The sequence below is a fragment of the Streptomyces sp. NPDC020681 genome (assembly GCF_044334895.1).
Classification (GTDB): domain Bacteria; phylum Actinomycetota; class Actinomycetes; order Streptomycetales; family Streptomycetaceae; genus Streptomyces.
This window is the reverse complement of the sequence record NZ_JBIRTX010000026.1, coordinates 1-57145: the sequence shown is the minus strand read 5'-3', so window position 1 is coordinate 57145 and position 57145 is coordinate 1. Positions and strand designations below refer to the sequence as shown.

The following is a 57145-nucleotide window of genomic DNA, read 5'->3' as shown; positions in this document are numbered from 1 at the left end:
GGCGGGCAGAAGTCGGCCAGTCTGCGCAGCTCGGGCTCGTACCGCGGATACAGCAGGGCGACGCCCGCGGTGATGAGTGCGGGCGGCAGGTGTGGGGCGAGCCGGGCGGCGAGTGTCATGGACCGATCCGCTTGAGGATCCGCTCGTGTTCCTCGTCCGGCACGCGGGCACCGGAGGAGGGAAGTAGTTGAGGGATCCCGTCGATGATCGGGTAGCGGTGGCGCAGCCGTGGGTTGTAGAGGATCTCTTCGGGCAGGAGCAGCGTCAGCTCTCCCTTGTCGATCGGGCAGGCGATGATCCGGAGCAGGGGATCGTCAGGCTTCATGAGCCAACTCCTTTGACGGGGTGGGTGGTTCGTCGTGACGCGGAAGCAGCAGCAGGACCGATACGGCGAGTGCGGTGCCGCCGAGCCGCAGTGCGAGCCGCAGCGGGTCGTCGGGCAGGGACTCGCCGAAGACGAACGTGCCGAGCGCGGCCGTGAACAGGCAGGTGACGGTGGTGCACACGGGCACGATCAGAGAGGCCCGGCAGCGCTGCAGCGCGGCCTGGGACAGGATCAGGCCGGTGACCGAGGTGACCATCAGGATGTACGGATACGGGGACTTGAGCAGAGCGAAGACCTCGCCGCCGATGCCTCGGGTCGTCAGATGACCGGAGACTCCCTTGATGGCGAGCGAGCTGACGCCGTACAACAGGCCGACGGCGACGCCGTATTCGACGCCGGCGGTCGGCAGCCGGTGACGGCGGCGGGCCCGGCGTTCCACGGAGCGGTAGAGCCACAGTCCTGCCGCGAGCGCGGGCACACAGATCAGCAGGACACGGGCGGACGAGGCGTGTCCGCCGACGGCGTCGGTGTCCTGGAGTGACGCCACGATCATCAGAAGCGCCAGGGTGATCATGACCACCCCGCTTCGCTCGCGGCCGCTGGGATGCTCACCCAGTACGACCGAGGAGAGCAGCAGGAGCAGTACGAGACCGGAGACGAAGATGCCCTGAGCGGCCGCGATGGGAAGAGTGCGGTAGACGGCGAGCTGTGCCGCGAAGCCTGCGGCGAGTGCGAGGGAGCCGACGAGCCACAGCGGGCTGCCGATGAGCACCCGTACGACTCGGGCCGGTTGTGCCGTGCTCAGTCGTGGCAGGCCGGACAGGGCCCGCTTCTCGAGCACGAAGCCGGTGCTGTAGAAGACGTTGGCCAGCAGGGCCGATGCCACTCCCCACCACATGGCGCTACACCCGCCTGGCGTGCACCAGAAGGATGGAGGCCTGGGACGGCACGGCACAGGCGGCCCGGTCCACCAGGCGCAGGGACCGGGGGACGCCGTGGAAGGGCGCGCCGGCCAGGGTCACCACCTCGAAGCCCGCCGCGGTGAGGAAGCTCCGCAGTGCCCGGCTGGTGAACAGGCGAAGATGGCCCACGACTTGGGATCCCGGGCGGCCGTGAATGCCGCGCAGGCTGACCTCCGAGAACACGGGCTGCACTCCGGCGGCCAGGAGCACCCGGTTGTACCAGGCGGCCAGGTTCGGGGTGGAGAGCATCAGATGGCCGCCCGGTTTGAGGATGCGGCGCAGCTCGTCCATGGCGCTGTCGGGATCCACCAGATGCTCGATCACCTCGCTGAAGAGCACGGCGTCCGCGGTCGCGTCGGCCAACGGCAGGCCGCCCGACGTCAGTTCACCCCGTACGACATGGTTCATCCGGGTCGCGGCACGGCGCAGCGCGTCCTGGGACCAGTCGATGCCTACGATCCGGTGATCGCCGAGAAGGGGACCGGCGGTGGCCGCGGCGGAGCCGTCACCGCAGCCGACGTCGACGACGAGGCAGGGCTCGGAGGGCAGCACCCGGGCCAGCATCACTGCCTGGCGGCGGCTGCGCTCGTCTCCGGAGGCGACGGGGACGGCCGGGTTCTCGTAGAACTCGCGCAGTCCCGCGGGGATTGTTCCTGTCATGGCCCGTCACCTCCTGAAACGGTCGGCAGGGCCGTCATGGCCTCCAGATACTCCGTGAAGAAGTCGCACAGCCGCTGGCCCGCCGCGTCGTCGAGGAGAGCGCGCGACCAGCGAAGCGCCAGATGCAGCCGTCCCTGTGTGCTGGCGGTGGTCACGGTCAGTCCGCGCGGCATCGAGGCGGGCGCCGAGAACCAGACGGCCTCCGCCCGGCCCGCCTCCGCGAAGTCCAGCGGGTAGGGAAGGCGCCCGATGTTGCTCAGCAGCGTCGTCGAGGTCCAGGGAGCGGCGGCGCGCCGAAGTCCTCGGGTCAGGGCGGCCCGCATCCCGACGGGCAGGGCGGGTGCGGTGAGGAGGGCGGCGGCGTGGCCGAGTTGAGGGCGGGGTGCCGACTTGAGGGCGCGGGTGCGCTCGGCGGTGCGGTGCAGCAGGGCGGCGAGAGCTTCGGCGTCGGGTTCTCGCGCGTACTCTCGTGGCCCGAATCCGACCTCCACGAGGCGGGTGCCGTTTCCGATGGGCATCTCGGCGCCGCGGGGGCGGTCGTCGATGGGCATGGTGATGCGCATCGGACGGGACGGGGCGTCGTGCAGGCGGTTCCAGCGGGCGATCATCAGGCAGGTGGCGACGAGGAGTTGATCGTTGACGGTGTAGCCCACCCCGGCCGGTCGGCGCGGCACGGGAAGATCGGCCAGCAGCAGCCCGTTTCCGCCTGTTGTCCCGGCGACGGTCGCGGGTGCCACCCGGGCGGGCCGCCCCGGCCCGCCGTGCTGGGCGCGAGGCGGTGGCACCGGCCGTACCGACGCGCCGACGGGATCACGTACCGGTGAGGTGGGCGAGTGCGCGGCGCCGCTGTACAACTCGGCGGCCGTGGCCAGTACGCGCAGGCAGGCGGGCCCGTCCAGGGCGGTGTGGTTGAGCGTCAGCACCAGCACACACGAGCTGCCCGTCGACGACGGCCTCACCACCTCCAGCCGGACGGGCGGGGAAAGGGACAGCGGCGGAGCCTCGGCCAGCGCTCTGGCCCTGGCCCGCTCCAGCGCACCGGGCGCCGGCTCCGGGAAGGAGACCGGATCCACATCCGGGCTGCCGGTCAACTCCCATTCGTAGCGCCGCCGGTACCAGCGACCGGGTGCTTGGCGCACCAGAATCCGCGGGTGGCGGAGCAGCGCCTCGCCGAAAGCCGCCCGAAGCCGCTCCGGTTCCGGCCGGCGCGGCAGATGCACCTCTATGTGTACGGTCTCGGGTTCCTCCTCACGGAGACAGTGCCGGGAGATCTCGTCGACGACCGGAAACGGAATCCGGCCCGGCTCGGGCCCGGTCGGCCCGGGCCGGGCGGGTTGCAGGGCGGTCATCTCGGCGGGGCCTCCGGTGTGGTGGGCGGTGCGAAGCCCGGCGGATCAGGGCGGTACGCAGCGGGGCCCGGAACGGGGCCTCCGGCAGGGCCGTTTGTCGCCCGCACCTGCTGGGTCGTGGTGTGCGGGTCCGGTGCCGCGGAGGTCGTGGTCTGCGGGTCCGGTGCCGCAGAGGCCGGTGTGCCGCCCCGTGCCCGTGGGCCCACGGTGACCAGAGCCGCGCACAGTGCGATGAGCGCCAGGAGTTGGGCGGCCGGGCCGAACGCGCCCCGTCCGACGGAGGCCGGATCGCCCGCACCCGTCGCGGCCACGATCCCGGCGCAGGCCATCGCCGCCAGTGCGATCGGCACCAGCAGCGAATGCCGCAGATGGGCAACCACCGCCAGCGCGGGGACGATCAGCGCGAACGGACCCGCCACGACCGCGACCACAAGAGTCAGCGCGACGCAGCCCAGAACCCATCCGGGCGGCGGCGGGGTCATGGCCGCCGAGGCCGGTGCGCCGCCCCGGCGGCGTACGAGTGCCAGACCCGCCAGCAGTGCCAGCGCCACCGCGCCGCCGATCATCCCGATGCCGTAGAGGACCAGGGGCTCGTACTCGAGCTTGACCGTGCCGCCCTCGCCCGCGGGGATCAGCCAGGCCTGCTGCCAGCCGTCGATCCGCAACGGGATCAGCTTCTTGCCGTTGAGGGTGGCTTTCCAGCCGTCGTTGGCGTTCTCGTACATCTGGAGATAGGAGGCCTCGCCCGTGCCGACGGTCACGGACCGCCGGTCGCCGAGCCAGTCGGCTGCGGTCGCCTCCCGCTGCTGGTTCACGGCAGGTGGCTGGATCTCGCCTCGGGTCAGTGTGATGTCGGTGAGTGCGAGGGGACCTTCGTCGCCCGCCTCCACCTGGTGCAGCCCGGTGCCCAGCGGAAGAGCGCCGCCCGCCACGCGGCAGAGCGTGACGTCGACGGGCCGGCGCTCGGTCAGATCACGCACCGTTCCCGACGCGCTCGTCGCGTGCAGCGTGCCGTCGACGGCGACGGGCGGACCCTCGCCGCACGGCACGGAGAACCTCAACTGCGGGTCCGGCGGCGGTGTGCGCAGGTCGGCGAGTGCCGGAACGTAGACCTCGCTGAGGCCGACCGGCAACTGCATCCGGTCGTCGGCAACGGGATTGTGGACTGTCAGAGGCGCGGCCCTGCTGATGATGATGTCGAGCCGGTCCGTGGTGATCGGCTCGAAACGGGCCAGGCCGTTCTCGTCGACGGCGGCCGTCGCGGCGCCGTTCGGGGTGCTGATCAGCACCTGCTCGGGCCGGGTGGAGAGGCCGCCCGCGGCCGCGAGGACGATCTCGTCGACGGTCCTGCGGCCGGTCCAGCGCAGATGGATGACCGGCCGGTCGCCGGCGATCCATGCGGTGGTCAGATCCTCGTCGACGAGATTGCGCGGGCTGAGGCCGTTCCCGAGGCGGCTGGTCGAGTCGGCGGTCGCCGTGATCCGCCGCCCCTGCCGCGGATCGGCGCTGGTGATGAGCCGGTCCAGTGCCTCGCCCGGCACCGGCAGAGCCTTCGCCGTGACCGTGAAGTCTCCGCCCTGGCCGGCGCTGAACCGGCGGTGCAGGCCCTCCTCGGCCGAGATCGGCGAGAGTCCGCCCGGGTCGCTCCCGCGATGCAGCGAGAAGACCTCGGCGCGGGCCTCGTTGCCGTGCGCGTCGGTGGGAAGCCGTAGCAGGCGGGTCACCTGGACACCGGGGACAGCGACCTCGCTGAAGCCCGCGCCGCCCAGTCCGGCCTTGGGGGACTGGGCCGCCAGGACGGTGATCTTCAGCCATTTCGCCCCACCCGTGGGTGCCTTGACCGGCTGCGGGTTTCCGTTCGGTGCCAGCGGGCTGTCCTCGAAGCCCTGATCGGTCTCGACCCGTACGAGCGTGGGAGCGGCCCGCATTCCGTCACCGGGCAGCGGAGTGAGCTGCAGCGAGGCCGGTATGTCGGTGGGCGAGGAGAAGCCGATACGCAGCCACTGGCCTGCGGCGTTCCCGGCACTGCCCTCGGCCCAGGCGGTCTGAGGGTTGCCGTCGAAGGCGTTGACCGGGTCGTACTGCGGCAGGTGGAACAGCCAGTTGCCGCTGCTGGACGTGGTCACCGAAGCGGCGCCGCGCAGGACGGCCGTCGTCTGGTGCCCGGTGCCCTTCGTCGGCAGGATCTGCCGCGGTTGCTCGCCCGGGTCCTGCACGTTCCCGGAAGGGTTCCGTTCGTCCTCGGTGTACGTGTACGACGTGTTGCTGTTGACCAGTCCGAAGCGGGTGTCGGCGCGGCGCAGCCCGTCCGCGACGTACTGGGCCGCCGGCGTGCCGAGCCCCGGGTGGTTGTCCCCGGTGAGCACGGTGGGCCGCTCGCGCAGGCGCGGATCGGCGGACAGTTGCAGCAGGGCTTCGGGGCCGCCGCTGACCACGGCGGTGTCGGCGACCGGCTGCAGGCCGACCTCGCCCGGTCGCCGGGTGTTGCCGGTCGGCTCGTAGATCTCGACGGCCTGCATGCGCGGGAAGATGCCCTGGACCTGCAGCGGTGTGCCGCTGGGGATCCGGCCGCCGGTGAGCACCGGGTCGAAGCCGGTGACTCGCTTGTACCCCGAAGCCTCCAGGGTGCGCTTCACGGTGATCGGCGGGACGTAGCCGATCTGGTCCGGGTCGAGGTCGTTGCGTACGACGACGAAGTAGAGGCCGGCGCGTGACAAGTAGTCGCGCAGGCCCGGCACTTCGCTGCCGCTCATGAGCGCCTGTTCCACCGCGTCCATCGCACGCCGCGAGCCCGGCGTCCCGAAGGGCACGAAGTCGCGTTGCGCCCACCGGGAGTCGGCGAGCACGTCGAGAGGCTCGTCGATCGGGGAGCCCCAGGTGTAGAGGCCGTGGGAGGTGGCGGGGACGACGAGGGCACGGCTGTCGGGCGAGTTCTTCTCCAGCCAGTCGGCGGCCTGCGTCCACTGACTGGGCAGCTTCTTGAAGGCGCCGGGCTGCAAAATCGACCCGTTCACATACGGCCAGGCCAGACCGGGCAGTACCAGCAGCGCGGCGACGAGGGGCGCGTAACGCCGGGCGGGGAACGGCCGTGCCCCGCGGATCTCGCTCGCCTGCGCCACCAGATGCATCAGGCCGAAGGCGAGCGCGAGAGCGAGCCCGGGCTGGAACTTGTAGATGCTCCTGAAGGGCCGCAGCGGCCCGTTCAGCCAGTCCCGGACTGGCTCGTGGAAGGGCGCGCCGAAGGAACCGGCGTATCCGGCCAGGGCGATCAGGACGACGGCCAGCACGGTGAGCAGCAGCCAGCGGCGCTCGGGCAGATCGCGGCGCGCCAGGCCCGCCAGCCCCAGCGCGGCGGCGAACGCCGAGCCGAGGATGGTGACCGTCGCGGTCGCCACGGTCCAGCCGGCGGGCAGCCAGGCTTCGCCGAAGTGGAGGTAGGCGACCCAGTTGCCGGCGCCGCGCAGCAGTTCGGTCGCCGACATCGTGCCGGTGGTGGTGTCGGCCTGTTCGACGTACGGCATGAAGTCCTCGCCGTACGCGCCGAGCAGCAGCAGGGGAACCACCCACCAGGCGGTGGCGAGTACGACACCGGGCACCCACCAGGCGATCAGGGCGCGTTTGCGCGGACCGGCCGGGCGGCTGAGCAGATACAGCCCCACAGGCATCAGCGAGGCCAGCGTCGATGCCGCGTTGACTCCGCCCATGAAGGGGATGAGCAGGGCGGACGTGGCCGCGGCCACCCGCGGGGTGCTGGTGCCGGTGAGCGGCAGCAGCACCCACGGCAGCAGCGCGCCGGGGAGCGCGGCCGCCGATGTGGAGCCGACGACGATGGTGAAGGTGGGCCACAGCGCGTAGCAGGCAGCGCCGAGCAGCCGGGTCCGTGCGCTGCCGACGTCGAAGCGCTCGGCCAGCCGCAGCGCTCCCCAGAACGCAGTGGCCACGATCAGCGAGAGCCACAGCCGCTCGGCCAGCCACACCGGGATGTGCGCGAGGTCGGTGAGTGCGTAGTACGGGAGGGTCGGGAAGGCGTATCCGGCGTACTGGTTGGAGAGCCCGCCGAATCCGGCGCGGCTCTGCCACAGCCCCCCGAGGTCGCCGATGAACTTCCACGGGTCGGCGACCACTCCGAGCTTGGTCTCAAACGTCATCCTGCCCGGTGACACGGAGAGGAAGGCGACGAAGACCGCTGCCCAGAAGGCCAGCAGCCACGACTTGCGGCGCGGCCCGGCGGTCGGCGGCGGTGGCGGCGGTGCGGTGGGTCGGGGACGGTCGGGCCTGCCCGGGGGGAGGTGCAACGTCGTCTCAGCCACGGGTGGCTCGCAGTGGGCCGGTCATCGCTGCTGCCGTTTCTGTTCGGCGACGGAGGATGAGGAGGAGGTTCCAGGTGGCGATCTCGCGCAGGCCCGGGACGCGGGTGACGGCCTGCGCGAGGAACGGCCAGTAGCGCGAGCGGGCCGTCACGAGGGACACGTCGTCGCGAGCGCGTACGTGTCGCAGGGTCGGACCGATGTGGATGGTGAACAGGTTCTCGCCGAGGGCGTGCTTGGCCGGGCGTCCGGTCCGCCGCAGATAGCGGGCGCGGGCACGCTCCGCGCCCAGGTAGTGCCAGGGCGCCCATTCGTGGCCGCCCCAGGGGGAGAGCCAGTTGGTGAACGAGACGTAGATCAGCCCGCCTGGCCGGGTGACGCGGATCAGTTCGCTGAGGAAGGTCTGCGGGTCGGCGACGTGTTCCAGCACGTTGGAGGAGAAGCAGATGTCGGCGACGCCGTCGGCCAGGGGCAGTAGATAGCCGTCGGCGAGCACTGAGCCGGCGGGGATGGTGCCCCGCGCGCCCAGTTCCCGCAGATCGGGCTCGAAGAGATGGCTCTGCGCACCGCGCCGCCGGAACTCCTCGGTGAAGTGGCCGCGTCCGCCGCCCACATCCACCACCAGTCGGCCGTGCAGGGGCATCTGCCGCTCCAGCTGGTCGGCTGCGTCCTGGGCGAGCAGGGTGTAACACCGGTCCGGGTCGGTCTGCTCGGCCATGAACGCCCGGAAGAGCGTGAGGGACCTGCGTATGGAGGGATCCTTCACAGCCGCATCACTTCCGCTGCATGGCGGCCTCCGCGGCCGCCGCCCGGAACTGCCGGACCGTGGCGCCCCAGCGGAAGTCCGCGGCCCGCTGCCCGGCCGCCCGGCCGAGCGCCTCTCGCCGCTCGGGGCTGAGCGCCAGCGTGCACCAGGCCGCGGCGAACGAGCTCTCGCCGCGGGCGAGCAAGCCGGTGACGCCGTCGTCGATGGAGTCCCTGAGGCCGGGGATGTCGAAGCCGATGGCGGGCGTGGACCGGGCGGCCGCCTCGGTCACCACAAGCCCCCAGCCCTCGACGAGCGAGGGGTGCAGCAACACCCAGGCGGCACAGAGCAGTCGGTGCTTCTCGGCCTCCGAGACCCGGCCGGTGAAGGTCACACCGGGTCCGGCGAGAGCCTCCAGCCGGGAACGTTCCGGCCCGTCACCGACGATGACGAGCCGGCCTCCGGTGACTGGTCTGACTCTCTCCCACAGACGCAGCAGCAGCTCGATGCGTTTGTACTCGACGAGGCGTCCCACGGCGAGGAACAGCGGGTCCGGCGATGTGGGCGCGAGCGGGCCGGGCTCCTCGACACCGTTGTGGACGAGGCGGATCCGCTCGCGCGGGATGCCGAGGTCCTGGAGTGCGTCGACCGTCGACGGGGAGACGGCGACCAGCAGGCTGCCGCTGTGGGCGCGGGTCAGTGCCCAGTGCTCGAGCTTTCTGCCCAGGCGTGCGGCGGGGCCCGGGAAACGCTCGCGCCAGATGTCGGTGTGGACGTGGTTGACCAGGCAGAGAGTCGGTCCGCGGTGCCAGAGCGGTGCGAGGTACGGCATGCCGTTGCACACCTCGACGAGCAGGTCGCAGTCACCGGCATGCCGATCGAAGGCGCGGCGGGCCCGCAGGAAGTGCCCGGCGTCGCCGCCGGCGGAGACCACGCGGTAGTCGCGCAGGGCAGCGGGACCGCCGCACAGGAGCGTGACCTGGTGGCCGTGAGTGGTGAGGCCGTCGGCGATCCGGTCGACGAGCAGTTCGGAGCCGCCTGCGGCCGGGTTGCCGAGGTCGCGGCGGGCGAGGAAGACGATCCGGCGGGGATGTGGGGGGTCGGCGGGCGGGTCGCTCTGCGGGTACTGCGGAGGGTTGTGGGGGAGTGGCGCGCGCAAGGTGGGGGGTACGTGCTGGGGCATGTGAGCTCCAACTCGCCTCGGGATGCGGGACGGTGGGGGGGTCGTTGGTGGCGCGAGCGGTCTGTGGGGGGTTGTTGGTGGGGGGAGCGGTCTGTGGCGGGGTGGGTTGGTAGTGTCCGCCCGGCTGTTCGATGCCGCTACTCACGCTGGTGACAAATTTGGCTCGCTCTGGAGCTGACGCACCATCAAATTGTGCGCATTATTGGGGATTCGGGTGTTCCCTGCCGCGTAAGACGAGTACGCAACCCACGGCCGCCAGCACCAGCCCGGCCGCCCCCGCCCCGATCGGCACGGTACTTCCCAGCGCCCGGAGTTTGCCGCTGTCCGACTTCGCCAGCGCGACCTGAGCGCGCTGGGTCTGCGGGGTGAACTCCAGCCCCGCGCTGTCCAGCAGGACCACTTTCGCCTCGTCGGCACCGGGTGCGCGCAAGGTCTTGCGGGGCGCGATCTTCGCGTTCATGATGCGGCCGGTCCGCCGGTCGACGACGAGTTCGATGCCTTGGTTGGCGTACCACTCCTCGGCATGCACCTGGCTCTGCTTCGGCAGGCCGACCAGCCGCCCCGGCACCTGGCGGGTGCCGGTCCGGGTGTCCTTCACGGTTCCGGTGAACCGGTAACCCTCGTAGCCCGCAACCTTCTTGGTGCCGTTGAACTCGAGCCGGACGGTGGCTCCGAGCGTGTTGTCCCACCAGAGGTAGCCGCGTTTTTGTACGTCGAAGGGGAACTTGAGATAGGCCTCCCCCTGGTACTTCGGCGTCTCGCCGCAGCAGTGCACCGGAGCGTTGGTCCGGCGGTCGGTCACCCAGCGCTCCAGCGTCCACTGGTAGGACCTGCGCGGGTCGCGGAAGGCCAGCGTGTCGGGGGTGTCGATGGCGGTGGACACGTCCCACACCGCCCGGCCGCTGCGCTCGCTCGCGGCGACATCCCCCAGCACCCGCCGGGTGATGGTGATCGGTTTCGACTGGACGGCTCTGAGGTTCGTGGTGTCGAAATACTGGCCGGTGCCGGTGAACACCGTGGTGACATCGACATCGGTCGGGGTGCGTTCGGCACGCGGCTCCACGTACCAGGCAAGCATCGGAGCCAGCACGAGCAGAAACACGCCGACACCCAACAGGACCAGCGACAACGGCGAAGCGGTACGACGCATGGGGGGCACTCCCGGGCCGAGGGTGGATTCAGGACGGTGCGCGTCTGTACGGGCCGGGACCGTAGGCGCCCTCTTGACGGAGTGTCAATGCCCCTCACAGACTGGGCAGTCGCCGAGCCGGAGCCGTGGGGGCGGGGTGCCTTCCGACCGAAAGGCTCGCTGACCATGCACAAACTGACCGCTGCCGTGCTGACCACCACGGCCGCCGCCGTCCTCGCCGTGGGGACCGCTTTCGGCATTGTTGCCGCACTGGACGCCACACCTGAGCAGCCGAACGTGCCCCTCGTCTCCTTCGAGACGGGCCGGCCGACAGCGTCCCCGCAGCCATAGCCGACCAGCAGCGAGAGGGGAGGACACTCATGCCCGTGCGCACGGCCTGGCGGGACGTACCCCGCCTGCGGGCGAGAAGATTCGCATCCCTGGCCATGGCGGAGGTGCCCGCACTCGCGCAGAGCATTCTGGAGGAGATCCGCAAGGAGTTCCCCGGCCTGCCGCTCGTCGTCGACGATTCGGGCGAGCCCATGGCCCTGATCGGGATCCGCGGAGCGCTGGAGGACTTCGTCGGCCACCTCGTGGTGAAGGAGGACCGGCCGGACGGGCGTCAGCTGGAGGTCTTCCAGGAGTTCGGCCGCGGCGAAGTGCTGCAGGGCCGCAGCCTCGACTCGCTCCAGGCGATCTACCGGCTCGGCGTGCGGCTCGCATGGCGTCGCCTCGCCGAGATCGGTCAGCAGGTCGAGATCCCGCCACCGGCCATGTACGAGCTGGTGGAGTCCGGCTTCGAGTATCTCGACGGGCTCGTCGCCCAGTCCGTACGCGGCTATGTCGAAGCCGCGACCCGCCAGGCGGGCGAACGGCTACGACTGCAGCGGCAGTTGATCAGCCTGATGCTCAGCGAGCATCGTACGGATCCCACCGAAGCCCTCGCCGAGCATGCAGAGCGCATCGGCTGGCCGCTGCCCGAACAGGTCGCCGTCGCCGTGCTGATGCGACCGGCGCCGGAGTCGGTCGCCCCGGCCGTGGGCCGGGACGTACTGCTGGACATGGAGTACGAGCAGCCGCGCATGGTCGTCCCCGAGCCGGACGCGGCCGGCCGGCCGGAACTCCTGGAGCGCGCGATGACAGGCTGGTCCGGCGCGATGGGACCGCCGGTTCCGCTCGCCGAGGCCGCCAAGTCGCTGCACTGGGCCTTCGCCGCGGTGCGCCTGATGGAACGCGGGCTGCTCCCGGCCGGCCAGGTTCTGCAGTGCACCGAGCACACCGAGGAGCTGGTGCTGCTGCCGCCTGAGGAGCTGATCGAGGACCTTGCCCGTCGGTGCCTGGCGCCGCTGGACCGGTGTGCCCCCGCGCACAGCAGACGGCTCGTCGAAACGCTGCTGGCCTGGCTGGAGGCCCGTGGCGGCGCTCCCGAGGTCGCGGCGCGGCTCGGCGTCCATCCGCAGACCGTGCGCTACCGGTTACGGCAGATCCGCGAACTGCTGGGCGACGAGGTGGACGATCCGGACCGGCGCTTCAAGCTGGAGCTGGTGTTACGGGCCCGGCGCCTGCGGGATGCGGGGGCGGCCCGGGAGGCCGGTTGACGAACATCGATCAGCCGGCTGACCCAGGAGGGTTTCAGAGGCCGCGGTTTACTCGCCTGTATCGGGACCGTATCGGGTTGGGGCCTTTGTCGGTCGCAGTCAGACGGCGGGCCAACACGCGTGTGGTGCTGCCGTCTTCCTCTTTGATGTCCCGGACATGCTCGAAACCGATTCTGTCCAGCAGGGCCAGTGAGGCTTGGTTCGGTGCGGCTACGGTGGCGTGCACCGTGGTCAGTCCGAGGGCGTCGAAGCCGTGGGCGACGATCGCCTCCGCCAGCTCGGTCCCCAGACCGGATCCCCATGCCGCCGGCGCCAGAGCGTAGACGATCTCGTGGCCTCCGACGATGTCGTTCGGCTTGATCTCGGCATGCCCGACCAGGAGTCCGTCCCGACGAACGGCCCAGACATCGAACAGGCCCTGGGCATAGACCTTCGTGAAGATGCGCCCGAACAGGGCTCGGTCCGCTGCTTCGGAAGCAGGGCCGTCACCCATCCACTGCGACACCCTGGTGTCCTGGAACAGAGCGATGAAGCCCTCTTCGTCCTCGGGGATGTACGGCTCCAGGAGCAGCCGCTCGGTGCGCAGAGTCGGGGTCACGGACGGCGACGCTACCCACGCGACATCCACGTCGGCAAACCACTTTCACCTGCGCGGATATCGCCCTTCTCGGCACCATGCCGCCCATCGCCCGGAGCCGCAGGCCATCACCGTCGTGCCGAGCCATTTACACGGCCAGCGATCCGAGCGAACCACCGCGATCCCAGTACCGGGTTACTTTCACTCGCGCCTCGAACGGCACCGCCGCGTTACCCGTGCGCATGCGGATGAGCGCCCACCGCAGCGACACGGTGTCGCCCGATCCGCCGCCGACCACGTCGTCGACGGCGGATCGGGCGCTGCCGTGGAACTCAAGATCGGTCCGTATCAGCCGACCTTGGCCTCGTAGATGAGGATCTCGGTGCCGGACACCTCTTCGCCGTCGTCCGGAGCAGCCCACATCCGCAGCTTGCCGCCGTCGGCCTCCAGGTGGACAGGGTTGCGCGTGGCGACATGGCCGGCGGCCGACCACAGCTGAACCGGCACCTCGTGCTGGATGGTCTGCGACTGGAGATCGAGCAAGGTGATGCCCCCCAACTCGAAGTTGGTGCCGGTTGCGGTCTTGTAGTTGGTGATGCCGGTGCACAGCATCTGCTCGCGCTCGGCGTATGCGCAGTCCTGGTAGTCCACGAAGTGGCTGGAGTTGGACGTGTGGGTCAGTTGCCTGCCCTTGCCGTTCCAGGTGTAGAACTCCCGGGATCCCCAGGTCACTCCGTGCAGCTCGCCGGTCCTGGGATCGGGCACGATTCCGCCGACGTGGTCAGAGACCCGGAACTCTTCATGCACCTCGAGGGTGGCCAGGTCGATCCGGTAGACGATCGAGTGGCTGTACGGCCGGTACTCCGCGACCGGAACCCACAGCGACGTCCCATCGGCGTCGATGCCGCCGGGGTGGTAGTTGTCTCCTTCTCCGAGGACGATGTCCTTCAGCAAGTGGCCCTTCAGGTCGAGCACGAAGACATGCCCGCGGCCCTTGCCCGGCGTCCGGTCGTACCCGTCGACCGGCTGCGGGTATTTCACCGGCGCCTCGATGATCTCCACGCTGGACAGGAAGAGACGGTCCCCGACGCGGGCGAAGCCCTGCGGGTGATGGGTCGGGAAGTTCAGCTTGATCCGCTCGGCCAGGTTCCACTGCGTCGATCGGTTCAGCTGGGAGACCGCTTCGACCAGCGGTGCGTTCTGGGGGTGCTGGGCCGTACCTGCGGCTGGGGTGGTGGTCACTGCCACCGCTGTTGCTGCCAGTACGGCTCCGGCCAGGACTGCGCCGCGGACCTTGTTGGTGGATCTCATCGGAGGGCCTCCAGGTGGATCTGGGAACTTCGTCCTCCGTATGTCTACGGCCGGCCGGCAGACCAGCCGTGACGAAAACCCACCAGGTCGGTGGCCTGAGACCGAATATCCGGTCGAAGGCGCCGGGCGGGCGGCGAGATCCGGCATGCGGGTGCTGACTACTCGGGGCCTTCCGCGAACCCCGCCCTGACCGCGTTGGTTGGAAGCGGTGCTGGAGGAAGCCGTCGCGGGTCTCGACCGAGTCAGGACACCCGCCAGAGGGAGAGGTATCCGAGCAGGGTGGTTGCGAAGGCTGTGATCAAACCCAGCACGTTGGCACGGCCCGCGGAGGCGTCGTGGTCAGCGTCCAGATACCCGTCGTAGACGCCGAGGGCTACTCCCGCCAAGGGCGCGGAACCGCGGGCGGGGATCAGCGGTCTCCGGCCCGCGGACGAGGTGTGGGTGATCATGCCGCTCGCCTCCTGGTGCCCGACATGATCGTCGCGGGCCTGGTACCGGCTCGCACCCGGCCCGGCCCGGCAAGTTGATCACGCGCCACCGCTGGAGAACGGCGCCATTTGGTACGAGACTTGGATCAACGCCTCAGATGTGCGTTCCGCGCCACCTGTGCAGTGATCGGGGTCGGCATGTCGTCCAGCGGTGGGGGGTTGGGTGCGCACCACTTCGGTGCGACGAGTGCCGAAGTGGTGGCGGAGCGTGACGATGCTCTGGTGCATGCCGTCCTCAGGGCCGTCGAGGTGACCGGGGCGCATGCCGGGAGCGTGTTCCTGGCCTCGCGCAACCAGAGCACGCTGGTGCTCGCAGCAGCGGCGGGCATGCCGCCCTCGCTGCTGGGTGGCTGGCGGCGGATCCCGGTGAGCAGTGCGATTCCGGTCGCGGAGGCATACCGCCTGGGGCGGACGGTCCATCTGGCCGACGCCGAGGAGACCATGCGGCGCTTTCCCCAGCTTGCGGTGGCTCTGCCCTACCCCTTCGGCTCGGCCTCCGTACCGGTGATGGCGGGGCGGGAGCCTCTCGGAGCGATGGCCGTGGTGTGGGCGGCCCGGCCCGGCTGGCCGGGGCTGTCCAAGGCGCAGCGACGGCACCTGCGCACCACCGCCGGTCGCCTCGGCGCGTCGCTTGCGCAGCTGCAGCTGCAGCTGCAGACGCATGGCGCGGGCGCCGAGGCAGACGGCGGACCGCTGGAGGTGGCGATTCCGGCCGACTCGGCGGTGCAGGTGGGCCTGTTCGACTGGAACGTCCGCACCGGCGCGCTCGACGCCGATGCCGCGGTGTGCCAGATCTTCGGCCTGGCCCCGGAGGAGTACGACGGACGGGCGGACACGCTGGCGGCCCAGCTGCACCCCGCGGACCGGCCCGGGTTCCGGGCCGCGGCCAGGACGGCGGTCGCCGAGGGCCGGGTCCTGGGCCGCTGCCTGCGCATCCAAGAGCGGGACGGCGGGCACCGCACCGTCGAGCTGTGGGGCCGGGTGCCCGACACCGGCGCCGAGGCGGGCGTACGGTCGCATCTGGTGGGCGGGGTCTTCGACCTCGGAACCGGGATGGCCGCGGTCGCAGCGCTGGAACGGCTCTCGGACGGTTTCTTCGCGCTGGACCGGGACGGGCGCATCACCTACGCCAACCACCGTCTGGTGCGGCTGGCCCACCTGCGGCGGGGCGATCTGGTGGGCCGGCGCCCCTGGGAGGTGCTGCCGCACCTGGCCGATCCCGGCTACCAGGACCGGTTCAGGGCCGCCCAGGTCTCCCAGCAGCCGGTCTCCTTCCTCGCCCCGGGCGCTGATCCCGGCCAGTGGCTGGTGGTGCACCTGCGCCCGGACACGCAAGGCCTGACCGGATGGGTGACGCCCACCGACGACGCGATCCCGGCGACGGCCGAGCCCACAGCGGCGGTCCCGGTTGCGGACGCGCCCGTCCCGGCTGCTGTGCGGCCCGCGCCCACCAACCTGGGCGCGTTGTATCGGGTCCTGGAGATGAGCAGCGCGCTGACCGAGGCGGTCACGGCGCGTGAGGTGTGCAGCGTGGTCGCCGACCAACTGCTGCCCGCTTTCGGCGGCGACCGGGTGGCGATCTACATCGTGCGCGAGGGGCACATGCATCTGCTGGCCCAGCGCGGCTACCACGAGAGCTTCCTGGATCGATTCGAGGGCACGCCGCTACAGAACGCCTGGGGGCCCGTCACCGGGGCGCTGGCCTCCGGAGCCCCGCTGTTCATCGAGACACCAGAAGAGTTCGCGCGCGCCTACCCCGAGCTCCGCTCCGATTCCAGCGCGTTCGTGTTCCTGCCGCTGATCGCCTCCAGCCGCCCGGTGGGCGCCAGCGTGATCGGCTTCGACCAGCCTCACCCCTTCCCCAGCGAGGAACGCAGCCTGCTGACCGCGCTGAGCGGCCTGATCGCCCAGGCGCTGGAGCGGGCGCGGCTCTACGACGCCAAGTCCGCCCTCGCCCACGGCCTGCAGAACGCGCTGCTGCCCAACCGGCTGCCTACCCTGCCCGGCATCCAGGTCACCGGCCGCTATCTGCCTGCCACCAGCTGGATGGACATCGGTGGCGACTGGTACGACGCCATCCGAACCGACCACGGCATCGCCCTGGTCATCGGCGACGTCGAGGGCCACAACGTCGCCGCCGCAGCCACCATGGGCCAACTGCGCAGCGCGGTACGGGCCTTCGCCACCGCCGGACATCAGCCCAGCGAGGTGATCGCCGGCACCAACCGGCTGCTCATCGACCTCGGCCCCGGCCAGCTCGCCAGTTGCTGCTACGTCCTGCTCGACCCCGCGTCGGCCACCGCGAAGATGGTCAGCGCGGGCCACTGCCCGCCCCTTGTGCACTGGCCCGACGGCGACACCACGGTCCTGGACCTGCCGGGCGGCCCGCTCCTGGGCGTCGAGCGCACCGCCGACTACCCCCAAACCGAGCTGAGTTTGCCGCCCGGCACACTCCTCGCCCTCTACACCGACGGACTGATCGAGTCCCGCGACGCCGACATCAGCGTCGGCATCGACCGGCTGCGCACCCAACTGGCCCACGCCGCCGCCGACTCACTGGACGACCTCGCCGACATCCTGTTGCGCGACGCCCGCCGCTCCCAAAACCGCCGCGACGACATCGCGCTGCTCCTCACCCAGTACACACCGTGACCCGGCCCCCGGCGGTGCTGCGGGATCACCGCCCCGGTCACCTGGCCCGCATGTCCTGCTCGTCGAGCCGGGCACGGTCGGGTGCCGACACGGTCAGCCGATGCACAGCACGAGCAGGCAGATCTCCGTCGGCGACGTGGCTCCCGGTGCGGGGCCGGCCTGGGACGAGCCCGAGTCCGTGCCGCCGCCGGTTGCGGGCGCCGACGGCTGCTCCTTCTCCGTACCGGTGCGGTCGGGGGCCGTATCGCCGGCGGACGGGGCGGTGCTCTGCGGCTGCGGGGCCGACGTCGCAGCCGGACCGGGAGGCGCGGCGGCGTCCGGCCGGGCGGTCGGCGGCGCCGTGCGGGGCGGGGCCTCGAGGGACTGCCGCGGCGGGGTGCTGGTGGCCGGCGACTGCGCCTCGGGAGTGGTGTGTGACGGCCGGCGAGTGGTGGGCGGTGTCGACTCCGGACGGGTGAGCTCAGGCGCCTGCTTTTCCTCGGTGCTCATGCTCTTGTCGTCCGGAGCTGTGGCCGCCTGCGCCCGGTCGGTGGAGTGCCCGTCCATCGTGGCGATGGTCAGGCCGCCTCCGACGAGTGCGACGGCGGTCGCGATCACGGCCCGTCGCTGGTTCTTCTTCCAACGGGCCAACTGGCGACGGCGTGCCGCCCGCCCCTGCCGTGCGGACGTGCCGTACGGCGAGGCCGCGTTGGTGCCGGCCTCGAGCTCTGCCTCGTCATGGAGGGGGTCGTCGTGCCACCTGTCCGAGACCGCGGACTCTCCGCCATACGTTGTGCCAGGTGCGTCGCCGGCCATCGCCGAGGCGGTGCCCCGGGCCGCGCCGGTGTGGCCGTGGGCGGAGGACGGAGCGATGTCCGGGGCGTAGGCGCCGCACCCGGGACACACCAGGGCGCCGTTGAGGTGCCGACGACACGAGGAGCAGTAATCCATCTGCGGTCTTCCTGGGTTGACTGCGCCGTCGGCCCGCCTGGGCCACGGCCTGGTCACGTTCGCATGCGAGATCCAACGGCCAGCCACGCTAACCAGGCATTCGAAAGGCTGTGTGCAGCCGGTGTGACGCTCCTGCACAGATCCTCCGAGCCACGCATGTGCCGGGCGTAACTGCGCTCGCTTGAGATGCAGGGGAAATGTGGAAGGCGCGCGCCGTTCTTACCGGCTGGCCATCGACTTCGATCATCCGTTGTCCGACGAGATCTGGGCACAGCAGGCTGCGCTCAAGCTTGAGATCATGCTCGCTCAGCAGGGTGACATTGCGGGTGCGAGCATGTGTGCAACCAAGCCACTGACGGAGGCCAGTTCGATAAGCGGGTTCGCATTGCGTACAACCGCGCCCACGAGTTGCAAACGCGGGGGAACATTGAGGCAGCCGCGGCCTCCTATCGAGAGGTGATTGACTCGGCCACTGACCAGGCGCCGACCGCAGCCTTCACCCTTCCTTGGTCCGGCAGGACAGTGAACGCTGCGCTGCGTGCTGCCGCGCCCCTGCGGCAGAAGGATCCCGGTGCCGCCCCGTTGCGATCGCGTGAGCAGGACGGAGCAGCGAATGGCCGGCGGCGCTTACTCGCCGAGCGGCGGCAGGCGTCGGCCCTCCCGTGGGGAGGGTCGGGAGGGACGGCGTGGCTCCGGCCTGCCCCTTCGGGCGACCAACCGGCCGCCCCGAGCATGGCATCAGATTCAGCCACCTGGATAGAGAAGTGACCGGAAACCGTCAACCCGGAGCGGAGCGGGACCTGACTGCAGAAGCGTCGCTCCGGCCAACTGCACTGCCGGCGACAGGGTGCCGGACTATGTCGGGGTCGCGATCTAGCCCGTACTCACCCGCCCGTTGTCGGAGAAGGGGCGGTCGGCGATGTCGATGCCGGGCCAGCCACCGCCCAGGAGGCGTGTGCCCCGGGTGGTGGCCATCAGTCAATGTGGTGATCGCTGCGGTCGTGGCTTCACGATCACCGGATGGTCGGGCGGGCGGCGTGTTCGGGGCCGAGGTGGACCGGCAACGTGCCAAAGCCCTGGAGGGAGATGGATGTCAAACGTTCGGGGTCGCGAGCCAGCGTGAGGCCGGGGTAGCGGGTGAACAGGGTGCTCAGCGCGACCTCGGTTTCGAGCTTGGCCAGGCGTTGGCCGAGGCAGAAATGAGCGCCGTAGGCGAAAGCGAGGTGGTCGCGGCGCGTGGGGCGGTTGACGTCGAATTCCTCGGGGTTCTCGTGTCGGCTCTTGTCCAGACCGGCGGCGAACAGGCTGGCGGCGACGGGATCGCCCTTGGCGATCCGGACTCCCGCGATGACGATGTCCTCGGTTGCGTACCTCAGGATGGCGTGCCGGACTGGAGCCCAGCGGCGGAGCCCCTCTTCGACCGCGTCGGCCCACGTGGGGGCGTTCTCACCGCCGTCGATGACTGCGGCGAGCATCTTTGGGTTCTGCAGCAGCGCACGCACCGTGTTGGTGATCGAATTGATTGCGGTCTCGTGTCCCGAGATGAGGATCAGGAACAGCGTTTCGACCAGCTCCTGATCGTTGAGCCTGTCGCCGTCGTCGCGTGACCGAATCAGCTCGGTCGTGAGGTCGTTCTGTGGTTCCGGATCCGCGCGCTTGATCTCGATCAGCGTCGTCAGGGAGCGGTAGATGGCCGCCACGGCTACTCGGATATCGGCCCCATCCGAGGTCGCATCCGGTATCACCAAGCGGTCGAAGTGGGCGCGCAGCTCGGAAACCACAGAGTCAGGAACCCCGAGGACCTCGCAGATGACACGAACGGGAAGCGGCCAGGCGAACAGCTCGCGCAGGTCGACAGGCTCGCCCCGGTCTGCGGAAGCGACATCGTCCAGCAGCTCGCCGGCGATCTCGGCTACGCGGGGGCGGAGGGCTTCGACGGGCGCCCGGTTGAAGGCGGAACTCACAAGTGTTCTCAGCCGACGGTGATCGTCGCCGCCGGCGTGAAGCATGGCAGCTCCCCGTACGAGGGCGATCAGCTCCCAGTCGTCGGGTATCTGTCCGTTCCTCAGTGCGGGCCAGTGTTCGGGGTCTTTGGTCAGGGCGGGGTGGCCGAGGACTTCCTGGGCGGTGGCGTGATCCGTGGCCGTCCAGGCCGTGACACCACCCGGTAGCTCAACAGGGACCAGAGAGCCCAGGGCGTGAAGCTTTCGCGCTTCCTCGGTCGGGTCGGCTTTCGGGTCGAGAACGAAGTGCGGGCACTGGCTCAGCACGGACACTCCAACGTGTAAGGGGCAGCTCGATCAGCGTGTGACTCGCGAGCCACGCCTATTAGTCTGCCAAATAGGCATCCAGCCAAACGACTTCCGCGCGGTGGTGGCCCGATCCGGAGCGCGTGCTCCATCAGTTCGTCGGAATGCAGCTGAGCGAATGTGGGACGCAGTCCCGGTGATGCGATCCAGCGGCAACTACCAATCTGCACGATGTGGGACCCGTCTTGTACCGCCCAACTCGCGCGCCGATGACCTTGCATCCCACGGGGGAAGCTGAAGTCCAGCCCGAGCGCAGCCGGCCGAGGCAACCCAGGCCGCCCCTTACGGGAACGGCCTGGGCAGAGCGATCACTGCGGTCAGTACTTCCGAGGTGTGCCACGCCGGCGGAGCACGATCGCGAGCGCGAGCCTCGAGGCGGCCGCTGAGGGCCGGTCAGGGGCAGCGGGATCAGTGGCGCGATGACCTTCTCGCTAAACGACTTCCACTTCAACCCTGCGGCGGCAAAACGCCGGCGAAGACGGCGATCGCGATGTAGAGAGCCATGGCTTTCTACAAGGTCTCGAGGGGACGAAACGGAGATCGCGTCACGGTCGCCGGCGGAACAGAGACCTCCACCAAGGGCCGGGCTTCGCCACAGCGGGCGCAGAAGACGGCTCCTGCGATGGCGTTGACACCGCTGCTTCGGGAAGCGGTTGGGCACCCGTACTTTCTGCCCTACCACCGCCATCCTTGAACCGTTTCGGCTTGAAGGTCACCGGCAGAGCAGAGGGGCGGCGGGCCATCCAGTCCGTTGTCGTCCCCAGCTCGCCCTCGTGCACGGCCAGCTCCATGTCCGGCAGGAGGTCCATCAGCACGTCGATACCTGTGTCAGCGATGGCGCGACCGATGTCGCCACCGGGGCATTCGTGCGGTCCGCTACTCAGGGCGAGGTGTGAGCGGTTGCCGTGCATCGGGAGGCTCAGGTCCGGACGTTGCTCGGGGTCGACGTTGGCTGCGGCGATGCAGAGGACGAGCATGTCGCCCGCCTTGATCTGCTGTCCACCGAGCACCGTGTCGCCCGTGGCCCACCGGCCAGGGATGGCGCCGATGGGCGGGTTGTCCCACATCACCTGTTCCAGCGCGTCCGGCAGGGTCATCCGGCCGCCGGAGAGGCTTCCGCGGAAGCGGCGATCGGTCAAAAGCATCCGGAGGGTGTGGGCGATGAGGTTGACCGTGTTCTGGTGGGCGGCGACGAGCACCAGGCGCAGGTGCTCCACGATCTCCGTATCGCTGAGATTGGATTCGTGAGCGATGAGCCGCGATGTGAGGTCGCTGGTGCCCGGCTTCGCCTTCTTGCGCTGGACCAGGTCCGTGAGGACTTCGGTCACGCGCTGGTTGCTCGCTGCTGCCGTCTCGCTGCCTCTGATCAGATCGAGCGTGGGCTCGACCAGGGCAGGGCCCTCGCCCGGGGCCATGCCGAGCAGTCGGCTGACGACCAGCATGGGAAGACGCTCGGCGTAGTCGCGGACCAGGTCGGCCCTGCCTGATGCCGCGAATCCCTGGATGAGCTCGTGGGTGTAGTGGGTGACGTATCGCCGAATGCCATGCCGGTTGAACTGCGACAGTCCATCGACGACCGCGCCGCGCAGCCGGGCATGCTCGTCGCCATCAGCGAATACACACAGCGGCTGCCAGGCCACCATGGGCATAAGAGGCGAGTCCGCAGGCACCCGGCCCTCCTGGAAGGCGTTCCAGAGACGCGAGTCGCGGGAGAAGAGGCTTTGAGTGCGCATGGCTTCCAGGTTCTCCCGGTATCCGAGCACGAGCCAGGCCGGGAGGTCCCCGTGCAGCAGTACGGGTGCCACGGGCCCGTACTGCTCGCGCAGCTCCTCGTACAGCTTGGCCGGGTTGTCGGATTCAGGCAGTCGCTGAAGTCCTGTGCTCATGCCGTGTGCTGGGCAGCCGGGCGGCGGCACGGGGCCTGCGGCGGATATGGGCGGTTGGGGGGACACGACGCCTCCGGGATTGGGGGAGCGACCCCAGTCACGAAGGGCCTACCGGGGCGCTCATGATCGTTTGCGCTGACCGCGGAACAGGCCGCGAGCTCCGATACTTGCGTGGGCAAGATCGGGAGCCGGGGGCAGCATATCCGTAGCCCGCCGATGGAGCGTCAACAAGCCCTGCATGCGACGACGTTGCTCGCTCCCGGAGCCGTTGAGCCAGCGGGCGGAGCAGCTGAAGGCTGCGAGCTGACGCCTGCTCAGCCTGTCTGATCAGCGGCCGCGAGCTCGAACGGGGAGCGCTGGTCGTACGGACTCGCAAGTTTCGGCTGGCGTTCACGGAAGGTGAAGCTGTCTTGCTGAGACGAGGTCTTCTGGTAGCCCTGGTGGGCCTCGGTGATGATGACGACTGAGAAGGCTTTCCCCCGCGAGCGACTTGCTGCATTCGCGACACGCTCGTACCGCCAACAGAGGCTGCCCGCCCGTGCCTGGGGGCCAGCCTCCCGGCCGCAAGCGAAGGTAGCGCCACTCAACGATCGCGATCCTGCCGCCATGGAACGCCAGATGGGCACTGGGAGGCGGAACCGCCGCCGGATGGCCGGCAACCAGCCTCGCTGCGTGCCCTGGCGGCGCAACCCGGACCCTTCTACGGTGGTGCTTAGTAGATCGTTCCGGTTGCCCTTCTGAACCCAGCACCACCGCACGTCAGACACACGCCGGATCGCGAGTCGACTACCGCGCGCGTGATCGTCCCGCGAAAGGAAGTCTCGTGTCGTTGACAGCCATACCCCGAGCGAAGGGGGCCGTTCTCGGACTCGGCCACATTCCGCGGCTGCTGCTTCGTGGGCCGCTGGCAGTCCTCAGATCCCTGCATGCCGAGGGGCCCGTAGTGCGGCTCAGCATCGGCACCATGCCGATCGTGGTTGTTACCAGCCCTGACACCGTCAACGCGGTCACGGTGACGTATGGCAAGGCGTCCCAGAAGGGCCGACTCTTCAAACAGATGCGCCCTGTCGTCGGTAACGGCCTGGCCAGCTCCGACGGCCCGCAGCACATCCGCAACCGACGTCTGATCCAGCCCATGTTCTACAAGGAACGGCTGGCGGGGTACGCGGAGATCATGAGGAAGCGGGCGGAGAAGCTCGCGGGTTCATGGAGCGCAGGACAGCAGATCGACGTGGACAAAGTGATGGGCGCCCACGCCATCGAGACCCTGGCTGCCACGCTGTTCTCTGCCGACATCGGACGCCCGGCCGTCGAGTCGGTCCGCGAGGATCTGCCGATCATCCTGCAGAGCATGCTGCTCCGCGCTCTCGCCCCGCAGTTCACGGTCAACTGGCCGATCTGGAAGAGGTTCAACCGCTCTGCGGCGCGGATGCGGCTGGTCATTGATGACGTCATCGCCAAGACTCGTGCATCCGACCTCGACAGCGGCACCGATCTGCTGTCCTTGCTCCTGTCTGCCCGTGACGAGTCAGGGGCGGGCCTTACGGACGAAGAGGTGAGGGACGAGCTGACGACGATGCTGTTCGCCGGCACCGAGACGGTCGCCTCGACCCTCTCTTGGGCATTGCACCATCTGGCCGAGCACCCCGATGTCGAACGCGAGTTGCTGGAAGAGATCGACGCCGTCATCGGGGACCGGGCCGTGAATTTCGCGGACGTTCCCAAGCTGCCCAGCATCACCCGAGTCCTGGACGAGGTGATCCGGCTCCATGGAGTGGTCACCCTGATGCGCACGACGACCGAACCGGTCACTATCGGCGGATACGAGCTGCCGGCCGACACCGAGCTCCTGTTCAGTCTGTACGCCCTACACCGCAATCCGGAGCTCTACCCGGACCCGGACCGCTTCGACCCGGACCGTTGGCTGCCCGAGCAGGTGGCCCAGCGCCCGCGGGTCCACGTGGTCCCGTTCGGGGCAGGCAACCGGAAGTGCATCGGCGACAAGTTCGCGTGGCTGGAGGCGACCATCACTCTCGCCACGCTCCTGCCGCGCTGGGAGCTGCGGCCCGTGCCGGGCTCCAAGCCGCCCACCGAGGCAACAGCTGCTATGGCTCATCCGACGCGTATGCCGATGATCGTGCAGCCGCGCCGCAAGCACTGAAGAGCACAGGTAGGTCCGGCCGGTCCCGAGCACTGCGAGTGTTGGGACCGGCCGCAGGTGCGTCTGCTCAAGCCACCTCGACACCAGATCCGGCCGAACTGCAGGCCACCGGAGCGACCGAGACCGGTTGGCCGGTTGCCGCGAACCTCCGTGGTCTGGAACCGATGCCGATCAAGCCGGGCTCTCCGACGGTTCCCGTCCCGGGCTACGACGTCCGCATTCTCGACGAGACGGGCGTGGAAGTGCCCCGTGGCGTCGAGGGTGCCATCTGCATCAAGCTGCCGCTGCCGCCTGGAACGCTGCCGACCCTGTGGGGCGACGACCGGCGCTATGTGGATTCCTACCTGTCCCGCTTCGACGGCTACTACCTCAGTGGCGACGGAGGATACGTCGACGACGACGGCTATGTGTTCGTCATGGGGCGCATGGACGACGTGATCAACGTCGCGGGACACCGACTGTCCACCGGTTCCATGGAAGCCGTCCTGGCCGCCCACCCGGCCGTCGCCGAGTGCGCCGTGATCGGGGTGGAGGACCGGCTCAAGGGCCAGGTGCCGCGCGGCCTCGTCGTACTCAAAGCCGGCGTCGACACCGACCCGGCGCAACTGCGCGGCGAACTCGTCGCGGCGGTCAGGTCCGAGATCGGCCCGGTCGCCTCGTTCAAGGAGGTCGACATCGTCGCCGGTCTGCCCAAGACCCGGTCGGGGAAGATCCTGCGGAAGTCCATGCGTTCCATGGCCGAGGGCCGCGATGAGCCGGTGCCGTCGACCATCGAGGATGCCTCCGTGCTGGACGCCTTGCGGCCGGTGCTGCGACCCGAGAGCGAGTGAGGCGGTGAGTGCTCAGGCGGTCGCAGGATTGCCTGGGTAGTCCGGGTCCTGGTCTGCCGTGGGCAGCGTGCTGTGGCCGTGGGACCAGTGGTTGACCCATCCGGAGCGGGAGAACTTGTGCGGCCGGTGCGGCGCTGTGGAAAACGACGGCCGCAACCATGCCATGGATCTCTCAGCAGCCCCGCCCACGACGTACTGATGAAGCTCGCGAGCGGGGTGCAAGCCGAACTCCTGTGGCTGACTCAGCACAACCTGCTGACCGACGGGAGTGGATGGGCCGCCGAGGTGGGCGGACTGGACGACCAACACCTCGCCAGCCAAGTGGGCGCTGCATGCGGCCGGCAGCTCGCGTATGAATCCTGAACCCCTGACCCCCGACCCTTCGAACTACTGCCACCAGCCGTCCCGGGCACTCCCAGGGACTGTCCGATGGGTGGTCGGCCAGATGGGCGACGCGTGACCATCGGGCTGCCGGGGCAGGGTGAACTGTCAGATGTCAGGTGGGGCAGGCGTCGGCGCGCCGCGGTCGGGGTGGTGGTTCTCCGTGCGGGGGGCTGAGGGCGGGGGCGGGGGAGCGGCCGCAGTTCTGCCGCCCCCTAGTGTGGGGGACGTCTTGGTGAGGAGCTGGGGGATCGGCGAACGGCGGAGGACTTGTGGGCAAGAGAAGGCGCGCCACGCGCAGGAGAACGCATCCTGCGCTGATCGGCGGCGTGGTCGCTGTGGCCGTGGGCGGCGCGGGGTTCGCCGCATACAGCATGTACGGCGCGGCGGCGGACGAGGACATTGCGGCCGGCGGAACTGCGAAGACGTTCAAAGCAAGCCCGGTCACGGCCGCGGAAGTCCGGGCCGCGGCTGACGGGTTCCTCACCGCGTGGCAGGGAGGCAACGCCGCGAAGGCAGCCGAGTACACCGACGACACGGCGGCTGCGCAGACCGTGCTGACCGGGTTCAGCAAGGACGCGCACATCGACGATGTGAGGCTGACCCGTGGCGAGGTGTCCGGCGCCACGGTCACGTTCAAGGTCTCCGGGACCGTTTCGTACAAGGGCAAGAGCAAGCCCCTGGCCTACGACTCCCAGCTCACGGTCGTCCGCCGGGCGAAGGACAGCAAGCCACTCGTCGGGTGGCAGCCGTCCGTCGTGCACCCTGACCTGAAGCAGGGCGACACCCTGGTCACGGATGAGGCCGGGGACCCGCCCATCGAGGCAGTGGACCGTGACGGCGCGGAGCTCACCGAGGCGAAGTACCCCTCGCTCGGTACCGTCGTGGACGGGCTGCGGAAGAAGTACGGCAAGAAGGCCGGGGGTACGGCGGGAGTCGAACTGCGGGTGGTCCGCGGGGACGGCGCGGACGCCTCGCAGAAGGATGACGGCTCGGGGAAGAGCGAGAGTGACGACGAGATCCCCGACAAGACACTGCTGACGCTGTCCGACGGCACGCCGGGAACACTGAAAACCACGCTCAGCGCGACCGTGCAGGCCGCCGCAGAGCGGGAAGTGGGAAAGCGCAAGGGGGCGTCCGTAGTTGTCATGAAGCCGTCGACCGGTGAGATCCTCGCCGCCGCCAATTCGAGCCATGGCTTCAACACGGCGCTCCAGGGGTCCCTGGCGCCCGGCTCCACCATGAAGATCGTGACGTCGTCGATGCTGCTGGAGAAGGACCTCGCGTCGATCGACAAGCCGCATCCGTGCCCCAAGTACGCGTCTTACGGCGGCTGGAAGTTCCAGAACGTGGAGGAGTTCGAGATCAAGAACGGTACGTTCCGTTCGAGCTTCGCTGCCTCCTGCAACACCGCCTTCATCACGCAGGCCGAGAAGCTCGACGACGGCGATCTGACCAAGCAGGCCCAGCAGGTTTTCGGGCTCGGGCTCAACAACTGGTCGATCGGGGTGTCCAGCTTCGACGGGGCTGTGCCGGTGCAGAGCAATGCGCAGATGGCGGCGTCGCTCATCGGGCAGGGCGGAGTACGGATGAACCCGCTGAACGTCGCATCCATCATCTCCACGGCCAAGACGGGCGTTTTCCGGCAGCCGTACCTGGTCTCGCCCGACGTCGACGGCCGCTCGCTCGCGACGGCGGCACGCAAGCTGGACGGGTCCGTGCAGAGGCAGTTGCACGAACTCCTGCACTACACCGCGACGTCGGGCTCCGCGGCGGAGGCCATGGCGGGCGTCGGTTCGGACATCGGCGGCAAGACGGGCTCCGCGGAGGTCGACGGCCAGACCAAGCCCAACGGCTGGTTCACTGCATGGCGCGGTGACCTCGCCGCGGCGGGGGTGGTCCAGCAGGGCGGCCGTGGCGGCAAGTCGACGGGGCCGCTGGTGGCGGCGGTACTGAAGGCGGGCAGCTGACGGCCGGCCCACAGCGGGAACGGAACTCACTCGCGTGCTCAGTACACCGACCGAAACATTCCGTCCATGACGAGGTCGCCACGGAGTATGGGACGTCTCACGTCATCAGGGCGGCGGCCAGGCCGAGGAAGGTGAGGAAGTGCGAGCCCGTTCGTTCGTATCGGACGGTGAGGCGGCGGTAGCCGAAGAGCCAGGCGATCGACCGTTCGATCTTCCAGCGGTGCCGACCGAGGCGTTCGCCGGACTCGATGCCGGGCCGCGCGCTGCGCGCGACGAGCCCGCGCTCGCGCAGCCAGGCCAGGTGTTCGGCGGAGAAGTAGGCCTTGTCCGCGCGGAGTTTGACGGGTCGGCGCCGCCGTGGTCCCCGGCGGGACGAGACGGCGGGTATGTCGCGGATGAGCGGTTTGAGGGCGAGGCTGTCGTGCATGTTCGTGCCGGACACGGCGACGGTGAGCGGGATGCCCTCGGCGTCGGACAGCACGTGCAGGTTGCTGCTCTTCTTGCCGCGATCGACCGGGTCCGGCCCGGTCAGCGATCCCCTCTTTTGGCGCGAACGGAGGCCGCGTCGACGATCGCCGAGGTCCAGTCCACCTCGCCCCGGGCCCCGAGTTCGTCCAGCACCGCCCGGTGCAGCCGACGCCACAGGCCGGCCTCGGTCCATACCGTGAAGCGGCGATGCGCGGTGGCGGGCGACGTGCCGAACGTCGGCGGCAGATGCCGCCAGGCACAGCCGCTGGTCAGCGCGTACACCACTGCCGTGAACACGGCCCGCTCGTCACACGGAGCGGTCCGACCACCTTGCTGGAGCAGCGAACGTCGGCAGCAACGGGGCGGCCGGCTCCCAGAGTTCATCAGGAACCAGACGCTTCGATAGATCAGCACCCACGACCGGCATCATGCCGCACGAACATCACGTCACGTGAGACAGCCTCTAAGCCTTGATTGGTGCGGCCGACCTGGCGGCCTGCTCGATCTTCGCGCAGTAGGCTGCACGGGCTTCCTCGTCGATCTGCTTCTCGTTTTCGGCGCGCACCCCGGTCCGGCCGTCGAGGCCCTCGCGCAGGATATCGGCGTGCCCGGCATGCCGGATGGACTCGCCGAGGACATGGACCATGATGGCGAACAGGTTCGTGTTGGGATAAGGCTCCGTCCACCACGGCACGTGGCCGGGGGCGTCGAGGGGAAGCTCGTTGATCGTCGCGTCCGAGTGTTCCCACGTGCGCCGGTAGAACCCGATGATCTGATCGCGGGTCTCGTCCTCGGTCGCCCACTGATCGCTGCCGTTGGAGTCCTGCCACCGGGGCAGCGGTTCCGGGGATGGGCGGTCGAAGACCTCGCCGAAGTACCTGGCCTCGACGGTGGCCACGTGTTTGACCAGGCCGAGGAGGTTGGTCCCGGTCGCTGTCAAAGGTCGGCGGGCGTCGTATTCGGACAAGCCGTCGAGTTTCCAGAGCAGCGCCTTGCGGTCCCGCCGCAGTCTCCCGTGCAGGTTGTCTTTCGCGAATTCATCGATCATGCGGCATGAGCCTGCCATGGGCTGCTCGTGGTCTCAAGATCCCGTACGTGGTCCGCAACGACTGGCAGAGCCGAGGCCCGGCCATGGCCGCCGCCCTGACCTGCTATGAGAAGCTCGCGAAACTTGCCACGTGAGACAACCTCTAAGGGCCTCGCTAATGCATCAGCCCCGAACGTGCACCACAAAGGCATGGCGGGACCATCCCCGCGGGTGCCGGGAGCAGCGTTGTGCGCCGGATCGGCTCGATCTTCCAGCGCGAGATGTTCGAAGGCTTCACCACTGCGCAACTCGCGGCCATCGATACTTCCGAGCAGGGTGATACCGCGGTCGAAGCACAGCGCTCGCGCTCGCGGCCCCACTGCATCGAGCACATCGTCCGACTCCCGATCCACCGGGCCATCTTGCCAGAACGGCAAGTTTGCGTGCCGGGTCAGGGCGAGCGGGCCAAGACTGAGACGCAAGCAGTCGACGGAAGGCGTCCTCTGATGAGTACGCGGTCACGTTCTGGGATGACGTCTACGGCCGTGGCGGTCGCGCGGCTCACCGATCTCGCCCGCTCGCGGCCAGGACGACCGGATCGCCGCCGAGCGGCACAACCTGCACGCCCCCTTCCCGCACGGCGCGTTCGACCTCATCTGCGCCCACTACCTGCACACGCCCCCTCGACCTGGACCGGGCAACCGTCCTGCGCACGGCTGCGCTGGCGCGGGCGGCTGCTGGTCGTCGGCCACGGCTCGACCGCTCCGTGGTGATGGACCAGGATCCCGACGTCCGGTACCCGACCCCGCGGCAGGCCGCCGCGGACATCGGCCTTGACCCGGCGACGTGGACGGTCGAGCGGGCCGTCGCGCCCCGCCGGATCGCGACCGGCCCAGATGGCCGCACCGCCGAGGTCACCGACCACGTCCTGATCACCCGTCGCACCGCCTGAGCCGATGCGGCTCCCTACGAGGAGAGACCATGGCCACCGCTCCCCGCCGCAAACGCCGCGGCGACACCCCGCCGCCCCGGACCGGAAGCAGCGAGATCGAGGTGCTGCGCGGCTTCCTCGACTACCTCCGCAGCTCGATCTGCGCGAAGGTCGAAGGCGCCCCCGAACCGGAGGTCCGAACGGGCGGCGTGCCGTCGGGCACGAACCTGCTCGGCCTGCTCAACCACCTCACCTTCGTCGAGCGATCAACGTTCCTTGGGGACCGCGTCACCGACTGGTCATCGACCTTCCATTCCGCACCGACGGACAGCGTGGCCGTTGTCGTCGCCCGCTACCGGGAGACGGTCGCGCAAGCGAACGACGTACTCGACGGGTGCACCGACCTCGGCGCACCGGTACCCCGCCCTCGGCCGAACAACCGTGCTCCCAGCGTCCGCTGGGCACTCGCCCACATGATCGAGGAGACCGGCCGCCACGCCGGTCACGCGGACATCCTCCGCGAACTGATCGACGGCGCGACCGGACGCTGACTTCACCGACCTCTCCACGAAAGGCACACGCAAGCTCCCCGCACCGTGGGCCTTATCGCGCCGCCTTGTCCGGCTTACAGGGACGGTGGCCACTTCTGCGCTCGCCGTGCCCCGGTCGATCGGTGCCGCTGCCTGCACCCCGCAAGCCGCCGACGTTCCTGCTCACACTGCTGCCACCTGGGACGACCCCGAGCTCAAGCGCACGTTCCAGCACGAGTTCGCCACCGTCGACGGCGTCCGGATGCACTGCGTAACCGGCGGAAGCAGCCCGCCCGTAGTGCTGATACGTGGCTGGCCGCAGACCTGGTCCGGCTGGTGGCCTCTCATGCCGGCGCTCGCTGAGCAGCACACCGTCTACGCCGTCGACCTCCCCGGTCTCGGCGACAGCACTGGCTCACCGGCCGGGTATGACAAAGCCACGCTGGCACGTTGCGTGCACACACGATCGCCGAACGGCTCGGGGTGCGTGACGCCCGCGTCGTCGGGCACGACTTCGGGACCGTGGTGGCATTCCAGTACGCCGCCCAATTCCCCGCAGACACCGCACTCCTCGGTTACCTCGACCTGCCGCCGCCCGGGCCCGCCATGGATGCGCCCACATACCGCTCGGTGAGCTGGCACGTCGCCTTCCACTCTTTCTGAGCTTGTATTTCGTGATGTCGTGCGAGCTCAGCCAGATGTGCTTGTCCATGCGCGGCCAGGTCCGTCGTGGTCGATCATCCCGCTCCACTGACAGCCGCGGATCGTCGTGTCCGGGCAGTCCGCGCGCGGGGCCGGAGGATCACGGCGAGCCGCCACGGGTGTGAGGAGTCACTCCGCGTGCGCCCTCAAGGATCGCGCCCGACAGCTTCGCGCCGGACAGCTTTGCCCCGGTCAAGTCTGCGTTGCTCAGGTCTGCGCCGCGCAGGTCTGCGCCGCGCAGGTCGGCGCCTGCCAGGTCCGCGTCAGTCAAGTCCGCGTCGATCAGAATCACGGCGCGCAGGTCCGCGGTGCGCAGGTTCGCGCCGATCAGGAACGCGCGGGTCAAGTTGGCGCTCGAGTCGGCCTCACTGGTTTCGTTGGTTTCCTTGGCCTTACTCAGGTGAGCGTTGTGAAGGTTCGCTCCGATGAGGTCCGCGCCGGTCATGTCGGCCGCGCCCAAGCGCGCGTTGGTCAAATTGGCGCCCCCGAGAAATGCGTGCCGCAGGTCCGCATTTGGCAGCTTCACGCCGGACATGTTCGCGTTGTCGAGGGACGCGCCTGAGAGGTCGAAATTCTCGAGGCCTGCGTCTCGGAGATCCGCGCCAGTGAAGAACGCGAAGCGGAAGTTGCTGCGTCTGGGCATGCCGCCTTCTGTGAGCCCCACTTCGCGCTCCAGACCGCGCAGATCGACACCGCTCAGATCAGCTCGGTACAGCGGCTTCCCGTCCTGGGTCACCTCCCGGTCGGCGGACCGGTTGCCCAGCACGGAAACAACAGCCGCTACGTCGGTAGGGGGTCTGTACTCCTCTGCCGGCTTGAAGCCACTGACCGGAACGGGAGCGTGCTGGCGTACGAACGCGGACAACACCGAGACGACAGTGCGCTGATCTCGAGAGGAGTCCTGCATGATGCGTTGCAAGGCGTAGATGCCTCCTAGGCGCACATCCAACGATGCTGATCCCAGGTTGGTGATCGCGGCGTTGAACCGGGTGGTGATCTGCCCCTGCTCGGAGATCTGTAGATCTTTGTTGGTCTGCCCGACCGACATCCAGGTGAACAGCAGGGCGACGAGCGCAGCCAGTCCCGGCAGCATGGACGCCGCGAGTGCCACCCACGTCAGTCGGCTGATACCACTGTCGCGGCCCGGCCCGATCGAACGGCTCCGTTGCCGTCGATGATCCCTGGCGGCCCGTCGACGTGCGATCCGGCGGAGTTGTGCGGCGGCAGACGGCTCGATCATCCACTCATGACATACCAGGAAACAGTGTCCATTTCTTCGCCACGCTGTCGTGCACCCGATCAGGACTACCCGGAGGTGGTCGCGAAGGGTCGGTCTGCAGGGACACCGCGCGCGGGGGCCGCTGACGGGTCGGCGTGGTCTCGTGCGGGCGGGTGGGGGTGCACGTCGGGGTGTGGGGCTGCCCGTGATCCCTGTCCGCGGCTTTGGTCAGCCGCCGGCGGGTACCGTGTCCCGGCCTGGCCGGGGCACACGTCGTGGCCTGCGACCTGACGCCCGAACTGCTGGAGGCCGGGCGCCGCCGAAGCGGCCGTGGCCGCAGCCATCGCCGGCGGTGCCGCCGCCGGCGTCAACGTGACAGTGAACATCCGCCGTTGACCCGAGGGTTCGGTGGTGCTCGACACTTCCAACCCTTCGGGTCGGCCAACATTGGTGAGGCAATGGTGACGCCCCCGGTCTCCTGACCGGGGGCGTCACCTTCCGTCTCCTTGGCAGATGATGAGGGCTACTGAGGGTGCCAGGCGCGAGTGGTCCCCGTTCCTCGCAGAGTGATGGTTCAGGGACCGGCTGCTTTGGCCTTGTCCACGTCGAAGATCTGGTCGGCGGGCGGGGCGGTGACCGCGACCGGCTTGTTGTAGTCGGAGAAGGACACGGTGCCGGGCTCGTCGCCGCCTTCGGTGACGCCCCTGAGGAAGTACGGCTGCCCCTCGGTGGCGACGTAGAACGTGTGCGTCTGCGCACCATTCTTCCGGATCAGTGTGATGGCTTTCTGGCCGTTGATCTCAGCGGGCTTGCCCCTGGTCACGCCGGAGGTGTCCTCGTCGTCGTCCAACTTCTTGAGGAGTGCGTCGAGGTTACAGATTCCTGCCATGTCGTCGGCTTCGTCGGCCGGGGCCTTCAGCCAGCGGCCCTTCAGCATTTCCGCCATGGCGGCGGTCTGTTTGGCCGGGGTGCCCTTCTGCTTGCCTATCCCCATCCAGAACGCCTCGTCAGCCTTCATGTACGCGACCTTGTCGACGACGAGAAGCTCGGCCTGCCCCGAGCCGGCGTAGCCGAACTTGCCGGTGCAGTCGCCCGCCTTGCTGAGCGCGAACTCCAGAGACAGGTCCTTGCCGTCGTCCTTGCCCTCGCCCGTGACCTTGAGCGAGTTGGCGGCCTTAGTGGCCTCGAGTGCCTTGTCGGCGATCTGGTCGGCGGTGAGGCCCTCGAACGGGTCCACCGGCGCCTTCGGGGACGGCGGGGAGCTCGCTGCCTTGTCCGCGGTGTTTTCACTCTGTCCGCCGCCACAGGCGGTCACGCCGGCGGCGGTGGTCACGCACAGCGCCGCCACGGCCAGAATCTTGCGGTTGGTCACCTGTTGTCACTTCCTTGATCTCGCTTCGTGCCAACCACTCGGACTCACAACGGGGGTTGCTCGATGTACCGCTGAAGTGTGTCTTGCACCACATCGCGAGAGGACGTCACTCGACGACGTGACGTCCGCCGTCGGTGGCCCACATCAGAGGGGCTACAGGTCCGACGAGGGGCGGAGTTCGGCGGGTCCGGCGAGTGGTGTCCGCACGGCGGGGGTCGGTTCGTGCTGGCCACGAGTGGGTGGCCGGTGGTCATGGCGCGCAGGTCGTCGATGCGGCGTTTCAGAAAGCGCTCGGCTCCGAACACCCACGCTGATCTTCTTGCCACTCAGCTGAGTTCAGGGATGCTGAGTTCGTGGCGGGCCGCCTGCAAAAAGCGATCACGATGCGCACCGATGTAGTCCCGAAGTCGATCGTCCGCAGATTCCTGTGCGTCCACAGGTCTCTGTGTCCAGACCGCTTTGCTCAACCGCTCGGCATACTCGAGGGTCGCTCCACGCAGTTCAGGCGAGCCAACGATGTCGGTGCACTTCTGCAGGAACCACAAGCGATGCATGGCTGAGCCGGCGTCGTCATCGTGTTGGCCATTGCTGAAACGGTGGTGGGCTATGCGTTCCACCGTTTGCGCGGCATCGAAGAAGTCCCGGATGGCGTCCTTTCGCTCAGCCCTCAGAGCCGCCGCTCGTTCTGCCTGCGCCTGCGCCTGCGCCGTTGTCGTGCGAGTCCAGAGGAATTGAGGCTCTACACAGTTGAGGGTGTAGTCGCTGGTTGGATGGTGGCTGGCGCGTCGGTCCCGGGGTAGGTGTCGAGGTCTTCCGAGGATGGAGGTTCCTACGCCGCCCATCTGGAAGACCTCGACGTGCCTGACGCTACCTTCGGCTGCCCTGACCTGACCACGTTCTGCCGCCTGGATGAGCTCGGCCTGGTCGTGGTCGGCCAGCGTCTGGAGCCCGATCGCGCGGTCCTGGCGTGCCGGGTCCTGGAGGCCGATGACGGCACCGAGGGCTGGTTGCGGCGCTGCGGGTGTGCAGGAAGACCCCGGGACACCGTCACGCGGGAGCTGGCGCACGAGCCGCTGGGCTGGCGACCGACCACCCTGCTGGCGACGATCCGCCGGTACCGGTGCACCGGGTGTGGGCATGTGTGGCGCCAGGACACCAGCCGCGCGGCCGAGCCGCGGGCCAGGCTGTCGCGTCGTGGCCTGGCCTGGGCGCTGGAGGCGATCGTGTGTCAGCACTTGAGCATCGCTCGCGTCGCCCAAGGGCTTGGCGTCGCGTGGAACACCGCCAACGACGCGGTCCTGGCCGAGGGCCGACGGGTGCTGATCAACGATCCCGGCCGGTTGAACGGTGTGAAGGTCATTGGGGTCGATGAGCACGTGTGGCGCCACACCCGCCGCGGGGACAAGTACGTCACCGTGATCATCGATCTCACGCCGGTGCGCGCCGGTACGGGTCCAGCGAGGCCGTTGGACATGATCCCGGGCCGCTCCAAGGCCGCGTTCAAGGCCTGGCTTACCCAGTGCCCCCAGGCGTGGCGCGAGGCCGTGGAGGTCGTCGCGATGGACGGGTTCACCGGCTTCAAGACCGCCGCCGCTGAGGAGATCCCCGCCGCGGCCGCGGTGATGGACCCCTTCCACGTGGTGCGCCTGGCCGGCGACGCCCTCAACGACTGCCGCCGCCGCGTTCAGCAGACCACCCGCGGCCGCCGCGGCCGTAAGAACGACCCGCTCTACCGTGCCCGGCGAACCCTGCACACCGGTGCCGACCTGCTCACCGACAAGCAGGCCGCCCGACTCACGGCCCTGTTCGCCATCGATGAGCACGTCGAGGTCGAGGCCACCTGGGGCATCTACCAGCGGATGATCGCCGCCTATCGGCACCCCGACCCAGCCGCGGGCCGCGAGCTGATGGTCAAGCTGATCGAGTCGCTCAGCGCCGGCGTCCCCAGGCCGCTGGTCGAGATAGCCAAGCTCGGCCGCAGCCTGAGCAAGCGAGCCGCTGACGTACTGGCCTACTTCGACCGGCCCGGCACCAGCAACGGTCCAAGCGAAGCGATCAACGGCCGCCTGGAGCACCTGCGCGGCTCCGCCCTCGGCTTCCACAACCTCACCAACTACATCGCCCGATCCCTACTCGAGACAGGCGGATTCAGACCCCGACTACACCCTGCATTGGTGAAGAGCCGCTCTTCCTGGGGGTCGGCCAAAGATACGACGGAAACCGGCAACCAGTGGTCTTGAGTTGAACTTGCCGCAGGTGAGGTGCTGGGGCGGATCGGCGTCGGCTGCCCGACCAGGGACAGCGATGCGCAAACGCAGCCGGAGGCCCGATCTTGTGTCACCGTTCGCAGTGGACTTCTTCGCGTACCCGCTCAGATCGGTCAACGGCGCACCCGATAGCGCAGGTGAAGCACCCGGTTGCTCTGAATCACCACGTCAGGATCCTCCAACAGGTGCTGCGCGTGGACCGACCCGAAGTAGCGCTTGCCGGACCCGAACACGACGGGTACGACGTCCATGCGCACCTCATCGACCAGGCCCGCGGCAAACACCTGGCCACCGACCTCGCCAGCGGCGACCTCGACCATGCGGTCACCCGCAAGCTCCTGCGCCTTGGCCACGGCTGCCTCGACGCCGTCGACGAAGTGAAACGGCGCCTCGGGGTCCCAGCCCTCGGGCTGCGGCCGGTGCGTCACGACGACCACGTGGTCGATCCCGCCCGGAGGCTTCCCGTCCCAGCCGTCCGTCAAGTCGAAGACGTGGCGGCCGACGATTGTCGCCCCGATCTGGTCCCAGTACGGCCGGGTGTAGTCGTAGGACGTCTGCGACACCTTCACCTCGCCGCTCTCGTCCAACGGGACGTCACCGCTGGACAACCAGTCGAACAGCGGTCCGGGCTGGTCATTCTCGTCCGCGACGAAGCCGTCCACCGACACCGAGCTGTACATGACCACCTTGCCCACGGGGCTCTCCTCTGCTTTGGGGTGCCCCCAAATTAGCGTGTCGTGAGCTGTCGCTCTTGTAAGAAATCAATCGGCCGGCAGCGGCCAGCCGTCCAGCGCGTGGCCGGGATGTTCGCGCAGGAACCGCCGCCGGACTTCGACGTACCGGGTCGGCGTGAGCCCGGTGAACGCCCGGAACTCGTGGCGCGCGGCGTCCTGGTCAGTGGAGTGCTGCGCCGGGTGTGGCGAGTCTGGTGCCGCCGTTGCGGGCCTCGACCGCTATTCCCCCAAACAGCCAGAAACGACGTGCTGTCGAGCGGTGCCCGTCATGGGCCGCCGGCTCGGCAACCGGTGATCGCGCACGCCCCGGCAGCTGATGGCGTCGACCGTACGTGCCTCGCAACTCGTGCGGCGTGCCCCAGAGTGTGCCTCGGCCCGGGCGCGTTCGCGGTGGGCGTGTCTGAGCCGCTTGGGTGTGAGAGAAATGGATCAAGCGGTACGCGTCACGGTCCCCTGACCGCAGATGCGGGCCGCACCGATCGGCAGGCCGAGTGATCAGGAGTGTGTCGTGCCACGATACGAGGACGCCCATCGCAGCAGTCTGAGCGACCCCGAAGCGTTCTGGCTGCGGGCCGCGCAGGCAATCGACTGGGAGCGGTCGCCCACGCGGGCGCTGGACGCCTCGAGGCCGCCCTTCTACCGCTGGTTCGCCGACGGACGGCTCAACACCTGCCACAACGCTCTCGACCGGCACATCGACGCCGGCCACGGCGACCGCACCGCCTTGATCCACGACTCGGCCTACACGGGGGAGCGGCGTTCGTTCACGTACACCGAACTTCGGGACGAGGTGGCCCGGTTCGCCGGCGCGCTGCGCCATCTGGGCGTTGGCGCGGGCGACCGCGTCGTGATCTACCTTCCCATGGTGCCCCAGGCAGTCGTCGCGATGCTTGCCTGCGCCCGGCTCGGAGCCGTCCACTCCGTGGTCTTCGGCGGATTCGCACCCAAAGAGCTGGCGGCGCGCATCGACGACGCGCGCCCCAAGGTCGTCCTCTCGGCGTCCTGCGGGATCGAGCCGGGGCGCATCGTGGAGTACAAGCCCATCGTCGACGAGGCACTGCGGCTGTCTGCCCACCGGCCCGAGTCCGTCGTGGTCCTCCAGCGCGAGCAGGCACGCGTGACCCTCGGCGAGGGCGAGCTGGACTGGGACGAGTTGATGGCCGGCGCCGAACCGGTCGACTGTGTGCCCGTGGCGGCGACCGACCCGCTCTACATCCTCTATACATCGGGAACGACGGGACGCCCCAAGGGAGTTGTACGCGACAACGGAGGCCACGCCGTGGCCCTGGCCTGGTCGATGTCCGCGATCTACGACATCGGTCCCGGCGACGTGTGGTGGACGGCCTCGGACGTCGGGTGGGTCGTCGGCCACTCCTACATCGTCTACGCGCCCCTGCTGGTCGGTGCGACCACCGTGCTCTACGAGGGCAAACCCGTCGGCACCCCGGACGCCGCGGCCTTCTGGCGGGTCATCGCCGAGCACAGGGTCAAGGCGCTGTTCACCGCACCCACCGCGCTGCGCGCCGTAAAGAAGGTCGACCCCCGGGCCGAGCTGCTGGCAGGTCACGACCTGAGCGGCTTTCAGACACTCTTCCTGGCGGGCGAGCGCCTCGACCCCGAGACCTACCAGTGGGCCACGGACATCCTCGGTGTCCCGGTCGTCGACCACTGGTGGCAGACCGAGACCGGTTGGCCGGTTGCCGCGAACCTCCGTGGTCTGGAACCGATGCCGATCAAGCCCGGCTCTCCGACGGTCCCCGTCCCGGGCTACGACGTCCGCATCCTCGACGAGACGGGCGCGGAAGTGCCCCGCGGCGTCGAGGGCGCCATCTGCATCAAGCTGCCACTGCCGCCCGGAACGCTGCCGACCCTGTGGGGCGACGACCAGCGCTATGTGGACTCCTACCTGTCCCGCTTCGACGGCTACTACCTCAGTGGCGACGGAGGATACGTCGACGACGACGGCTATGTGTTCGTCATGGGGCGCATGGACGACGTGATCAACGTCGCGGGACACCGACTGTCCACCGGTTCCATGGAAGCCGTCCTGGCCGCCCACCCGGCCGTCGCCGAGTGCGCCGTGATCGGGGTGGAGGACCGGCTCAAGGGCCAGGTGCCGCGCGGCCTCGTCGTACTCAAAGCCGGCGTCGACACCGACCCGGCGCAACTGCGCGGCGAACTCGTCGCGGCGGTCAGGTCCGAGATCGGCCCGGTTGCCTCCTTCAAGGAGGTCGACATCGTCGCCGGTCTGCCCAAGACCCGGTCGGGGAAGATCCTGCGGAAGTCCATGCGCTCCATGGCCGAGGGCCGCGATGAGCCGGTGCCGTCGACCATCGAGGACGCCTCCGTGCTGGACGCCTTGCGGCCGGTGCTGCGACCCGAGAGCGAGTGAGGCGGCGAGTGCTCAGGCGGTCGCAGGATTGCCTGGGTAGTCCGGATCCTGGTCTGCCGTGGGCAGCGTGCTGTGGCCGTGGGACCAGTGGTTGACCTATCCGCAGCCACGGCAGGCATACCGCGTTTACCCCTGCGATCACAGTGCCGCAGTTCGCGCATTCGGGGGGTGTCGAACGGGGCGCACCCTGTGTGGGGGCGTATCGGTGAACTGTGGGCCGCCTACGTGCCTGGCATGTCGCCGTCTCCTCCCTCGCGGGGGACTGCGCCGCGCAACCGGCCCGTGCCGTTCGGCAGGGGAGTCATGCACGCGTTCAACCAGGCAGGGCGTTCGTACTTCTCTGACCCGGACAGCGAACAAAGAGCCGTTGCAGGATTTGTGCAGGGAACGTCTTACCGCGCGCACCGCCTCGTCCTTGCACAGGAGGTGCATGACGTGATCGAACCTCTCAACACGGAGGCGAGAACGGCGGGTTGCGACGGGCCGACCCTGAGCTGTACGCCGCGCTCGCCCACGCGGCCGCATCGAAGCGCTGGTTCAGCACCACGAGACCAACCAGAGCGGCCAAGACCGGGTTGACACTCATGAACACGCCGAAGAAGTGCGCCGGGTCGTTCTGTTGCAGTCCGCGGACGACTCGTCCCAGAGGGTCTCTACGTGGAGACCACGCGGCAGAAAGGATGTGACCTGCGGTCACAGGATCAATGCCTGTCTGGTTGCGTTCTGGCGGGCCGCCGACGATGGCCGGGCCGGACGGCACCGAATCCACCGGGGCCGCAGTACGCGCCGACCGGCCCTGGGGCGGGTGTGCCGTGCCGGGACGCGGCCCCGCTTCGTTGCTCGACAAGGTGGTGATCCGCTTGAGCAGCATCTCCGACGCCCCCGCGGGCGAGGCCGAAAAGACGGAGGGCTTTCACTGGCTGCGCTACGCGGGCGTGTTCGCGCTGTTGTTCCTCTTCGGGACCGAGACGTTTCTTGTCTCGCCCCTGCTGCCGACCATTTCCGACGACATCAAGGTGAGCGAGGCAGCCGCGGCCTCCAGCGTCACGGCGTACGTCCTCGTCTACGCGGTGGCCGCGCCTTTCCTGGGTCTGCTCAGCGACCGGTTCGGACGGCGTCGTGCGCTGCTGGCCGGGACGGTGCTCTTCGTGGTGTCCAATGCGGCGGCCGCGCTGTCCACGGGTCTCGAACTGCTGGTGATTTCCCGGGCGGTGGCCGGTCTTGCCGCCGCCGCTGCGGGACCCGCGATCTGGGCTCATATTGCCGAGACCTCTGCCGACCGGTTCCGCGGCCGGGCACTGGGGCTCGGCATGGCGCTGTTCTCGTGCGGTCAGGTCGTCGGCGTGCCGCTCGGCGGTCTGCTGGCGGGTGCGGCGGGCTGGCGCTCCGCGTTTTGGGCCATGGCGATCGGCACCGCCGTCGTGGTGCCGCTGCTGCTGCGTCAGGTGCGGCCTTTGGCCGTTCAGGGCGTGCAGGTGGGTGCGCTGAAGGGGGTGCTTGCGGGGTGGGGTGAGCCGACGCTGCGCAAGGCGTTGTTGGTCAACACCGCGTTCCACGCCGCCAACTTGGGCGCGTACACCTTCCTGGGCGCGTTGCTCGTGCGCCGGTTCGAGCTCTCCGTCGAGGCGCTCGGTCTCGTCGGCGTGCTGGTCGGAGCGGGCAGTGTGGTCGGCTCTCTGCTCGGCGGGCGGCTCGGCGACCGGGCCAGGGCCGTCGGGCGTACGGATCTGCCGCTGCTCGGGCTCTGGGGCCTGTTGCTGGCCGTCGGCATCGCCGTGGCGGCCAAGGGGCCGGGCCTGGTTGTGGCGCTCGCCGGGATCACGGTGTGGTTCGTGGCCAGCGGCGGCTTCGTCACCGATCAGCAGACGCTCGCGGGCACGGTCGCGCCCGAACTGAGGGCTACCTCCAGCGCCTGGCTGACGTCGACCATGTACGCGGGGACGGGTCTCGGGGCGTGGGCGGTCGGCGCGTTCACCGATGTCTCCACCGGGACGCTCACGGTCGGTGTGGGGCTCGCGCTGGTCGCGGCCGTCGGGGCCCTGCTGCTCAGTGCCGGCGTGCGCAGGGCTGGGGCGGTCAGCCGGCCCGCTGCTCAGGAGTAGATGGAACGGCGCGCAAGGTGCCGTCGGACAGGGCCGCCATCCGGGAACGGTCCTCCGCCGAGGACGGAGTGAAGAGCAGCACCAGCGCGGACGGGTCGTCGACCGGGTGGAAGGACGAGAGCGCGAGCCTCATCCGCTGCCCGGTCCGCGGCTCGACCGTGACGGTGCGCGCGGTCAGTTCGGCCACGGAGTGGCAGCCCCACCAGTGGCTGAGCTCGGGCACGTCCTCGTTGAGATGGCCGTAGAGCTCGCTGGTGCGGGAGTCGGCGAGCGCCGGACCCGCCTGGGCCCGGAAGTGCTGGAAGACATTCATCGCCAGCGGCTCCCAGTCGTGCAGCACCGCACGCAGCCGTCGGTCGGCCGCCATCAGCCACATCAGATTGCGCCGCCCGTCCGGCACCGCCTCCGGGGCGCCCCACAGGGCGCTCCAGGAGGTGTTCCAGCCCAGCAGGTCGAAGTACTGGTCCAACAGGACCGCCGGGCTGGAGGGCCAGGAGTCGAGCACCGGCTGCACGGCGGAGGCCAGTTGACTCCTGCCGTCCTCGTCCGCGGACGCCGTCGGCTCGTGAAACCCGGCAAGCCTCATCGCGTGCCGGACACCGGCCGCATCCAGCCGCAGCGCCCGGGCGACCGCCTCCAGCACCTGCCGGGAAGCGGTCACCCGGCCCTGCTCCAGCCAGGTGTACCAGGCCAGGCCCACGCCGGAGAGCGAGGCGACCTCCTCACGGCGCAGCCCGGGCGTGCGCCTGCGGGCGGTCGCGGTCAGGCCCACGTCGGCGGGCTTGAGCAGCTCGCGGTGGGCGCGCAGAAAGGCCCCGAGTTCCGCTCCGGCGTGGGGAGTTGACATGGTGTGCGGCTCCTCGGCCTCGTGTCGCCATGGGTCGTGAACACACAGGGTAGGCGGTGGCTCACTCCTCCGGCGGGACGGTCCGTACGTCACCCGGCGTGAGCCGCCACAGCCGTACGGGCATGTGGCTGACCCTGCCGCGCTCCTGCTGCCGGCGCCAGGCCGCCTCGCCCACGGCCCGGAAGAACTCCGGGCGCCGTGCGGGCCCGACGAGCCGTCCGTAGTAGTCGCCGAAGGTCGCGGCATGGAAATGCCCGTACTGACCGGCCGAATCGACGCTCACCACGGCGTCCCGCTCATGGACCTCTGCGACGCGGAAGTACCGCTCCAGAAGCCTTTCGAGGTCGTCGGCGGGCCGGGTGCGGGTGGCGATGGGCAGGACGTCGCGGGCGGCGAAGAGGGCGGGCACGTCGTCCCGGCGAACCCCCAGAGCGGTCAGCGCGTCCCGCACGATGTCGTCCTCGCCGCCGAGGCCGTGGTCGTCGCGCGCCGGGTGATAGGTCGTCAGCAGGAAGGTGCCGTCCGGCGCGAGCTGCTCGCGCACCCACGACAAGATCCGCTCCTCGGTCGGGTACAGCCAGTGCAGCACCGACGTCATCGTCACCACATTGGGCCGGTACGGCACCGGCTCGGGAGCGTTGAGATCGGCCTCGCGCAGTACGGCCCGGTCGCCGTAGGGCCGCAGTCGTTCGGCCGCCTCGGCGATCCGGTGCGGTGAGCGTTCGAGGCCGACCGCCTGCCGCAGCGTGGGGAAGCGGACCAGTGCGGCCTGGAGCAGTTGGCCTATGCCGCTGCCCAGATCGAGCAGCGTGGCCGGTTGGCCGGGGAGGTGGCTGAGCACCCAGTCCCGGTCGTGTTCCTGGCGGAGCTTGCTGGCGTCCGCGTATCCGGCCAGGGTGCGTGCCTGGATCTCGGCGGCGGGCGTGGTCATCGCTGGGCCTCCTGGGGGACGGCGGCGGGCTCGGCGGGGTCGTCGATGATCCGCTGGAGCCGCTCGCGCACACTGCTCTGGTCGTAGCGCTTGAAGATGTTGATCCGGTTGCGGGTCAGATCGCCCCGGTGGACGTACTCATACAGGTCCTGGCGCTGCCCGAAGCCGTCGCCGGTCAGCTCCCAGGCGAGCCGGAACAGCCGGGACTTGTGCTCGGCGTCGATGCCGCGGCCGCGCATGTAGCGGTCGATGTGCGGGCGGAGCCGCGGGTTCGCGAGATCGTTGGCGGTGGGCTGCATCAGCAGTCCGGACGCGCCGATCTTCCGGACGATCTCCACGGCGCCGGCAGCCACTTCGGCGGACCAGACCCGGCTGGCCGCGGTGTCGCCCGGTGCGAGCAGTCCGCTGTCGGTCACCGTGGCTCGTGCCTCGGCAGCGTCCAGGAAGTACTCGGTCAGTTCGGCGTAGCCGGCCAGCCGCCCCAAGTCCTCCTGGACATTGCGGAATCCGTCCACGCCGATGCTCTCGGCCACCAGTGTCGCGGTGGCCAGCAGAGTGCGCAGCCGCTCCCGGAACCGTATGTGCCCGATGTACGCGCTCCAGGCGTTGATCCGGCCGAGTCCGGTGCGGGCCAGTTCGCCGTCCCGCAGCAGGAACACCCGGTCCCACGGCACCACGACGTCGTCGAAGAACAGCATGGCGTCCTGCTCGTCGAACCGCGCGCCGAGCGGGTGCGCATGGCCCCAGGGCGCGCTGCCCAGCGGCTCGCGGCACAGTGTGACAAGACCGGGCGTGTTGAGCGGCAGGGCGAACCAGACCACGAACTGCTCGCCCTTGCGCTGGGTGAAGGACGCCGACAGATAGACGAGGACCTCGTGGGCCAGCGGTGCCAGGGTGGTGAGCTGCTTGGCGCCGCGCACCACGATGCCCCGGTCGTTCTCCTCCAGCACCCGCAGCGCCAGGTCCGGGTCTTCCAGCGGATCGGCGGAACGGTCGATCTGCGGGTCGCCCAGCGCATGCGACAGGACGAGATCGTTCTCGGCGCAATGGCGGTACCAGGCATCGGCGTTGGCGCCGAAACCCGTGTGGCTTTCCTCCAGCCGGTGGCGGAAGTCGTGGACGCCGAGTGCGATCGACGCCATGAAAGCGGGGGAGCGGCCGTGCTGGCCGAGCGACTCGGCGTGCCAGAACTCGGCGCTCCGGCGCTGCAGCCGCAGGTCCTCCAGGGTGCGCGGCGGCTGGTAGGCGCGGGCGATCCGGTTGCCGGTCTCCGGGTCCTTCCAGGTGAGCAGGGAGCTGTGCTCGGGGTCGTGCTGGAGGTCCAGCAGCCGGGCCAGTTCGTCCACGGCCGGCCGGAAAGCCGGGTGGGAGGCCGGGTCGGTGATGCGCTCGCCGTCCAGATACAGCTCGCGGCCGTCGTCGAGACCGGCCCGGTAGCGGTCGCCGGTGAGCAGAGTCATGCGCGGACTCCTGAGGAAGTGGAGGTGGGTTGGTGGTCGAGAAGGCGGTACCGGGCGTCGTGGTAGAGGAGCGGCTCACCAGGTCCGCCGTCGGCGGCCGCGACCCGGCCGACGAGCAGAGCGTGGTCGCCGCCGGGCAGGACGCTGTGCAGCGTGCAGTCGAACCAGGCCAGGCAGTCGTCAAGGACGGGAGCGCCGGTGGTCCTGGCGCGCATCGGCGCGGATGCGAAGTAGCCGATCGCACGCCCGGCGCCTGGTTGGGCGAAGTGCCGGGCCAGCGGCTCCTGGTCGTGGGTGAGCACGCTGACGGCGTACCGGTGGCTGCTCCGTACCGCGGCCACCAGCGGGCTGCGGCGGTCCACTGCGACGCTGATCAGCAGGGGTCGCAGGGAGAGCGTGCACAGTGACGACACCGTCTTGGCGAAGACCTCCTCGCCCCTGCGGGCGGTCAGTACCGCCACTCCGGTGGTCCAGCCGCGGGCGGCGCGGCGGAACGTCTCGGCCAGGTCGTCGAGGTCGCGGTCCGCGCTCATCGCAGGCTCACGCGGTAGGCCCGCAGCCATTCGTCGACCTGGACCAAGTGGTCGAGCCCGCCCACCGGATTGGGCGCGGTACGGGGACTGGGCAGCGGACGGCCCTCGTCCAGAGCCTGCCGGACCGCGGCACGGTCAACGAGCTCGAACACCGGCGCATCCGGATCCGCCAGCAGCTCGTGCGCCCGCGCGGTGAGCACCTCCGTGTAGCGCACAGCCGGAGTCGACGGATAGCCGCTCTTGGGCCGGTCGGTCACCTGCGGCGGGAGGAGGTCGCGCACGGCGTCCCGCAGCAGACCCTTGGGCCGGCCGCCAGGCGCCTTCAGTGACCACGGCACGTTCCACACGTACTCCACCAGCCGGTGGTCGCAGAACGGGACCCGTACCTCCAGGCCGACCGACATGCTCACCCGGTCCACGCGGTCCAGCAGCGGCGGCAGCCAGCGGGTCAGCGCGAGATGGAAGATCTCACGGACCCGCCGGTCGGCGCCCTGCTCACCGTCGAGGCGCGGCACTTCGGTGAGTGAGCGGCGGTACGCCTCTGCCGTGTACTCCTGCGGGCGCACCTCGGCCCGTACGTCGGGTCGGAGCAGCGCGGCCGGTGTGGTTCGGCCGTGCAGCCAGGGGAAGTTGTCGGCGGCGAGCGCGGTGGGATCGTGGAAGTACGGGTAGCCGCCGAAGAGTTCGTCCGCGGCCTCTCCGGACAGCGCCACGGTGGAGCGCCGCCGCACCTCCCGGAAGAGCAGATGCAGCGAGGCGTCCATCTCGCCCCAGCCGGGCCGGTCCCGGGCCCGCAGCACGGCGTCGCGGGCGGCCAGCAGATCGTCGTCCGGGACCACGACCGAGGTGTGCAGGGTGCCGATGTGCTCCACGGCGGCCTTGACGTAGGGAGCATCGAGCGAGGTGCGCCAGGCGTCGGGGGCGCGGTCGGAGCTGCCGGGGAAGTCGACCGAGTACGTGGTCACCTTGCCGTGCCCGGCCCGCTCCTGGGCCTGGGCTGCGAGCGCGGTGATGGCGCTGGAGTCCACTCCGCCCGACAGCAGGGTGCACAGCGGCACATCGCTGAGGAGCTGGCGCTCCACGGTGTCGGCGAGCAGTTCGCGCACCGTTCCGCGGGTGACGTCCGGGTCGTCGGTGTGCGGGCGGGACTCCAGCTGCCAGTAGCGCTGCTCCCGGGTCGCCGTCCTGGTGACCGTGACCAGGTGTCCTGGGCGTACTTCTCGCAGGCCGCGGAAGATTCCATGGCCCGCGGTCGGTGCCGCGGGCAGTGCGAACAGCTCGGCGATGCCTTCGGCGTCGAGTTCGGCGCGGAACAGCGGGTTGGCGAGGACGGCCTTGGGCTCGGAGCCGAACAGCACGCCGGTCGGGTGCGCGTGCCAGTACAGGGGCTTGATGCCGAGATGGTCGCGGACCAGCAGCAGCTCCTGCCGGCGGGCGTCCCACAGTGCGTAGGCGAAGATGCCGTTGAACCGGCGAGGTGCGTCGGCTCCCCACTGGAGATGGGCGCGCAGCACGACCTCGGTGTCCGAGCGGGTACGGAAGCGGTGGCCGTGGGAGCTCAACTCCTGCCGCAGTTCACGGTAGTTGTAGAGCTCGCCGTTGTACGCAAGGACGGCGGCCGGGTCGTCGCCGCCGGGGCTGTCGGCGAGCGGCTGCGCACCGCCCTCGACGTCGATGACGGACAGCCGGCGGTGACCGAGGCCCGCGTTCCGGGAGAGCCAGAGGCCGTGGGCGTCCGGGCCCCGGCAGGCCAGGGTGTCGGTCATGGCGCGCACGGTCCGCTCCTGGAGGCGCAGATCGGTCTCCCAGTCGATCCAGCCGGTGACTCCGCACATCTATGCCTCCTGCGGTTCTTCGGCGTCGGCCGGCTGCGGGGCGGTGGCCGTGGCGGTTTGAGGGGCCGTGGCTTCCCAGCGGCAGCCGTGCCCGGTGGGTCCGCTGCGCAGCCGGTGTGTGGGGTGGTATCCCTTGGCGCGGATGTTCGCCGACAGGGCCTCGGTGCAGTACGTGCACGGCGAGGCGAGGGTGAGGCGGACGCCGCTTCTGCGGGCCTTCTCGCGGTAGTCCCAGATGGCGCAGTGCGTGATGTTCAGCGCGGCATGGGCCGGAGAGTCCGGGACTTCGTCGTCGAACTCGTAGTCGGATCCGTAGAGTTCTGCTTGGCGGGCGATGCGGTGAATGGGATCGGCGGCTCCGCGTCCGTGGTCGGGCTCGACTTCGCGGTGCACCTCGGCGTTGTTCCGGGCCCAGTCGGCGAGGACGCTCTCTCCGTAGTGATCGACCAGGAACCGCTCCATGAGGGCCTGTCCTCTGAAGAAGACCCGCTGCCAGTCCTGCGGCGAGGCATGAGGCTCGGGCAGATCGGCGAAGAGCTCCGACTGGAGCGCGAACCAGGTCGTGAGCTTGACCTGGTCGCCCAGGGAGACGAGGAAGCGGGTGAGGCCGGCCTCGGCCTCGTGCAGCCGCTGCCGCCACAGGGCGGAGCGCTCGGATCCTGGCATGGTCCGGTAGGGAGAGCGGGCTGGTTCGGGCGGACGGGGGTCGTCCGGGAGGTCCGCGGCCAGAAGAGCGGTACGCGGAGCACACGCGAGGGGCTGCTCGGAGGACTCGGGCCCGTCGCTCATGGGGGACTCCTTCGGCGGGAAAGTGAGACGGACCGTGGTGGTCGCGTCGGTGGGGCAACGCTAGGCAGCGCGGTGATCCGGCCAGAAGCCCCGAAGGGCGACGGCACCGGCGACCAACGGCGACTGCGACTGCTCCGAAGGTCGCCCTCGGGGACCACATGCTGGACAGGCACATAGCCACGCGCGCCGCATCGCCTGCCCTGCCCTGCCCTGCGCCGTGCCACGCCGGGCAGTCAACTGCCGGGTACGCCGCACAGGTTGCCGACATGCGCAGGGCGGGCACCCGCCAGGGGTGCCCGCCCAACGCCGGTGCTCTCAGCCCGCCAGCCCGTGGCGGTGTGCATACAGCGCGGCCCGCAGCCGGTCGGACTGGCCGATCTTGCGCATCGCCTGCGTGAGGTGCTTCTTCACGGTCGCCTCGGCGAGCGCCAGTTCACGCCCTATCTCGGCGTTGCTCAGGCCCCGGCCGAGCTGCGCCAGCACCTCCCGCTCCCGCTGCGTGAGATCGCAATGCTGCGGCGACGGCTCGGCGGCGTGGCCCGCCAGGCTGGCCGGATGGATCCGGGCCGGCGGGGGAGCGGGCAGGAACACCGAGCCGCCCGCCGCGGCCAGCGAGACCGCGCTGATGATGCGATCCTCGGGCAGATCGAGCGGGAAGCAGCCGCTCGCCCCGGCCAGCAGGATCCGGCTGGCCTCCGCCGTGCTCTCGGCCCGGCGCAGCAGCAACACCCGTGCGTGCGGGGTGCCTTGCGGGCCCCGGAGCCGTACGACCGTCGCCAGATCGTCGCTGAGCGTGGGCCCGGGCCCGAGCAGGATCACATCGGGTCTCACGCGCCGCACCGCGGCGAGCGCCTGGATCGGATGGTCGGTGCTGCCGACCACCATGAGATCCGGCGCGGCGGCCAGCACACTGCGCAGCCCAGCGCCAGCGACTGGATGACGGGCGATCAGGAAGACACGGGTGGCGGTGGCCGCCCGCCGTGTGGCGACCCCGCACAAGGGGTGGCCACAGGTGCAGGACACCGTGCCGGGGCGCGGGCGGCCGGATGACGCGTCGGGCTCGGCGAGCAGGTGGTGACCGGCGATCAGATCCAGCGGGTTGTCGATCTCGGCATGGAGTGCCGTCAGCGTTCCCATGGCGAACCTCCGCCGGTGCGGAGGACGTTGCGTATGTGGTGCGACATTGCGTGCGATTCCCCTCGAGAATGGCGAGACCATGCCCACGGGCACGGCAGTGCGGCGATGAGGAGGGGCGCCGTCGGCGGTCGAAGCCGGGAGGTCAGCGCCCTGCGCGCGCGTGACACAGCTCGTCGAAGCACCTGCGGTGCCACGAGCCCCCGATGGTGACCAACGTGAAGTCGGCCCGTCGATATGTCACATGACGAGCCTAATTTGAGCCTCAGATGCAGGTCAAGGGAGGACCGCCGGTGCCTGGAGAGGGCAGGCACATACCGCCGACGGCCGGTCCTATGACCCCTGGTATCAGCATGAATCCCTGACTGGCTGTGGCTGGATCCGGCCCGCACCCTTCATCACGCACCCACCTGCCAGGGGAAGGACCGGCCACGCTGATGAGACGGATGCTGCTGCGCCGGCTGCTGCTCGCCGTGCCGACCCTGCTGGGCGTCACCGTCGTGGTGTTCGCCACGGTGGCGCTTGTGCCGGGTGACCCGGTCGCCGCGTTCCTCGGCCCCGGCGCGCCGCCCGAGGCCCGACGCGAACTCACCGAACGGATCGGCCTGGACGAGCCGTTGCCCGTCCAGTACGCCGCCTGGCTCGGGCACGCACTCAGCGGCGACCTCGGCACCTCCATCTCCGGGCAGCGCCCCGTCGCCGAACTCCTGGGGCCCGCACTCGGCCAGACCCTGATCCTGACCGGGGCTGCCTTCGCACTCGTCCTGATCGGAGGCACGCTGCTCGGCGCCGCCGGGGCCCTGCGCCCCCGCGGACTGTCCGGCCGGCTGTCGGGCGTCCTGAGCACCCTGTCGATCTCCGCCCCGCAGTACTCGGTGGCGCTGCTGCTCATCGCCGTGTTCGCGGTCCAGCTGCGCTGGCTGCCCGCCGGCGGCACCCATGACGTCTTCGGCGACGGAGGCAGTCTCGATCTGCTGCGTCATCTCGTTCTGCCCGCCGTGGCCGCCGCGCTCGTGCCGCTCGGTCTCACCGCCCGGGTGTTCCGGGCCGCGCTCGGCTCGGTGCTCGCCGGGGACCTGGCGGACAGCCTGCGGGCGCGTGGTCTGAGCCGGGCCGCGGTGCTGTGGCACTGCGTGCACAACGCCTCCCCGGCGCTGCTGACCATCGCCGGCCTCCAACTGGCCTATCTCCTGGAGGGCGTGGTCTTCGTGGAGACCCTGTTCGCCTGGCCCGGCCTGGGCCGGCTGCTCTACGACGCCCTGTCGGCGCGGGACTTCCCCCTCGTCCAGGGAGGCGTGCTGATCGTCGCCGTCGCCTTCGTCGGCATCAACATCCTCGTCGACACGGCCCATGCCTGGATCGACCCGAGAGTGCGGAGCTGACCATGTCCGTTTTCATGGCGAAATCCAACGCACGAGAAGAGGCCAATGCACTCGCGAAATCAGCCCTGTTGCGCGACCTCGGGCTGCTGGTCCCGGCCGTGCTCGCCGCGCTGCTCGTGACGCTGGCGCTGGCCGCACCGCTCATCGCCCCGTACGACCCGGCGGCGGGCGGTCTGCGCGACCGGCTTCTCGACCCCGGCGCGCCGGGCCATCTCCTCGGCACCGACGGCCAGGGCCGGGATGTGCTGAGCCGGCTGATCTGGGGCGCGCGGCCGTCGCTGATCGGCGGCTTTGTGCCCGTTGCTGTGGCGGCGACGGCCGGGACCGCGCTGGGCATTGCCGCCGGGCTCGGCGGCCGCCTCACCGAACAGGGGCTGCTGCGCTCGCTCGACGTGCTGTACGCCTTCCCCGGCATCCTGCTGGCCATCGCGGTGGCCACCGTCCTTCAGGCGGGCCTGGGCACCACCGTGCTCTCACTGTCCGTGGTCCTCACCCCGGCGGTGACCCGCGTCGCGTACACGGAAGTACGCCGCATCCGCACCGCCGAGTATCTGGAGGCCGCACGGGTGAGCGGCGCAGGGCGGACGGTCATCGCCGTACGGCAGGTGCTTCCGGTGGTCGCACCCGTCGTGCTCGCCTACGCCTCTTCCCTCATCGGGCTGTCGATCGTGTACGCGGCGGGCCTGTCCTTCCTCGGCCTCGGTGTCGCACCGCCCACGGCCGAATGGGGTGCGATGCTCGACGAGTTGCGCCCCAGCCTGCTCACCCACGCTTCGGTCGCCGTACTGCCCGCCGTGACGATCCTGGCCGTCTCCGTGGTCTTCAACGCTCTCGGCGAGGCGCTGCGCAGCCGGGTCGGCATCGGGGAGGACGTGCGATGACCCGGCCCTTGACCGATCGCGTGCTGTCCGTCGAGGACCTGACGGTCCAGTACCCAGGTCCCCACGGGCCCGTACGGGCCGTGGACGCAGTGTCGTTCGCCATCGACGCGTCACAGGCGCTGGTGCTGCTGGGCGAATCGGGCAGCGGAAAGACCACCGTCGCGCGGACCGTACTCGGACTTCCCGGCAGCAGCGCCACCACCCGCGGCAGCGTGCGGCTGGGCGGAACCGACCTGCTCACCCTCGGCGAGCGGTCGCTGTCGCGGATACGGGGCCGCCGCATCGGCTACGTCGCGCAGGACCCCACCGGCGCCCTCGACCCGCTGCGCCGGATCGGTACGCAGCTGACCGAAGTCCTGCTGCGCCACCGGATCGCCGCGAACCGACGAGAGGCCCGCACAGCGGTCCCCGCGCTGCTCGCCTCCGTCGGCCTTGCCGAGCCCGAACGCATCGCCCGCAGCCATCCGCACGAACTCTCCGGCGGCCAGCGCCAGCGTGCGGCCATCGCGATCGCGATCGCGTGCGGCCCCGACCTGCTGGTCGCCGACGAGCCCACGACTGCGCTCGACGTCCTCGTGCAGGCGCAGGTCCTCGACCTCTTCGCCAAGCTGCGGACCGAGCACCGCACGGCCCTGCTGCTGGTCACCCACGATCTGGCGGTCGCCCGCCGCGTGGGCGGCCAGGTCGTGGTGATGCGCGCCGGGCGCGCCGTCGAGTCCGGCACTGCCGACCGGGTGCTGTCCCACCCTGCCCACGCCTTCACCGCCGAACTGGTCGCCGCACAGCCGGAGGTACGCCCATGACGGCACCGTCGCTCGCTCTGCTCTCCGTCGACCAGGTCACCAAACGGTACGGCCGGACTCCGCCAGCCCTGGAGGATGTCGGCCTGACCGTGGCGCCGGGGGAGACCGTGGGCCTGGTCGGCGAGTCCGGCTCGGGCAAGTCGACGCTCGCCCGCCTCGCGCTCGGCCTGATCGCCCCCGACTCCGGCACGGTCCGTTTCGCGGGCCACGATCCGTACCGGCTGCGCGGCCGGTCGGGACGGGCGATGCGCGCCCGGCTGCAGTTCGTTCCGCAGCATCCACGCGGATCGCTCAACCCGGGGCTCCGGGCCGGGGAAGCGGTCGCCTTCGCCCTGCGGGTCCACGGCACACCACGCCGGGACCTCGCCGAAGCCGTCGAGGACCTCTTCCGCCAGGTCGGCCTCGACCCGGCGCTCGCCCGCCGCAGGCCGAAGGAACTCTCCGGCGGACAGCTCCAGCGGGTCGCCATCGCCCGCGCGCTGGCCACCGGGCCCGAGCTGGTGGTGTGCGACGAACCCACCTCGGCCCTCGACCGCACCACCCAGCACCGCGTTCTCGACCTACTGGCCGAGCTGCGCGAGCGCAGCGGCCTCGCCTATCTCTTCATCTCCCACGACCTGGCCGTCGTACGGCAGTTGGCCGACCGGGTGCTGGTGCTCCGGCGCGGCCGCGTGGTCGAGGAAGGCCCGGCCGGGCGCCTCTGGGACGACCCACAGCACCCGTACACCCAGGCCTTGCTCGCCGCCGTCACCGGCTGATCCAACCCTCCCGCGAACCGTCCGTGCTCCGCTGAAACCACGAGGAACCCATGCTCATGACGCACCGCCCACGCCGCCCCGCCGTCGGACCCGTCGCCCTCCCGGTCACTCTGTTGCTCCTGCTCGCGGCCGCCGGGTGTGCCCCCGGCAGCGCCGCAGAGTCCGGCGCGGGCACGGGCGCATCCGGGCGCGGCGGCACCCTGGTGATCGGCGCGACCGGCAAGCTGCCCAACCCCGACACCGTCATCGGCGGCGCCGGATTCGAGGGCAAACGGCTCGTCAGCTTCCAGCTGTACGAAGGACTCACCCGCTACGACCTGTCACGGACCGACAGCCCGCCCGAGATCACCGGCGCGCTCGCCACCTCCTGGAAGGTCGCCGCGGACAACAAGACCTGGACCTTCACCCTGCGCAAAGGTGTCACCTTCCAGGACGGCACCGCCTTCGACGCCGACGCCGTGATCTTCAATCTGGACCGCTACCTCAACAAGAAGAGCGACCACTACACCGAGGCGCTGGGCGCCGCAGCCGGCGAATACGCAGGAGGCATCACCCGGTACCGCAAGCTCGGCGAGGACCGGGTCGAGCTGGTCACCAAGGAGCCCAACGGCCACTTCCCGGAGGACCTGGCCCATGTCCTGATCGCGAGCCCCACAGCGATCCGCAAGACCGGCACCGAGAAGTTCGCGCAACACCCTGTCGGGACCGGCCCGTTCGCCTTCACGGCGCAGAAGGAGGGGCAGCTGATCGAGCTCGCCGCCAACAAGACGTACTGGCGCGGCGCACCCAAGCTCGACAAGCTGGTGATCAAGTCGCTCCCGGACGCGGCCGCCCGCACGGCTGCTCTGCGCTCCGGAGACGTCAATTGGATCGAGTACCCGAACCCGGACGACATCGAGAACCTCAAGGCCGACGGCGTCCAGCTCGCCACCAACAGCTACGACCATCTCTGGTACTGGATCCTCGATACCTCCAAGGGACCCTGGAAGGACGTACGGGTCCGGCGCGCCGCGAACTACGCCGTCAACCGCGAGGCCATCGCCGAGAAGCTGCTCCACGGCACCGCCGACCCCGCTCAGCAGGCCGCGCCCCGGGCCACCTTCGCCTATGACAAGAAGGGCGACACCTACACGTACGACCCGGACAAGGCCCGCAAGCTGCTCGCCGAAGCCGGCCAGAGCAAGGGGTTCAGCACCACGGTCACCGTCCCCACCGCGGGCTCCGGCAATCTGCTGCCGGTGCCGATCGCGGAGGCCGTGCAGCGTGACCTCGCGGCGGTCGGCATCAAGGCCGACATCCGCACCACCGACTGGAACACCCTCATCAGTGCTGAGGCCGACGGCAAGGTCGCTCTCGGCTCGGACGCCATCGCACAGTCGACGACGCTCTTCCAGTCCGAGGCGCTGCTGCCGCTGTTCATCGGCAGCGACAGCCCGTTCTGGACCGGCAACTACAGCAATCCGCGTGTCGACCGCCTCCTCGCGTCCGCGTCGGCCTCCACGGACCAGAACAAGCGGCGGGCGGACTACCGGCAGGCGCTGTCCCTGGTGACCGAGGACGCGCCCTGGCTGTTCGTCGTCAACGACCGCAATCCCCGGGCGCTCTCGCCGAAGGTGGGCGGGCTCGTACAGCCGCAGTCCTGGTTCCTCGACCTGACGACGGTGTGGGTGGCGTCATGACCCACCAGACCGCTCAGGTGCCCAAGTGGGGTGTCACCCTGCCGCTGCCCGGACTGACCATCGAGCGCCACCGCTTCATCGTCGAACGGCTCCCGGACCTCGGCTACACCGACGTCTGGAGCGCGGAGGGCGGCGGCACCGACGCCTTCACACCGCTCGCCGTCACCGCCGCCTGGTCGCCGACGCTGCGCATCGCCACCGGCATCGTCCCCGTGCACACCCGCGGACCCGCAGTCCTGGCCCAGACCGCCGCGACGCTGGCCCAACTCGCGCCCGGACGCCTGCTGCTGGGCCTCGGCGCATCGGTACCCGCGCATGTCACCGACATCAACGGCATCCCGTTCGACGAGCCCTTCAAACGCACCAGGGACGTCCTGCGCTTTGTCACCCGCGCACTGCGCGGCGAGCACATCGCCGGCGACTTCGACACTTTCTCCATCACCGGCTACCGGCTGCCGCACCCGCCCGAACAACCCGCGAAGGTCATCCTCGGCGCCCTGCGCCCCGGCATGCTCCGTCTCGGCTTCACCGAAGGGGACGGGGCCATCACCAACCTCCTCTTCCCCGAGGACGTACCGAAGATCCTGGACGCGGTCGGACCGCAGCCGCCCGGCAAGGAACTCGTGGTCAAGGTGTTCGTCTGCCCCACCGAAGACACCGACTACGCACATCGCGCGACACGTCCCTTCCTCGCGTGGATCCTCAACAGGGAGCCATACCGCAAGTTCCACGAGTGGCTCGGCCACGGCGAACTGCTGCGCGAGTCGCACGAGCACTGGGCAGCGGGCGACCCGGAGGCCGCGCAGAAGGCGCTGCCCGACGAGGTCGTGGACGGCCTGTTCATCAGCGGCTCGCCCGAGGAATGCCGCGAGCGCATCCTGCGCTACCACCGTCCCGGCGTCACCACCATCCAGCTGTACGTCTCCCTGCCGCCCGAGGTCTTCGTCAGCCGCGCCAAGGTGCTGGAGACCCTGGCGCGGCTGGGCCCCGCCGGCGTTTGACCGGTCTTCCCGACCACGCCGAGAGGAGACACCCGCGCATGGAACTCGACATACGGGGCGGAGTGCGCGCCGCTCCTGTCGCCGGCCGTACGCCGGAGGAACGCCAGGCCCTGCGCTTCGCGCCCGACCCGCGGGAACGTACCGCCGACCCCGACCACGTGGCGCGCACCGCGCGGGAGGCCGAGGAGGACGGCTTCGACAGCGCCCTGGTGGTGCAGTCGAGTTCCTGGCCCGACCCCTGGCTGGTGGCGGCCTGGGCGCTGGCCGCCACCCGGCGGTTGCGTATCGCCGTCGCCCATCGAGTCGGCACCACGGCTCCGACCGTCGCCGCCCGTTCGCTGGCCACGCTGGACCGGCTCTCCGGGGGCCGCGCCGCAGCCCATCTCATCGTCGGGTCGAGCGACGCGGATGTGCTGCGGGACGGCGACGGTCTCGGGAAGGCCGACCGGTACCGCCGGGCGGCCGAGTACCTGGAGGTGTTCCGCCGCACGTTGACCGAGCGTCAAGGCTTTGACCACGAGGGGGAGTTCTACTCCGTACGTGACGCGCTGTCCGGTCTGCGTCCGCAGCCCAGCGGCGAACTGCTGTCGTTCGGCGGGTCCTCGCCCGAAGGGCGCGACCTCGCGGCCCGGCACGCCGAGGTCTACGCCATTCCCCCTTTGCCGCTGCCCGCCACCCGGCGCACCATCGCCGAGATCCGGTCGGCGGCCGCCGCGTACGGCCGAACCTTACGGATCTGGCGTCACATCACGGTCGTACTCGACGCGAGCGACGAGGAGGCCGGGGCACGGGCCCGCCGGATCACAAGGGACGCACTGCGCCTGACCTCCGGCGCCGACAGCGCTCTGTGGACCGAGGCCGTCCAGCTCGACCGCGACAGGGAACGCGGCCGCGCCGACCCGGACCAAGGACAGGCACAGGTCGCCGCCTATGTGCGCCGGTCGATCGCCGGGGCCTACGTCGGCTCACCGGAAACCGTTGCCGAACGCATCGGCCTCCTCCGGACGGCCGGAGTGGACACCGTCCAGCTCGACATGGCTGTGGAGACCGACCAGGACCGGGAGTTGCGCCGCGCTCTGGTGACCCGGCTCAAGCGCCCCGAGCTCGCGAGCCGCCGTGGCTGGTAGAGGCCCGAGCGGGAAGCGCGATCAGCAGTGGCGTTTGCGGGCCTGACACAGGCTCCCATCGACTGACCGGTGTCCGGGCCGTTGACGGGGCACAACACGCTCGCCCTCGTCCCCGCAGAAGATCACCGGCAGTGTGGCGCGGCTCGCCCGCTCGCTGGCCCAAGACCTGCGGCAGCCCTGGGCGAAACCGGCACTCATCGCCCTGCAAGGCTCGAAAGGTTGAAGCACAAGGTCAGCGCAGTACGGCTGCCAGCAGATCGCCGCCCAGGGCCGTCAGATCGGGCAGATTGAGGGTGTAACGGACGTAACGACCGTGCCGCCGGGCCGTGACCAGGCCCGCGCGCCGCAGGACAGCGAGGTGGCGGGAGACCTCCGGGGGTGAAAGTTCCCAGGCGTGGGCCAGCTCACGGGTGGTGTGCGGGCCGCGGGCCAGGGTGCGCAGCAGCCGCAGCCGTACCGGATGTGCGAGTGCCTCCAGCCGTAGTGTG

Annotated in this window: 47 protein-coding genes and 5 pseudogenes (1 of these 52 cut by a window edge); 22 read left to right on the top strand and 30 right to left on the bottom strand. The window is 69.9% G+C overall.

The window, feature by feature from the left end; all coding sequences use genetic code 11:
• From ACH4YL_RS36350 to ACH4YL_RS36310, 9 genes are all read right to left on the bottom strand, one after another.
• Positions 1-119 carry the start of an FkbM family methyltransferase gene (locus ACH4YL_RS36350; protein WP_398511803.1) on the bottom strand. Its footprint begins 772 nt before the window's first position, so the window shows 119 of its 891 coding nt (coding positions 1-119); the start codon lies at positions 117-119; the stop codon falls past the left edge of the window.
• Positions 116-325 (bottom strand): Trm112 family protein, encoded by a 210-nt coding sequence (locus ACH4YL_RS36345; protein WP_398511802.1) that lies wholly within the window; start codon positions 323-325, stop codon positions 116-118. Before ACH4YL_RS36345 ends, ACH4YL_RS36350 begins: the two co-directional genes overlap by 4 nt.
• Complete coding sequence (locus ACH4YL_RS36340; protein ID WP_398511801.1) at positions 315-1223, bottom strand: DMT family transporter; 909 nt, start codon at positions 1221-1223, stop codon at positions 315-317. Before ACH4YL_RS36340 ends, ACH4YL_RS36345 begins: the two co-directional genes overlap by 11 nt.
• A 4-nt stretch (positions 1224-1227) precedes the next feature.
• Positions 1228-1947: a class I SAM-dependent methyltransferase gene (locus ACH4YL_RS36335; RefSeq protein ID WP_398511800.1), complete on the bottom strand. Its 720-nt coding sequence runs from the start codon at positions 1945-1947 to the stop codon at positions 1228-1230.
• Complete coding sequence (locus ACH4YL_RS36330) at positions 1944-3296, bottom strand: condensation protein (protein WP_398511799.1); 1353 nt, start codon at positions 3294-3296, stop codon at positions 1944-1946. The genes ACH4YL_RS36335 and ACH4YL_RS36330 overlap by 4 nt, the downstream gene beginning before the upstream one ends.
• Positions 3293-7606, bottom strand: a complete 4314-nt coding sequence (locus tag ACH4YL_RS36325; RefSeq protein WP_398511798.1) for an alpha-(1->3)-arabinofuranosyltransferase family protein — start codon at positions 7604-7606, stop codon at positions 3293-3295. Before ACH4YL_RS36325 ends, ACH4YL_RS36330 begins: the two co-directional genes overlap by 4 nt.
• On the bottom strand, positions 7599-8369 hold the full coding sequence (locus tag ACH4YL_RS36320) for a class I SAM-dependent methyltransferase (RefSeq protein WP_398511797.1): 771 nt from the start codon (positions 8367-8369) through the stop codon (positions 7599-7601). Before ACH4YL_RS36320 ends, ACH4YL_RS36325 begins: the two co-directional genes overlap by 8 nt.
• Before the next feature lie 7 nt (positions 8370-8376).
• Positions 8377-9531, bottom strand: coding sequence for a glycosyltransferase family 4 protein (locus ACH4YL_RS36315; protein WP_398511796.1), 1155 nt, complete (start codon positions 9529-9531; stop codon positions 8377-8379).
• A gap of 199 nt (positions 9532-9730) precedes the next feature.
• Positions 9731-10681: a DUF3068 domain-containing protein gene (locus ACH4YL_RS36310; protein WP_398511795.1), complete on the bottom strand. Its 951-nt coding sequence runs from the start codon at positions 10679-10681 to the stop codon at positions 9731-9733.
• Positions 10682-10846: 165 nt separating this feature from the next.
• On the opposite strand from ACH4YL_RS36310, the gene ACH4YL_RS36305 reads away from it, so the two are divergent.
• Complete coding sequence (locus tag ACH4YL_RS36305) at positions 10847-11011, top strand: hypothetical protein (RefSeq protein ID WP_398511794.1); 165 nt, start codon at positions 10847-10849, stop codon at positions 11009-11011.
• Between the two features lie 29 nt (positions 11012-11040).
• Positions 11041-12258, top strand: coding sequence for a PucR family transcriptional regulator (locus ACH4YL_RS36300; RefSeq protein WP_398511793.1), 1218 nt, complete (start codon positions 11041-11043; stop codon positions 12256-12258).
• A gap of 34 nt (positions 12259-12292) precedes the next feature.
• Here ACH4YL_RS36300 and ACH4YL_RS36295 read toward each other — a convergent pair whose 3' ends face one another.
• From ACH4YL_RS36295 to ACH4YL_RS36285, 3 genes are all read right to left on the bottom strand, one after another.
• Complete coding sequence (locus tag ACH4YL_RS36295; protein WP_398511792.1) at positions 12293-12856, bottom strand: GNAT family N-acetyltransferase; 564 nt, start codon at positions 12854-12856, stop codon at positions 12293-12295.
• Between the two features lie 327 nt (positions 12857-13183).
• Positions 13184-14146 carry a DUF6454 family protein gene (locus tag ACH4YL_RS36290; protein ID WP_398511791.1) on the bottom strand — a complete coding sequence of 321 codons (963 nt, stop codon included), beginning with the start codon at positions 14144-14146 and terminating at the stop codon, positions 13184-13186.
• Between the two features lie 242 nt (positions 14147-14388).
• Positions 14389-14595, bottom strand: a complete 207-nt coding sequence (locus ACH4YL_RS36285) for a hypothetical protein (RefSeq protein ID WP_398511790.1) — start codon at positions 14593-14595, stop codon at positions 14389-14391.
• A 198-nt stretch (positions 14596-14793) separates the two neighbouring features.
• On the opposite strand from ACH4YL_RS36285, the gene ACH4YL_RS36280 reads away from it, so the two are divergent.
• Positions 14794-17286 carry a SpoIIE family protein phosphatase gene (locus ACH4YL_RS36280; RefSeq protein ID WP_398511789.1) on the top strand — a complete coding sequence of 831 codons (2493 nt, stop codon included), beginning with the start codon at positions 14794-14796 and terminating at the stop codon, positions 17284-17286.
• 93 nt (positions 17287-17379) lie between these two features.
• On the opposite strand, the gene ACH4YL_RS36275 is transcribed toward ACH4YL_RS36280, so the two are convergent.
• The 3 genes from ACH4YL_RS36275 to ACH4YL_RS36265 form a co-directional block, all read right to left on the bottom strand.
• Entirely contained in the window at positions 17380-18216 is an 837-nt protein-coding gene (locus ACH4YL_RS36275; RefSeq protein ID WP_398511788.1) for a hypothetical protein, read from the bottom strand.
• Between the two features lie 1013 nt (positions 18217-19229).
• The gene (locus ACH4YL_RS36270) at positions 19230-20486 is read right to left on the bottom strand and encodes a cytochrome P450 (protein ID WP_398511787.1); all 1257 of its coding nucleotides are present in this window, start codon (positions 20484-20486) and stop codon (positions 19230-19232) included.
• Positions 20487-21070: 584 nt separating this feature from the next.
• A complete protein-coding gene (locus ACH4YL_RS36265; RefSeq protein WP_398511786.1) occupies positions 21071-22411 on the bottom strand; it encodes a cytochrome P450 in 1341 nt (446 codons plus the stop codon).
• An 823-nt stretch (positions 22412-23234) separates the two neighbouring features.
• Between ACH4YL_RS36265 and ACH4YL_RS36260 the strand changes: the two genes are divergently transcribed.
• The 4 genes and pseudogenes from ACH4YL_RS36260 to ACH4YL_RS36245 all read left to right on the top strand — a co-directional run bounded on the left by ACH4YL_RS36260 (position 23235) and on the right by ACH4YL_RS36245 (position 27753).
• Complete coding sequence (locus ACH4YL_RS36260) at positions 23235-24572, top strand: cytochrome P450 (protein WP_398511785.1); 1338 nt, start codon at positions 23235-23237, stop codon at positions 24570-24572.
• A 116-nt stretch (positions 24573-24688) separates the two neighbouring features.
• A pseudogene (gene prpE, locus ACH4YL_RS36255) lies at positions 24689-25402 on the top strand (propionyl-CoA synthetase); the annotation flags it as partial.
• A 198-nt stretch (positions 25403-25600) separates the two neighbouring features.
• Positions 25601-25765, top strand: coding sequence for a hypothetical protein (locus tag ACH4YL_RS36250; protein ID WP_398511784.1), 165 nt, complete (start codon positions 25601-25603; stop codon positions 25763-25765).
• Positions 25766-26055: 290 nt separating this feature from the next.
• The gene (locus ACH4YL_RS36245) at positions 26056-27753 is read left to right on the top strand and encodes a penicillin-binding transpeptidase domain-containing protein (protein ID WP_398511783.1); all 1698 of its coding nucleotides are present in this window, start codon (positions 26056-26058) and stop codon (positions 27751-27753) included.
• Positions 27754-27850: 97 nt separating this feature from the next.
• On the opposite strand, the pseudogene ACH4YL_RS36240 reads toward ACH4YL_RS36245, so the two are convergent.
• A pseudogene (locus tag ACH4YL_RS36240) lies at positions 27851-28639 on the bottom strand (IS5 family transposase).
• A 45-nt stretch (positions 28640-28684) separates the two neighbouring features.
• Positions 28685-29269, bottom strand: coding sequence for a DinB family protein (locus ACH4YL_RS36235; protein WP_398511782.1), 585 nt, complete (start codon positions 29267-29269; stop codon positions 28685-28687).
• A gap of 5 nt (positions 29270-29274) precedes the next feature.
• On the opposite strand from ACH4YL_RS36235, the gene ACH4YL_RS36230 reads away from it, so the two are divergent.
• The 5 genes and pseudogenes from ACH4YL_RS36230 to ACH4YL_RS36210 all read left to right on the top strand — a co-directional run bounded on the left by ACH4YL_RS36230 (position 29275) and on the right by ACH4YL_RS36210 (position 31372).
• Positions 29275-29403 carry a hypothetical protein gene (locus ACH4YL_RS36230; RefSeq protein ID WP_398511781.1) on the top strand — a complete coding sequence of 43 codons (129 nt, stop codon included), beginning with the start codon at positions 29275-29277 and terminating at the stop codon, positions 29401-29403.
• A 384-nt stretch (positions 29404-29787) separates the two neighbouring features.
• A pseudogene (locus ACH4YL_RS36225) lies at positions 29788-30200 on the top strand (SAM-dependent methyltransferase); the annotation flags it as partial.
• A 29-nt stretch (positions 30201-30229) separates the two neighbouring features.
• Positions 30230-30730, top strand: a complete 501-nt coding sequence (locus ACH4YL_RS36220; RefSeq protein WP_398511780.1) for a DinB family protein — start codon at positions 30230-30232, stop codon at positions 30728-30730.
• A 241-nt stretch (positions 30731-30971) separates the two neighbouring features.
• Positions 30972-31109: pseudogene (locus ACH4YL_RS36215) on the top strand (alpha/beta fold hydrolase); the annotation flags it as partial.
• Between the two features lie 50 nt (positions 31110-31159).
• Positions 31160-31372, top strand: a complete 213-nt coding sequence (locus tag ACH4YL_RS36210; RefSeq protein WP_398511844.1) for a hypothetical protein — start codon at positions 31160-31162, stop codon at positions 31370-31372.
• A 139-nt stretch (positions 31373-31511) separates the two neighbouring features.
• Here ACH4YL_RS36210 and ACH4YL_RS36205 read toward each other — a convergent pair whose 3' ends face one another.
• From ACH4YL_RS36205 to ACH4YL_RS36195, 3 genes are all read right to left on the bottom strand, one after another.
• Positions 31512-32651 carry a pentapeptide repeat-containing protein gene (locus ACH4YL_RS36205; protein ID WP_398511779.1) on the bottom strand — a complete coding sequence of 380 codons (1140 nt, stop codon included), beginning with the start codon at positions 32649-32651 and terminating at the stop codon, positions 31512-31514.
• Positions 32652-33204: 553 nt separating this feature from the next.
• The gene (locus tag ACH4YL_RS36200) at positions 33205-34002 is read right to left on the bottom strand and encodes a hypothetical protein (RefSeq protein WP_398511778.1); all 798 of its coding nucleotides are present in this window, start codon (positions 34000-34002) and stop codon (positions 33205-33207) included.
• Positions 34003-34328: 326 nt separating this feature from the next.
• Positions 34329-34844, bottom strand: a complete 516-nt coding sequence (locus ACH4YL_RS36195; protein WP_398511777.1) for a hypothetical protein — start codon at positions 34842-34844, stop codon at positions 34329-34331.
• A gap of 15 nt (positions 34845-34859) precedes the next feature.
• Between ACH4YL_RS36195 and ACH4YL_RS36190 the strand changes: the two are divergent.
• Positions 34860-36170, top strand: a pseudogene (locus tag ACH4YL_RS36190) (ISL3 family transposase); the annotation flags it as partial.
• Between the two features lie 212 nt (positions 36171-36382).
• Here the strand turns inward: ACH4YL_RS36190 and ACH4YL_RS36185 are convergent.
• The gene (locus ACH4YL_RS36185; protein ID WP_398511776.1) at positions 36383-36964 is read right to left on the bottom strand and encodes a dihydrofolate reductase family protein; all 582 of its coding nucleotides are present in this window, start codon (positions 36962-36964) and stop codon (positions 36383-36385) included.
• Between the two features lie 547 nt (positions 36965-37511).
• Between ACH4YL_RS36185 and ACH4YL_RS36180 the strand changes: the two genes are divergently transcribed.
• Positions 37512-39395 carry a propionyl-CoA synthetase gene (locus ACH4YL_RS36180; RefSeq protein ID WP_398511775.1) on the top strand — a complete coding sequence of 628 codons (1884 nt, stop codon included), beginning with the start codon at positions 37512-37514 and terminating at the stop codon, positions 39393-39395.
• 448 nt (positions 39396-39843) lie between these two features.
• Here ACH4YL_RS36180 and ACH4YL_RS36175 read toward each other — a convergent pair whose 3' ends face one another.
• Complete coding sequence (locus ACH4YL_RS36175) at positions 39844-40266, bottom strand: hypothetical protein (RefSeq protein ID WP_398511843.1); 423 nt, start codon at positions 40264-40266, stop codon at positions 39844-39846.
• On the opposite strand from ACH4YL_RS36175, the gene ACH4YL_RS36170 reads away from it, so the two are divergent.
• Positions 40256-41497, top strand: a complete 1242-nt coding sequence (locus ACH4YL_RS36170) for an MFS transporter (protein WP_398511774.1) — start codon at positions 40256-40258, stop codon at positions 41495-41497. The genes ACH4YL_RS36175 and ACH4YL_RS36170 overlap by 11 nt on opposite strands.
• On the opposite strand, the gene ACH4YL_RS36165 is transcribed toward ACH4YL_RS36170, so the two are convergent.
• The 7 genes from ACH4YL_RS36165 to ACH4YL_RS36135 all read right to left on the bottom strand — a co-directional run bounded on the left by ACH4YL_RS36165 (position 41472) and on the right by ACH4YL_RS36135 (position 49029).
• Positions 41472-42344, bottom strand: coding sequence for a helix-turn-helix domain-containing protein (locus tag ACH4YL_RS36165; RefSeq protein ID WP_398511773.1), 873 nt, complete (start codon positions 42342-42344; stop codon positions 41472-41474). The genes ACH4YL_RS36170 and ACH4YL_RS36165 overlap by 26 nt on opposite strands.
• A gap of 61 nt (positions 42345-42405) precedes the next feature.
• Entirely contained in the window at positions 42406-43275 is an 870-nt protein-coding gene (locus tag ACH4YL_RS36160) for a class I SAM-dependent methyltransferase (protein WP_398511772.1), read from the bottom strand.
• The gene (locus ACH4YL_RS36155; protein ID WP_398511771.1) at positions 43272-44735 is read right to left on the bottom strand and encodes a 4-hydroxyphenylacetate 3-hydroxylase family protein; all 1464 of its coding nucleotides are present in this window, start codon (positions 44733-44735) and stop codon (positions 43272-43274) included. The genes ACH4YL_RS36160 and ACH4YL_RS36155 overlap by 4 nt, the downstream gene beginning before the upstream one ends.
• Positions 44732-45268: a flavin reductase family protein gene (locus ACH4YL_RS36150; RefSeq protein ID WP_398511770.1), complete on the bottom strand. Its 537-nt coding sequence runs from the start codon at positions 45266-45268 to the stop codon at positions 44732-44734. Before ACH4YL_RS36150 ends, ACH4YL_RS36155 begins: the two co-directional genes overlap by 4 nt.
• A complete protein-coding gene (gene asnB, locus ACH4YL_RS36145) occupies positions 45265-47103 on the bottom strand; it encodes an asparagine synthase (glutamine-hydrolyzing) (RefSeq protein ID WP_398511769.1) in 1839 nt (612 codons plus the stop codon). The genes ACH4YL_RS36150 and asnB overlap by 4 nt, the downstream gene beginning before the upstream one ends.
• Complete coding sequence (locus ACH4YL_RS36140; protein ID WP_398511768.1) at positions 47104-47892, bottom strand: hypothetical protein; 789 nt, start codon at positions 47890-47892, stop codon at positions 47104-47106.
• 315 nt (positions 47893-48207) lie between these two features.
• On the bottom strand, positions 48208-49029 hold the full coding sequence (locus tag ACH4YL_RS36135; protein WP_398511767.1) for a LuxR C-terminal-related transcriptional regulator: 822 nt from the start codon (positions 49027-49029) through the stop codon (positions 48208-48210).
• Between the two features lie 434 nt (positions 49030-49463).
• Here ACH4YL_RS36135 and ACH4YL_RS36130 point away from each other — a divergent pair, with 434 nt between their 5' ends.
• The 7 genes from ACH4YL_RS36130 to ACH4YL_RS36100 are packed head-to-tail and all read left to right on the top strand — an operon-like array spanning position 49464 to position 56657.
• Complete coding sequence (locus ACH4YL_RS36130) at positions 49464-50408, top strand: ABC transporter permease (protein WP_398511766.1); 945 nt, start codon at positions 49464-49466, stop codon at positions 50406-50408.
• A 2-nt stretch (positions 50409-50410) separates the two neighbouring features.
• Complete coding sequence (locus ACH4YL_RS36125; protein ID WP_398511765.1) at positions 50411-51289, top strand: ABC transporter permease; 879 nt, start codon at positions 50411-50413, stop codon at positions 51287-51289.
• Positions 51286-52092 carry an ABC transporter ATP-binding protein gene (locus tag ACH4YL_RS36120; RefSeq protein ID WP_398511764.1) on the top strand — a complete coding sequence of 269 codons (807 nt, stop codon included), beginning with the start codon at positions 51286-51288 and terminating at the stop codon, positions 52090-52092. The genes ACH4YL_RS36125 and ACH4YL_RS36120 overlap by 4 nt, the downstream gene beginning before the upstream one ends.
• On the top strand, positions 52089-52850 hold the full coding sequence (locus tag ACH4YL_RS36115; protein ID WP_398511763.1) for an ABC transporter ATP-binding protein: 762 nt from the start codon (positions 52089-52091) through the stop codon (positions 52848-52850). The genes ACH4YL_RS36120 and ACH4YL_RS36115 overlap by 4 nt, the downstream gene beginning before the upstream one ends.
• 56 nt (positions 52851-52906) lie before the next feature.
• Positions 52907-54529 carry an ABC transporter substrate-binding protein gene (locus ACH4YL_RS36110; RefSeq protein ID WP_398511762.1) on the top strand — a complete coding sequence of 541 codons (1623 nt, stop codon included), beginning with the start codon at positions 52907-52909 and terminating at the stop codon, positions 54527-54529.
• Positions 54526-55530, top strand: coding sequence for an LLM class F420-dependent oxidoreductase (locus tag ACH4YL_RS36105; RefSeq protein WP_398511761.1), 1005 nt, complete (start codon positions 54526-54528; stop codon positions 55528-55530). The genes ACH4YL_RS36110 and ACH4YL_RS36105 overlap by 4 nt, the downstream gene beginning before the upstream one ends.
• Before the next feature lie 38 nt (positions 55531-55568).
• Positions 55569-56657, top strand: coding sequence for an LLM class flavin-dependent oxidoreductase (locus ACH4YL_RS36100; protein WP_398511760.1), 1089 nt, complete (start codon positions 55569-55571; stop codon positions 56655-56657).
• A 232-nt stretch (positions 56658-56889) separates the two neighbouring features.
• On the opposite strand, the gene ACH4YL_RS36095 is transcribed toward ACH4YL_RS36100, so the two are convergent.
• Positions 56890-57145: ArsR/SmtB family transcription factor (locus ACH4YL_RS36095; protein ID WP_398511759.1), on the bottom strand; the 256-nt coding region annotated here is incomplete at its 5' end.

Bases quoted from the DNA above. Each gene is read 5' to 3' on its own strand.
- ACH4YL_RS36250 (WP_398511784.1), top strand. From the start codon at position 25,601: ATGAAGCTCGCGAGCGGGGTGCAAGCCGAACTCCTGTGGCTGACTCAG.
- ACH4YL_RS36340 (WP_398511801.1), bottom strand. From the start codon at position 1,223: ATGTGGTGGGGAGTGGCATCGGCCCTGCTGGCCAACGTCTTCTACAGC.
- ACH4YL_RS36130 (WP_398511766.1), top strand. From the start codon at position 49,464: ATGAGACGGATGCTGCTGCGCCGGCTGCTGCTCGCCGTGCCGACCCTG.
- ACH4YL_RS36305 (WP_398511794.1), top strand. From the start codon at position 10,847: ATGCACAAACTGACCGCTGCCGTGCTGACCACCACGGCCGCCGCCGTC.
- ACH4YL_RS36165 (WP_398511773.1), bottom strand. From the start codon at position 42,344: ATGTCAACTCCCCACGCCGGAGCGGAACTCGGGGCCTTTCTGCGCGCC.
- ACH4YL_RS36235 (WP_398511782.1), bottom strand. From the start codon at position 29,269: ATGATCGATGAATTCGCGAAAGACAACCTGCACGGGAGACTGCGGCGG.
- ACH4YL_RS36335 (WP_398511800.1), bottom strand. From the start codon at position 1,947: ATGACAGGAACAATCCCCGCGGGACTGCGCGAGTTCTACGAGAACCCG.
- ACH4YL_RS36300 (WP_398511793.1), top strand. From the start codon at position 11,041: ATGCCCGTGCGCACGGCCTGGCGGGACGTACCCCGCCTGCGGGCGAGA.
- ACH4YL_RS36140 (WP_398511768.1), bottom strand. From the start codon at position 47,892: ATGAGCGACGGGCCCGAGTCCTCCGAGCAGCCCCTCGCGTGTGCTCCG.
- ACH4YL_RS36265 (WP_398511786.1), bottom strand. From the start codon at position 22,411: ATGAGCACAGGACTTCAGCGACTGCCTGAATCCGACAACCCGGCCAAG.
- ACH4YL_RS36195 (WP_398511777.1), bottom strand. From the start codon at position 34,844: ATGGGCGGCGTAGGAACCTCCATCCTCGGAAGACCTCGACACCTACCC.
- ACH4YL_RS36285 (WP_398511790.1), bottom strand. From the start codon at position 14,595: ATGATCACCCACACCTCGTCCGCGGGCCGGAGACCGCTGATCCCCGCC.
- ACH4YL_RS36100 (WP_398511760.1), top strand. From the start codon at position 55,569: ATGGAACTCGACATACGGGGCGGAGTGCGCGCCGCTCCTGTCGCCGGC.
- ACH4YL_RS36315 (WP_398511796.1), bottom strand. From the start codon at position 9,531: ATGCCCCAGCACGTACCCCCCACCTTGCGCGCGCCACTCCCCCACAAC.
- ACH4YL_RS36135 (WP_398511767.1), bottom strand. From the start codon at position 49,029: ATGGGAACGCTGACGGCACTCCATGCCGAGATCGACAACCCGCTGGAT.
- ACH4YL_RS36205 (WP_398511779.1), bottom strand. From the start codon at position 32,651: ATGATCGAGCCGTCTGCCGCCGCACAACTCCGCCGGATCGCACGTCGA.
- ACH4YL_RS36150 (WP_398511770.1), bottom strand. From the start codon at position 45,268: ATGAGCGCGGACCGCGACCTCGACGACCTGGCCGAGACGTTCCGCCGC.
- ACH4YL_RS36160 (WP_398511772.1), bottom strand. From the start codon at position 43,275: ATGACCACGCCCGCCGCCGAGATCCAGGCACGCACCCTGGCCGGATAC.
- ACH4YL_RS36125 (WP_398511765.1), top strand. From the start codon at position 50,411: ATGTCCGTTTTCATGGCGAAATCCAACGCACGAGAAGAGGCCAATGCA.
- ACH4YL_RS36120 (WP_398511764.1), top strand. From the start codon at position 51,286: ATGACCCGGCCCTTGACCGATCGCGTGCTGTCCGTCGAGGACCTGACG.
- ACH4YL_RS36175 (WP_398511843.1), bottom strand. From the start codon at position 40,266: ATGCTGCTCAAGCGGATCACCACCTTGTCGAGCAACGAAGCGGGGCCG.
- ACH4YL_RS36110 (WP_398511762.1), top strand. From the start codon at position 52,907: ATGACGCACCGCCCACGCCGCCCCGCCGTCGGACCCGTCGCCCTCCCG.
- ACH4YL_RS36345 (WP_398511802.1), bottom strand. From the start codon at position 325: ATGAAGCCTGACGATCCCCTGCTCCGGATCATCGCCTGCCCGATCGAC.
- ACH4YL_RS36230 (WP_398511781.1), top strand. From the start codon at position 29,275: ATGAGCCTGCCATGGGCTGCTCGTGGTCTCAAGATCCCGTACGTGGTC.
- ACH4YL_RS36290 (WP_398511791.1), bottom strand. From the start codon at position 14,146: ATGAGATCCACCAACAAGGTCCGCGGCGCAGTCCTGGCCGGAGCCGTA.
- ACH4YL_RS36310 (WP_398511795.1), bottom strand. From the start codon at position 10,681: ATGCGTCGTACCGCTTCGCCGTTGTCGCTGGTCCTGTTGGGTGTCGGC.
- asnB (WP_398511769.1), bottom strand. From the start codon at position 47,103: ATGTGCGGAGTCACCGGCTGGATCGACTGGGAGACCGATCTGCGCCTC.
- ACH4YL_RS36330 (WP_398511799.1), bottom strand. From the start codon at position 3,296: ATGACCGCCCTGCAACCCGCCCGGCCCGGGCCGACCGGGCCCGAGCCG.
- ACH4YL_RS36105 (WP_398511761.1), top strand. From the start codon at position 54,526: ATGACCCACCAGACCGCTCAGGTGCCCAAGTGGGGTGTCACCCTGCCG.
- ACH4YL_RS36220 (WP_398511780.1), top strand. From the start codon at position 30,230: ATGGCCACCGCTCCCCGCCGCAAACGCCGCGGCGACACCCCGCCGCCC.
- ACH4YL_RS36115 (WP_398511763.1), top strand. From the start codon at position 52,089: ATGACGGCACCGTCGCTCGCTCTGCTCTCCGTCGACCAGGTCACCAAA.
- ACH4YL_RS36275 (WP_398511788.1), bottom strand. From the start codon at position 18,216: ATGGATTACTGCTCCTCGTGTCGTCGGCACCTCAACGGCGCCCTGGTG.
- ACH4YL_RS36155 (WP_398511771.1), bottom strand. From the start codon at position 44,735: ATGACTCTGCTCACCGGCGACCGCTACCGGGCCGGTCTCGACGACGGC.